Source organism: Gilliamella sp. B2838, from assembly GCF_026536185.1.
Classification (GTDB): domain Bacteria; phylum Pseudomonadota; class Gammaproteobacteria; order Enterobacterales; family Orbaceae; genus Gilliamella.
In genome coordinates, this window is the sequence record NZ_JAFNOO010000002.1 from 115,343 (window position 1) to 173,013 (window position 57,671).

A 57,671-nucleotide genomic window follows, 5' to 3' on the forward strand; every position below is an offset into this window, starting at 1 on the left:
AAGAGTATGGATTAACTGCATTGAAGTTTTTCCCAGCTGAGATCAATGGCGGTGTGGCTGCATTAAAAGCTTTTGCTGGCCCTTGTGGATATATGAAGTTTTGTCCAACCGGTGGCGTTAATCCAAAAAATTACCGCGATTATTTGGCCCTTGATAATGTACTTTGTGTTGGTGGAACATGGTTTATTCCAACCGATGCAATAGCAAAAGGTGAATTTGCTAAAATTACTGAAATGGCACAGCAAGCTGTTGCTGGTGCACAATAAGATACTAATACGCCGACATTTGTCGGCGGTTAATTGATAAAAACGATCAAACTAACTCCGTAATCCTTTCCCTTTTTCAATCAAATTCCATACCATGATATAAAGTGCTATTACAAATAAAATTAGCATTGAAAAAGTGATCCACAATGATACATCTGTCACCCCTAAAAACCCATAGCGAAAACCATTAATCATATAAACAATAGGATTTAGTTTTGATACCCATTGCCAAAAAGTAGGTAGCATGCTAATTGAATAAAATACGCCGCCAAGATAAGTTAATGGTGTTAACACAAAAGTAGGGATAATACTAATATCATCGAAGGTTTTTGCGTACACTGCATTTAATAGTCCTGCAAGTGAAAATAAAATTGACGTTAACAGCAGCGTACATACAACAAAAAGCCAAGAATGAACTTGATAGCGAACAAAAAATAACGATACGATTGTCACTAATATACCAGTTAAAATCCCACGCATAACGCCCCCACCAACATATCCCCAAATTAAAATATGGGTAGGCACAGGGGCAACTAATAACTCTTCAATATTTCGTTGAAATTTGGCACTAAAAAATGATGAGCAGACATTAGTATATGAGTTAGTAATGACAGACATCATAATAAGTCCCGGCACAATAAATGCCATATAATTAAATCCGCCCATATCACCAACACGCGAACCAATTAAGTTACCAAAAATAATAAAATAAAGCGACATTGTAATAACTGGCGGAATCAAAGTTTGCACCCATATTCTTAAAAACCGAGTGACTTCTTTACGCCAAATACTTTTTAATGCAATCCAATATAAATGATTCATTTAACGTTCCCCTATCCCTGCTCACTATGATGCAAAAGATCGACAAATAACTCTTCTAATCGATTTGCTTTATTTCGCACACTTATCACCTTGATTTGTTGTTGATTAAGCTGTTCAAATAATTGATTTAAACCAAGCTGTTTATTAACTTTTACCTCTAACATGCCTGATTCAATATTTGAAAATTGATAACCCTCTAAGGTAATTGGTTCCTTGGTTGGAATATAATCAATAATAATGGTTTCAGATTGACTATTAGCGAGCAAATCACGCATAGAAGAGTTGGCAATTAATTGGCCATGTTGAATAATACCGATATGCCGACATAGCATTTCCGCTTCTTCCAGGTAGTGAGTAGTCAAAATAATTGTAATGCCTTGGCGATTAATCTCGCGTAAAAAATCCCACATTGAACGTCTTAATTCAATATCAACGCCCGCGGTGGGTTCATCTAGAATTAAAAGTTTAGGTTCATGCACTAATGCTCTAGCTATCATTAACCGCCTTTTCATTCCGCCTGATAACATACAAGCGCGGCTATGGCGTTTATCCCACAAATCTAAAATCCGTAAATATTTTTCAGCACGCTCTAAAGCCAATTTACGCGGCAATCCATAATAACCACCTTGGTTAGTTATTATTTGTAGCACTTCTTCAAATTGATTAAAATTAAACTCTTGCGGGACTAGCCCTAATTGTCTTTTTGCATTAACGATATCATTATCTAAGTCATAACCAAATATTTTAACCTGGCCCGATGTCTTAGTGACCAGTGAGCTAATGATGCCTATCGTGGTTGACTTACCCGCACCATTAGGACCGAGTAATGCATAAAAATCACCGGCTTGTACTGTCAAATTAATGCCTTTTAACGCTTGCACACCATTTTTATAAATCTTTTTAAGTTCAATTAACTCTAGTGCAGGTATTGATGACATGAAAATATCCTAAATAAATAGATTATTATTTACATTATGCTATTGCATTTATTAGAAGGGAAATATTGACAATATAATCTTTAGTTGTAAAGGTCTTTTTAGTATTATTTAGGATATCACAAAGAACAAATGACACTAAATCTAACGCAAGTTGCTAAAATACTAAGATTTGATAGGTAAGTTTTAAATTTGAAGGAATAAAAAATATGATTAAAATTGGACTGGTTTCAGTATCAGATCGGGCATCGCAAGGTATTTATGCAGATGAAGGAATACCGGCTTTGTTATTATGGCTCAAAACCGCACTGATAACCCCGTTTGAAACCGAAAATCGCGTTATTCCTGATGAACAACCTCTGATTGAAAGCACATTATGTGACTTAGTTGATAATTTTCACTGTCACTTAATTTTAACCACTGGCGGTACCGGTCCGGCTTTGAGGGATGTCACGCCGGATGCCACGTTAGCTATTGCCGATCGCATCATGCCGGGCTTTGGCGAACAAATGCGTCAAATTAGCTTGCATTTTGTGCCAACAGCGATTTTATCAAGGCAAGTCGGCGTTATTCGCAAAAAATGTTTAATATTAAATCTGCCCGGTAGGCCAAAATCTATCCAAGAAACACTACAAGGTGTTAAAGATAGTGAGGGCAATAGCCTAGTTGATGGAATTTTTGCCAGTGTTCCTTATTGTATAGATCTTCTTGAAGGGCCGTATATTGAAACGCATGAACACATCGTCAAATCGTTTAGACCCAAAAGCAGCATAAAATCAGATAATTGATTTTATGCAAATATTATGCATAATTATGAACCATATGCATTACACTCATTGAATATGAGGTGCTGAAACAACCTTTGATATAACGGTTTTCAACATATTTACCAATAAGTTTATGTGAATATTGTTAAGATAAAAGCAGCACAAAAACATTACCGTTATTTTCAATGAAACAACCATCATAAATGAATTCCTAAGGAAAATTATGAAACAAGACGATCTGACTAAAACGTTTAAAGAAATGCTGCTGCAAGAAAAATTTAGTTCTCAAATTAGTATTGTGCAAGCGTTACAAGAACAAGGATTTGATAATATTAACCAATCCAAAGTTTCCAGAATGTTAACCAAATTTGGTGCAGTTAGAACTCGTAATGCCAAATCAGAAATGGTTTATTGTCTACCTGCTGAAATGAGCGTTCCAACAACGAGTAGCCCTTTAAAAAATTTAGTTGTAGATATTGATTATAACAGTTCGATGGTTGTGATTCGTACCAGCCCTGGCGCCGCTCAGCTTATTGCCAGATTGCTTGATTCCATAGGCAAGTCAGAAGGCATTTTAGGATCAATAGCCGGTGATGACACTATCTTTAGTACACCAACTAAATCTTGTTCTGTTAAACATTTATACCAAACTATCATTCAACTATTTGAACAAGAATTATAATCAATGATTGAACATTACGGCATTAATATTTCGTACTTAACCTATTGACAGATTTGACAGAATCGTTAATTCTATATAGCGACACTATTGTAACTTAAGTTACATATAAAGAAGAGGCGCATTACTCAGGTAAATTATTTTAGGTTCTGGTACCTGTTATAAATAATTGAGGGGAGGTAATGCCGAGGTTTGGTTAAACTTCCAGAAATTAACCAGATCGACTACAAGGGCTGAATCCCTTGGGTTGTCACCTAAGCAGGTGGAGCGCTTCCCGGTCTGTACTTTTTCAACGAGAATGTAAATAGCACATACCCTCGCTCTATCTCTGTTAAAAATTAAATTTTTAATATGAGGAATCCATGGAAACATCATTTGTCATTGCCAAGTTTGGTGGTACTAGTGTTGCTGATTATTCAGCAATGGTAAATAGCGCTAACATTGTTATTGCTAACCCTAACGTCAAAGTTGTTGTGTTATCGGCATCAGCCGGAATTACAAATTTACTGGTCGCTTTAGCCGAAGGCCGTGATGCAGAAGTTAGAGCACAGCACATTGCGAAAATCCAATCTATCCAATATAACATCCTAGAAAATCTACCCGAAAACCAAACCTTAAGAGCTGAAATAGATCAAATCATCGCAAATATTGCCTCTTTATCAGAAGCAGCCAGCCTTGCAACATCAGCGGCTTTAACCGACGAACTAGTCAGTCATGGCGAAATTATGTCGTCAAAATTATTTGTCGAAATATTACGAGAAAAACAAAAAAATGCCATGTGGTTTGATGTCCGCAAAGTTATGCGCACTGATGATAATTTTGGTAAAGCTCAACCTAAAATTGACGAAATTAAACAACTTTGTTGCGCTCATCTTAAATCCTTAAATGGTAATGCGTTGGTTGTCACTCAAGGTTTTATTGGTAGTGAAACTAGCGGTAAAACAACAACATTAGGACGAGGGGGAAGTGATTATACAGCAGCGTTACTTGGTGAAGCATTAAATGCGAGTCAAATTGATATTTGGACAGATGTTGCCGGCATTTATACAACTGATCCACGGATTACGCCAACAGCTAAACGTATTGATGAAATATCATTCGCTGAAGCCGCTGAAATGGCAACCTTTGGTGCCAAAGTTTTGCACCCAGCAACGTTGGTACCAGCAGTTCGAAGTAATATTCCAGTATTTGTTGGTTCAAGTAAAGCGCCACAAGATGGGGGAACCATTGTTTATAATACTCACAGTATTCAATCAACCGTACCGACCTTTAGAGCATTAGCACTGCGTCGAAAACAAACCCTTGTTACATTAACAAGTTTAAATATGTTACATGCTCAAGGCTTTTTGGCTAATGTCTTTACTATATTGGCTAAACACAATATTTCGGTTGATTTAGTCACAACATCTGAAGTGAGTATTGCCTTAACAATTGATACTACCGGCACCAACACCAACGGTGGCAGTTTATTAACTAAAGAATTATTTGATGAGCTCTCTGGTTTATGTCATGTAGAAGTTGAAGAAGATTTAGCGCTTATTGCCATTATCGGTAATCAATTAACATCAACCAAAGGGATAGCTAAAGAAGTCTTTGGTGCTTTAGATGACTATATTATTCGACTGTGTTGTTATGGTGCAAGTACACATAATTTATGTCTTTTAGCCAGAAGTCACGATGCTGAATCCATCATAAAAATTTTACATAAAACAATTTTTGAATAGATACCGCTAGCAAGAGAAGGTTAATAGCCTTCTCTGTTTCTATTAACCTGTTTCTCACTTACCCCATCAATAAATTAGCTCATAAAATTAACGGTATAAAAAGCCTAGTATCTAACTAAAAATAATTGTAAACTATATCATAAATGATTAGATGAATATCTTACTTCGATATCACGACTTATTTAATCATTTGTTACTAATATATCTACTTGCTATTTCTTTTATCTACATATTTTTATTCTTAATAAGAAGTTAAGTTCAATCAATTAAATTATAAACATTATTTATTAATTTTTTTATACGCTGATAGTCATCATACATTTAAACTTAATCAAACAAAGGAAATCATTATGGGTCTATTAAGTTGGATTATTTTAGGATTACTTGCTGGTTGGATTGCCAAGTTTTTTATGCCACTGGGTAAAGTGGGTGTCATTAAAACAATTATTCTGGGTATTGCAGGCGCGCTAGTTGGCGGGTACATCAGTACTTTCTTCGGCTTAGGAAGTGTCAATGGTTTTAACTTCTATAGTCTGTTAATTTCAGTATTAGGGGCAATATTACTTATTTATATTTATCGTTTACTTAAATAATATCCCTGTTTAGATCTAAATTGGCGGGTTAACCCCGCCGATAATTTGCTATTTTAAGTGCCATTCAACGCATTACTCAACAAATAAAGTGCTCATAAGTAATCAAAGCTACCTATAGTAATTCGGTTAGTCAGAACTATTTTGATTAGAAACATTGTAATAAATAATTTCGTGATAGTTAGATTTTTGTTATATTACCTGACAACATTCACTAAATTAAACGTAAAAATTATAATGTTAAAAATATTCAATACATTAACCCGTGAAAAAGAAATTTTTAAATCCATTCATGCCAATAAAGTTGGATTATATGTCTGCGGCGTAACCATTTATGATCTTTGCCATATTGGTCATGGTCGTACTTTTGTCGCGTTTGATGTGGTAACCCGTTATTTACGTTTTTTAGGTTATGATTTAACTTATGTTCGTAACATTACCGACGTTGATGATAAAATTATAAAACGAGCACTCGAAAATGGTGAAACCTGTGATCAGCTAACTGAACGAATGTTGAAAGAAATGTACGCCGATTTTGATGCACTTAATATTAAACGTCCTGATGTTGAACCTCGCGCTACTCATCATATGCCACAAATCATCGATTTAGTGCAAGAGCTGATTAAAAAAGATCATGCTTATATTGCTGATAATGGTGATGTTATGTTCTCGGTCGAAAGTGATGCTAATTATGGTATTTTATCACGTCAAAATCTTGAACAATTACAAGCTGGCGCTCGAGTAGATGTTGTTGATGTCAAACGAAACCCAATGGATTTTGTACTTTGGAAAATGTCCAAACCCAACGAGCCTAGTTGGGATTCACCTTGGGGTAAAGGTCGCCCAGGTTGGCACATTGAATGTTCAGCGATGAATAGTTATCAATTAGGTCATCATTTTGATATCCATGGTGGCGGTTCTGATTTGATGTTCCCACACCATGAAAATGAGATTGCGCAATCAACTTGCGCGCATAATGGTCAGTATGTTAATTACTGGATGCATTCAGGCATGGTGATGATCGACCAAGAAAAAATGTCAAAATCACTTAATAATTTTTTTACCATTCGCGATGTATTAAAGCATTATGATCCTGAAACTGTACGTTATTTTCTACTTTCTGGCCACTATCGTAGCCAGCTTAACTATAGCGAAGAAAATTTAAAACAAGCAAGAATGGCTTTAGAGCGATTATATACAGCTTTACGCGATACTGATAGCAATTATCCTTATACATTATCAACAGATAGCCAATATTATCGTCAATTTTGCGATGCCATGAATGATGATTTTAATACACCAGAAGCTTATTCAACTTTATTTGATTTAGCTCGCGAAATTAATAAAGCTAAGGCTGAAAATGATATGACATTAGCTAATCAATTAGCAGCTCAATTGCGTTATTTAGCCAAAGTTCTTGGTTTGTTAGAACAAGATCCAATAAAATTTTTACAAGGCGATAATCAAGACGCAGTAGATGTTGAATTAATTGAATCGTTAATTAAGCAACGTAATGAAGCTCGTGCCACTAAAAATTGGGCTTTAGCCGACGAAGCCCGAGATAAGCTAAATGCTATGAATATTGTACTTGAAGATGGCGCCACAGGAACCACTTGGCGTAAAAAGAGTTAAATAATGTAGTTCATCTAAAGATACCCCATATCCTTGTATGAGGTATCTTTAGGCCTTATAACTTTTTATCAATGGAAGTTAAAATTCCCCTCAAAATATTTAACTCTGATTGCTCAATTCGCGCACGCGTAAATAATCGACGCAAACGCCCCATAATTTGCCCAGGATGATTTGCATTAATAAAACCTGTTTGTAATAAAGTTTGTTCTAAGTGCTGATAAAACCGTTCAATATCTTCATCCTTTGGAAATTGAATAGCTGAATCACATTGACTGGTTAAAACTGTTTGACGATTTAATAGTGACATTCGAATCTCATAACATAACACTTGCACTGACATTGCTAGATTTAATGAACTGTAATCGGGATTGGCAGGAATACCAACATGATAATGACATTTTTGCAGTTCGTCATTGGTCAATCCAACACGCTCACGGCCGAAAACTAACGCCACATCTGCATTCTCGGTTGCTTCTTGAATTATTTTATCGCCACACTCTTTAGGCGTTAAATTGGGCCACTGCAAGCTACGTGGGCGTGCACTCGTACCAATGACTAAACGACAATCAGCTATCGCTTGCTCAAGTGATGTAAAAATTTGCGCGTTTTTTATAATATCGCTAGCACCAGCCGCTAACGAAATAGATTGCGAATCGGGTTTTATCACCGGATTGACTAAACAAAGATTCGATAGCCCCATGGTTTTCATTGCTCTAGCCGCTGATCCCATATTACCGGTATGAGAAGTTTCGACTAATACAATTTTTACTTTATCTAAAATGTTCACATCATCCTCGTAAAAAATAAAACTATTGTTAGATCATATTAACAATTAGTATATAGTAAAAATGTTACAAAATGCAGTTTGACTATTGTTTGATTTGATACAACTATAGGATTTTTCTGGACAATAATCACAAAGATTTGTTTGAGTACAAATAACCTATTGACGAAATACAAATAATTTGCCAATGTAGATAAATAAACACGCAGTAGTGTTTGCTCAATTTGTAAGTAAACAAAGTGGAGGTCAATTATGACTTTAAGTATTACCAGTAAGCAAATGGACATTACTCCAGCAATTCGTAGCTATCTCGAAGATAAGTTTTCGAAACTAGATAAATGGAGAGCACTGTTAATCAACCCTCATTTTATTTTATCTAAAGAACCCGATGGATTTATAATTGATGCAACTATTGCAACTAAAGGTTCCCCCTTAGTTGCTTCGGCAAAACATAGCGATATGTATGCAGCAATCAATGCTCTGATTGAAAAACTTGAAAAACAACTTAATAAAATTCAACACAAAAGTGAATCTAGACGTGCATTTGATAGTATAAAAAGCGCTGTTATTGAAGAAGAATAGTAATTGATTATTTATTGAAATAGAAGAAAAAGGCACTTTGATAGTGCCTTTATTTTTTTGCTTGTTATAATATCACTAACTTTTTTTATATAATGAATAGATATGACTGTAAATCCTTTGTTGCCTTTACGTGACCAAATTAACGAAATTGATCGAAACCTTCTTGAACTCATAGCTAAACGACGCGAACTTTCAACCAAAGTTATTCAGACTAAAATTGCAGCAAATATTCCTGTACGTGATTTAGAGCGTGAACGATCACTAGTAAAAGCGTTGATCAATCAAGGAAAAAACCATAGCCTTGATGACTTGCTGATCAGACGTTTATATCAAATCATTATTGAAGATTCAGTTTTACTGCAACAAAAAATCTTACAAGAGAATCTAAACCAAAATTGTGTTACTAGCGCAAAAGTGGCTTTTTTGGGGCCCAAAGGTTCCTATTCGCATTCCGCTGCTCGCCGTTATGCTAGTGCTAATTTAGAGCAGATGGTTGAATCAAGTTGCTCAACGTTTAAAGATGTCTTTGAACAAATTGAACATAATTTGGTGGATTATGGCATACTACCGATTGAAAACTCGAGTTCAGGATCAATAAATGAAGTTTATGATCTACTGCAAAAAACACATTTACATATTATTGCAGAACTGTCATTACCTATAGATCACTGCATCCTTGCTATACCAAATACTGAGCTTGATAAAATTGATACCATTTACAGCCATCCACAACCTTTTCAACAATGTAGTAATTTTCTAGAAAATTATCCGCATTGGAAAATTGTTTACTGTGATAGTACCTCATCAGCAATGGAAACCGTTGCTAAATTAAATAAGCCTAATGTTGCAGCAATAGGCAATAAAGATGGGGGAGAGTTATATGGACTTAAAATGCTTGAACATAATTTTGCCAACCAAAAGCAAAATATCACTCGCTTTATTGTACTTGCGCGAGAACCGATAGCCGTATCAGATCAAATTCCAGCTAAAACAACAATTTTAATGAAAACCGGTCAACAGGCAGGGGCGTTAGTTGATGCACTGTTAGTGCTACGTAATCATAATATTGTGATGACTAAACTTGAGTCTCGACCCATTCATGGTACCCCATGGGAAGAGATGTTTTACATCGATTTACAAGGCAACATCCATTCAGATGAAATGCAAACAGCATTGAAAGAGTTGGCATCCATAACGCTCTATACTAAAGTATTAGGTTGCTACCCAAGTGACTCGGTTGCGGCGATAGTCTAACTAATGAAAATGATGCAACATTTTTCTCAAGCGGTCATTTGCTGGTATGAGCAGTTTGGTAGAAAGACGCTACCATGGCAAATAGAAAAAAGCCCTTATCATGTCTGGTTGTCGGAAGTTATGTTGCAACAAACCCAAGTTGCCACAGTTATTCCCTACTTTAAGCGATTTATTGCGCATTTTCCTAAGATCTCTGATCTTGCCAACGCGCCTATTGACGATGTTCTACACCTTTGGACTGGACTGGGTTATTATGCTCGTGCGCGTAATTTGCATAAAGCCGCACAAATTGTCAATGACAAATTTAAAGGTATATTTCCGACTCGTTTTGATGATGTTGTTGCATTACCAGGAGTCGGACGCTCTACTGCCGGTGCTATTTTATCACTATCACAAAATCAACATTTTGCTATTTTAGATGGTAATGTTAAACGAGTACTGACTCGTTATTTTGCCGTAGAAGGCTGGCCAGGCAACAAAACTATCGAAAATAAGCTATGGCAGTTGAGTGAACAAGTTACGCCAAAACACGATGTCGCAAAATTTAATCAAGCGATGATGGATATAGGCGCGACAGTTTGTACGCGTTCTAAACCTAAGTGTAACTTATGCCCACTCAATGTTGAGTGTATAGCTTACAAAACCGAAAGTTGGCAACAATTTCCAACTAAAAAACCTAAATCAACGCTTCCTGAAAAAACCGCTTATTTTTTGATACTAGAATATCAACACGCAATATGGTTAGAAAAAAGACCGCCATCAGGAATTTGGGGAGGCTTATATTGCTTACCCGAATTTGCAAATCAACAAGCATTAGAAGATTGGTTAATCCAAAGGGGAATTAAAACCACGCCGCCAGAACAATTAATTTCGTTTCGACACACTTTTAGCCATTTTCACTTAGATATTATACCGATCAAGTGTATTATCACTAATTATAAAAAGTGTTTAGATGAGACCAATGGTTATTGGTATAATTTGAAAACTGAGAATGCAAAAATTGGCTTGGCAACACCAATTTATAACTTACTAAAACAATTCGTTTAATATCAAGCCAAGTTTTTCTACCCATATTTTTTGTATATAATTGCCGATTATTTTTATTTAAAATAGCTAATGAACAATACACAAAATCAAGCTTTGTCGAAATGGTTAATCTTTTTAATGGCATTTGCAATAGGTATTACTATTGCCAGTAATTACTATGCACAACCTCTGTTACACTCTATTACCAATGATTTAAACATTGCAGTTGAACACTCTGGCGCGATCATTATGACTGCACAGTTTAGTTATGCTGTCGGCTTATTATTTATTACGCCGCTAGGTGATAAACTCGAACGTAAAAAATTGATACTGATTTTAATGATCTTATCAACATGTGGTCTTATTATTAGCGCTTTATCGATTAATTTATGGATGCTAATACTAGGAACGGCCTTGACAGGACTCTTTTCAACTGTTGCTCAGGTATTAATTCCATTCGCTGCGACCTTATCAAAACCTGAGCATCGAGGAAAGGTGGTTGGTACATTAATGAGCGGTATGTTATTAGGTATATTATTAGGTCGAACCTTTGCAGGGGCTATTTCGTCAAATGCCGACTGGCATTATGTCTATTGGATTGCGGCAACTATTATGATCACTGTCACTGCGTTACTTGGTTTTTGTTTACCTACCTATCGTAATACCATTAATATTAATTATTTTAAACTGTTATTATCAATCGCCACACTCTATAAGCAAGAACCAATATTGAGAATTCGTTCGCTACTGGCAATTATTTCTTTTGCCTTATTTTCACTATTATGGACGCCACTTGCGTTTTTATTGACTGACGCGCCCTACCATTATTCTGATTTTATTATTGGCCTGTTTGGTTTAGCGGGAGCGGCTGGTGCTCTTGGCTCACCGATTGTCGGAAAATTATCTGATATAGGTAAAGGCACACTAGCGACAACCATTGGTTTATGTTTATTACTACTATCTTGGCTACCACTTTCACTAGCACAGTATTCAATCATAGCGCTAATTTTAGGCGTAATTTTGCTCGATTTTTCGGTACAAGTTACCCATGTTTCTAATATGAGTGCTATTTATCAAATTAGACCTGATGCCCGCAGTCGAATGAACACAGGTTATATGGTTTGCTATTTTATTGGAGGCATGCTGGGCTCGGTTACTTCAACCTACTTATTTAGCCACTATGGTTGGCTATCGATAGCCATTTCCGGAACACTATTGGGGTTACTTGGTATCGTCAGTTGGTATATTTACAATACTAAAAAATAGTACAATCATTGAATTTAAATTGATATCACAAACAACTCAACCCTATTTTTTAATAAAAATATTTGAGCTTTAGTTAATATAGTTTAACACATTGTTTATAATCTTATTTTTTCTTCTGCTTAAACAAACCGAATTGTTGATTGTTTAAGATGATCGATTAAATAATCACAATTAACTTCTGATTTTATTATAGATTAGCTTAATTAAAATTCCTGGCACAAGAATTAATCCGAATTGAAAATAATAAAAATGGATAGCATCAAATAGACTAAAAACTAACACAATACCCCTTGTACATAACAAGAAGAAACGGAATAATCCTCTTCTTGCTTAGAATAAGATTATTTATAATACAATATGCTAAATAGCAGTTAATATTGATAAGTACATCGTTGTTCTATAAATTAAAGCAACCATTATGGTGGTAATCATCACTAAAATGTTTTCAGTAATAGTTAATAATCATAAAGCTACCATCAATATTTTTAAATTAAAAACGGTTTAATGGTCCAATTACTCAATACTTAAGGAGTCATTTATGGCAAAAATTTCATATCTTAATACGCCATTTACTGTAAAAAAATTAACACTCAAAAATCGTATTGTGATGCCGCCAATGTGTCAATATCAAGCAACGGATGGCGTGCCTAATGATTGGCACTTTGTTCACTATGTGTCGCGTGCGGTTGGCGGTGTTGGATTAATTATTGTAGAAATGACTAATATCGCGCCAAATGGTCGAATCTCGCCAAATTGTCTGGGTTTATGGAATGATGAGCAAAAAGATCAATTCAAACGAATTGTTGATGCTGTACATGCACAAAATGGCAAAATCGCCATCCAAATTGCCCATGCCGGACGCAAAGCATTAGGTACATCTGATGTCGTGTCGTGCTCACCAATTAAATATGATGGCGCTAACGAAGCCATGGAAAAATGGCAATACCAAACGCCTCGGGAATTATCCAAAGATGAAATCATCGAGATCATTGAAAAATTCAAACAATCAACCCAAAGAGCAATTGCTGCTGGGTTTGATGCGATTGAAATACATGCGGCACATGGCTATTTGATCCATCAATTTTGCTCACCAAAAAGTAATCACCGAACTGATGAATACGGGCAAGATAAATTATTATTTGCTGAGCAAGTTATCGAAGCCGTCAAATCAGTCATGCCATCGGATATGCCTTTAATAGTGCGTTTTTCAGCCCAAGAATATGGAAAGGACGGCTATGATGTTGAGTACGGGCGTAAACTGGCCAAATGCTTTGCTGATGCTGGCGCTGACGTATTAGATGTCAGTGGAGGGGGGGACGGACAGTTAGATCCAGCACATACCCCTGAATTTCATGCTGGCTATCAAGTATATTTAGCGCAAAGCATTCGCAAAATAACAAATTTGCCGATTATCACCGTCGGTATGCTCGAAGATCCATATGTAGCTGATTATGTATTAAGCACTAAAGATGCTGATCTTATTGGCATTGGACGAGGGTTATTACGCGATCCATATTGGGCTTTACATATCCCATCCTCACCATTTATACCAAGCTCTTATGCTACAGCGTTTAAATAACTCAGTTTTATACTTCATTATCCATCAAGCCATGCTTAAGGGTAATGAAGTCATAAATTTAACTTAAATATGCATAGCATATTTAATTAACTGTTTTTTGATAGGAGAGCAATGATCGATAGTATTCATACCAACTGTTCTTATTAATTTTTTAACAAGACTATCACCGTTAAACATATCTTGTATGGTTCGCATAGCGGTTAACATCACTAAGGTATCTTTTCGACGCATAAATTGAAACAATTTTAAATTATCAACTAATCCAAAATCTTTTTGTTGATCAATTAATTTTTTAATTGTTGTAACCAATAATGCTGAATCTTGAAATCCAAGATTGACACCTTGCCCAGCTAAAGGGTGAATGGTATGAGCAGCATCACCAATTAACACTAAACGATGTTTAATAAATTGTCTTGCTAAACGCGCTTTCAACGGGAAAACCATTCTTGGATTGATTAACTGACATTGACCGACTTTATCACCCGTTAAATGAAATAATTCATTGCAGAAATCTGATTCTGACATTGAAGATAGCATTGCCGCATTATCAGGCTTGGTTGACCAAACCAAACAACTTTTATTTTGTTGCCAAAGCGGCAAAAAAGCGACAATACCGTTCGGATAAAAAATCTGTCTTGCACAAGATTGATGTGGGTAACTGGTTTCAACTGTCGTTATTACAGCATGATGAATATAATTACGCTCAAAAACAGAAATGTTTTCTTGCTTTCGAATCCAAGAGTGAGCACCATCGGCACCAATAACTAATTTAGCATATAATACAGTTTCATTAGATAATGTTAGACAAGCGTAATCTTGGCTAAACTCACTATTAATTGCTTGATCAGGATAAATGGTGATGTTAGTACGTGATAATGCGTATTGATAAAGATAGTGAGATATTACATCATTTTCAATGATATAACCAAGATTAGCATAACCATAATCTTTGGCATGAGCAGCTAAATGTGCTTGACCATTTTTTTCCCAAACACCTATTTCAGAAAAATCTTGTACTCGTTTACTTGCTAATAAATCATCCCATATCCCAATTTGCGCAAAATAACGCTGACTAGCATTATTTATTGCAGACGCTCGAATACCTATCTCATTATGAAATAATTGTTGATGCTGATGAATGTTAGCATCGACAAGCGCAATGTTTAAACCATGTTGACTAAGTGCGCAAGCAGTTGCTAAACCAACTAATCCACCACCAACAATAGCAATATCAAAATTTTTATTCATACCAACAAATATCGCTACTTATTATCAAGTTTGTTATCGTTTTTGACTTCAGTGTCATCATCATTCATCGCTTTTTTAAACCCTTTTAAAGCTGAACCTAAATCAGACCCTAAATTACGTAGTTTTTTTGTGCCAAATAATAAAATGACTACAGCAAGAAACACTAAAAGGTGTGGAATGCTAAATGACATATAAAAATCCTCTTTTAAAAAGTATTACTGCTATGCTTGATCCAAAACAACAACACAGCACTTAAAGTATTAGCTTAATTATACGCTTTTTATTAAGGGATTTCACAACAAGTTATTTTAGGATAAAAAAAAGACCTGTATATAAATATACAGGCCAACATGAAATATAAGGAATATAAGGAAAGAAAACAATGAAAAATCCTTACCCTGCTTATTATCCATTTTTTTTCGTTTTAGTCAACGTTTTTATTTGCTTTCGTATTTATTTAAAGAAAGGTAGCAAAATTAAAAATAAAACAAATAAAATCATTAATATACAATATAATAACCACTTAATTATTTCATTTTCAATATTTTAACTTAAATCAAAAATTATTAAAAAAAACATATTAAATTATAAAAATACTTTATTTTTCGTATAAAATAACTTTTTTAAAACAGAAAAAAACACATCATCATTTTTTTAAAAACTCTAATTTTAAAACGTAAAATTAAACAAAAATCAGAATATAAAACGAATAATTTAACCAAAATTAAGAAAAAACATTTTTAAATACAAACTATTCTGATAATCATATGTATAAAACTAAAAAAATATGCTCTATAATTAGTAAACGGATGAAAATAAAAAGTAGACAGAAATAAATATGATTAAAAATAAAAATGTTAAAACATTTAAAGATAGATTATACAGCTCTATGCAAGGTTTATCTGTTTCTGCCTTCGCTAAAAAATGTGATATGTCAGAAACTGTTATCAGAGACTACTTATCAGGTAAAACATATCCATCTCTTACACGCTTAGAAGTCATTGCAGAAAAATGTAATGTATCTTTCAACTGGCTTGCTACCGGTTATAAATTAGAAGTTTTCGATCCTAAAGACGAAGATGATGGTATTTATAACGAAAATATTTATCGAATTCCTGTTTATAAAAAACAATTACCCACTAAAGAAGAAGCGCAAACTCAGCGTTATGTTCGTGAAACCCCACCTGTGATGAATTATCCTATCGTTGAAGGTTGGGCTGCTCATCGAGGCCTCGATATCCGAAAACTAATAATTTATTGGGCTAAAGGCGATCTAATGGCACCAGACATTGAAAATAATAATGGCGTGATTATCAACACACAAGAAAGTGAACTTATTGATGGTGCCATTTATTTAATCGAATATGAAAATTTTACCTTGCTTAGGAAAATAAGATTAACACTGGGCAGTTGGATCTTAATTTGTAACAATAACCAATATCCAACTATTGAGGTTCCTAAAGCTCATTTCGAAAAATACAATATTGTAGGTCGTGCAGTACAAATCATTAAAGATGTTTTTTAATACCATAAGTAGCAATCCAAATTAGTTCAGGCTATAATTTAAACACGAGGAAATCTACAACCTGTAATTTCCTCGTTATTTTACTAATAGGTATAATTTTCCTACATCAGGTAGAAAGCTAAATAATGTTCATCTAAAAATATCACACAACAATTTAGTGTTTAGATAATTTATATCTATAACTATTACCCGCATATTTCTTTTGATCATTGATAAAAAATCAATGGCTAACCTTACTAATTATTGGGTCAATTATGTATCGATTTTTTGAAAAATTGGTGTCAGCTTATCCTAAAGATGACGCACAACCTACCGCTAAAAACTTTTTTAAATTTATTTGGCAATCCACAAAAGGCATTCGCATCTTTATATTATCACTCATTATACTTAGTGGTTTAAGTGGCGCTTTTGAAGCTTTCTTATTTGCGGCTTTAGGTAAAGTAGTTGATTGGCTGGCTGTCATTGAGCCAAGTAAATTTTGGCAACAAGAAAAAAGTACATTAATTTTATTTACCTTAATCATTTTAGCAAGTACGTTGATTATTGGCTTACAAACCATTATTAAGCATCAGTCACTTGCTGGTAATTTTCCGATGAGAATACGTTGGAATTTACATCGTTTAGTCCTAAATCAAAGTATGCGATTTTTTCAAGACGAATTTGCAGGCAGAATATCAGCAAAAGTCATGCAAACAGCCCTTGCCGTTCGAGATACCTGTTTTTTGGTAGCAGATATTTTAGTTTATGTGCTTATCTCGTTTATCACCATGGCAGCAATTATTGGACAACTCGATCCTTGGTTCTTATTACCCTTTTTTGGCTGGTGTGTCCTTTTTGGCATTGCTATGTACTATTTCATTCCACGCTTAAGTAAAGTGGCGAGTATGCAGGCAGACGCCAGATCAACCATGACAGGACGCGTGACAGATGCCTATACCAATATTATGACAGTAAAACTTTTTTCACATGCTGGCAATGAAGCTAAATATGCCCAAGAGTCCATGGATGAATTTTTAATTACAGTCAATAAACAAATGCGCCTAGTGAGCAGTTTTGAAATTGTAAACCATTTGCTTTCTATTTCACTGATTTTAAGTACGACAGCGATTTCACTCTGGCTATGGAGCCAACAATTAGTCGGAGTGGGTGCGATTGCCACAACAACCGCAGTTGCACTACGATTAAATGGTTTTTCACATTGGATCATGTGGGAAATAGCGTCCTTATTTGAAAACATTGGTGTTGTTAAAGATGGAATAAAAACATTTTCAGCCACTCAAGCTGTCACAGATAAACCCGATGCAACTGAGCTTAAAGTCAATCAAGGTAAAATTGAATTTAAGCATATAGATTTTAATTATGATAAAAAACGGTTAAATGCGGTAATCGAGAATTTAGATCTTACCATCAATCCTGGTGAAAAAATTGGATTAGTCGGTCGTTCTGGTGCTGGTAAATCGACACTAATTAACTTGCTGTTACGTTTTTACGATTTACAGAGTGGTAAAATCATTATTGATGGTCAAGATATTACCAATGTTACCCAAGAAAGTTTACGTGCCAAAATTGGTATGGTCACCCAAGATACCTCGCTACTGCATCGTTCAGTAAAAGAAAATTTACTTTATGGTAATAATCAAGCCAGTGAGCAAGAGATGATCATAGCGGCTAAAAAAGCCCATGCTGATGACTTTATTCAAACATTAGTCGATGCTAAAGGTAGAACAGGTTATAACGCCTATGTAGGCGAACGAGGTATAAAATTATCGGGAGGGCAAAGACAACGAATCGCAATTGCTAGAGTCATTTTAAAAAATGCCCCTATTTTACTTTTGGATGAGGCAACAAGTGCACTTGATTCTGAAATAGAGCAAGCCATTCAAGAAAGTTTATATACCTTAATGGAAGGAAAAACCGTTATTGCGATAGCCCATCGTTTATCGACCATTGCAGCAATGGATAGATTAGTCGTGCTCGATCAAGGTAAAATCATTGAGCAAGGTACACACCAACAGCTATTAAATAAAAATGGCTTATATGCACAACTTTGGAAACATCAAAGTGGCGGCTTTTTGGGCGATAACCTTTAGCGAATTATCGATTAAAAAAGGAAGAATATACACGCAAGTATAATCTTCCTGTAATTCACATTAGTTAACAAAATTCTTATAAAATTCAGATTCAAATTTCATAATTGCACTTTTAGGCTCATTTTGGCTTTCAGCTTGATAGCCTGACAGTAACTGAACAAAAGCAATATAATGACCATCAGATTTTTGAATAAATCCAGCTAAATTATAACTACCTTGTATATAACCTGTTTTCGCAATAATAGCCTCTTTAAACGGTGGTTGGCTAAAACTTTTACGATATTGCAAAGTGCCATCTATTCCAGCTATGGGCAGTTTTTCAATAATTCCTAAGCGTGCATTATTAGCTGCAATGTATTGTAATACTTCCATTAATTTATCGGCACTAACTAAATTTAATCTCGACAATCCTGAACCATCCGCAATGACAAGATTCTCTAAATTAATTCCTGCTTTTTTGCGTAAAATTTGTTTTACCGCATCACTTCCATTACGCCAGGTACCTGAGATATTAAAATAGTGAGCACCCAGAGTTCTAAATATAGCATCAGCATACAAGTTATTAGACTTTTTCAACATCACAGTTAATAAATCAGACAAAGGAGCAGACTGACTTGCGGTTAACAAGGTAAGTTGTGAGTTAGTTTTTTTGTTTTTTTCTATTATGCCACCGGTATAACTTATTTTTTGTGCTTTTAGTTCATTCTTTAAAATCGTTGAAAAATATTCAATACTATCAACAACAGCAAACTTTAATGGCATTTTATCGGCACTAGCTGAGATACACCCAGACAAATAATATCGATTTTTATCTGAATAACTCACATCAAGTTCGCAATATTTATCATTTAAATCTTTACTATTTGCAGCAACAGTCCGAACATCACTGGTAATTATCACAGGATTGCTAGCGGCAACAGAAGCAGATGCAATAGCACCAACTTTATTCGGTGTAATTGTTGCGTAAAAACAGTTATCATCAATTGTTGCGGCTGATGAAGGTGCGCTATAGCAAGCCGTTAAGTTATTCCATGACCAGCCTGGTGCTTTATCATGACTGGTAAAAATCGAGGTATCTAAAATTATATTACCTGCAATCTTTTCAATCCCTTTTTGGCGTAAAGCAATAAGCATACTGCGTAATTTTTCACGCGAAAACGTTGGATCACCACTTAATTGGATAATTAAATCACCATTTAATTGTTTATTACTTATTGTGCCATTAGTTTGCATTCGTGTAATAAACCGAAAATCGCTGCCTAACTCAAGTTCGGCTGCTAAAGCAGTAATCACTTTTTGTGTACTGGCCGGTTGCTTGAATTGATCACTTTTATATTTAGCTAAAAGTTTAGGATTATTTTCAACCGTCTGTACTAAAATTGATATATCACTGCCTTTGGGTAGAGTAGAAATATAAGGTTCAACAGATTGTGCTTGGAGTAGACTGGAAAAAATTGCGATAATAAATAAGATAAATAGCCGAAAATTTAGCATGGAAGTTTGCTCGAAAGTTTAATAAACAAAGACAGTTTAAACAATTTGATAAATATATCTTTTTTTGGTTTTGCTATCAATATATACTCAATCATTTTTATGAAGATGTTTGATATAACTTAGAACAATACTTACATTACGTCATAAATCAATCTGAAAATTAGGTAATGTCACTATGATTCACAACTCATTAGGTTTCCCTATAGAAACCATTTTAGTTTTTATTATACTAGCAATTGTAGCAATAAGTATTGATTTATATGCTCATCATAATGATAAGCCTATTACTTTAACTAATGCTATAACCTGGTCTATTTTTTGGATTGTTATTGCATTATGTTTTGCGCTATTTTTATATATTCATCACGGCGCTGAAATAGCAAGCTTATTTTTAACAGGTTATGTGCTTGAAAAGGCGCTTTCAATCGATAATTTATTTGTCATTATGGCACTGTTTTCGTGGTTCAGCATTCCTGAAAATTATCGTCATCGATTACTTTACTTAGGCGTGATAGGCGCGATTATTTTCCGGGCTATTTTTGTCATCATTGGTACCGAATTATTAGCCCTAGGTCCTTGGATGGAATTGGTTTTCTCAGTCGCCGTTGCCTACAGTGGCGTAATGATGTTAAAAAACCAAAATCATGACCAAGCTATCAAAGATTACTCACACCATATTGCTTACCGAATTGCTAACCGTCTGTTTCCAACCTATCCCAAACTGGTTGGTCATCACTTTTTTTTGTCACGAAAACAAGTGCAAAATGAATTGACTAAACCAGAAAATAAAAATTTAAGCAATATCAATACTCACAAAGCGTTATATGCAACACCGCTTTTTTTATGTATTGTCGTTATTGAGCTGAGTGATGTCATGTTTGCTTTTGATTCCGTGCCAGCAGTTATCGCGGTGAGCCAAGAACCTTTAATTGTCTATAGTGCAATGATATTTGCTATTTTAGGTTTAAGAACACTGTACTTTGTATTAGAAGCGATGCAACAATATCTCGTGCATTTAGGTAAAGCTGTTATTTGCTTATTATTTTTTATCGCTATCAAATTGGCTCTGAATGCTAGCAACCATTTGTTCGGATACGGAATCGACATAACCCCAACAATGAGTTTATATATTGTGTTAGGTCTATTAGCTTTAGGGATTATTGCCAGTTTTATCTGGCCTAAAAAGAATAAACCCGCAAACAATTCATAATATTAGGCAGGTAAAAAACCTGCCTAACTATTAGATTTTACTGTCTTTTTAAACCACGAACACAATAACTTACCGCTAAAATAACAAACCAAATTGGTGTTGCTATAAGCGCTTGGCGGGTATCTGTCTCAAACGTCAATAATACAATTACGAAAGCAAAAAATGCCAAGCATACATAACACATTAAAACGCCACCAGGCATTTTAAATTTAGATTGCTGATGTAAATCCGCTTTTTTTCGATAATAGGCGATATAAGAAACCAGAATCATCGACCAAATAAACATAAATAAAATAGCGGAAATGGTTGTAACAATGGTAAAAGCTGCCATTACGTCCGGTACTAAATAAATTAAAACTACACCACCAAATAAACAGGTACATGAAAACAGTAAACCATTAGCAGGGACAGATCTGCGCGATAATTTCCCAAAAGGTTCTGGAGCATCTTGTTTTTTGGCTAACCCAAATAACATTCGGCTGGTAGAGTAAATTCCACTATTGGCAGAAGATGCAGCTGAAGTTAAAACTACAAAATTAATAACACTGGCGGCGGCGGGTAAACCAATTAAGGTAAATAACTCAACAAACGGGCTTTTATTTGGCGAAATTAAAATCCAAGGTGTGACACTCATAATAATAATTAACGCAAAAACGTAAAAGAAAATAATACGAGCCGGTACCGAATTAATTGCTCGAGGTAGATTTTTATTTGGATCAACAGTTTCAGCGGCTGTAGTACCCACCAATTCAATACCCACAAAAGCAAAGATTGCAATTTGAAAACCAGCAAAAAAGCCCATTGAACCATGAGGGAAAAACCCACCATAACTCCATAAATTGGCAAAAGAAGCGGTAGTATTGGTCTGCTCTGAGTGAAAAGCAGTCAAAATCAAAACAAGTCCAACAACAATCAATGCTAAAATTGCAACAATTTTAATCATTGAAAACCAGAATTCGGTTTCACCAAACATTTTCACTGTTAATAAATTCAACGTCAATAACACAATTACCGTCAAGAGCATTGGGATCCATGCATGTAATTGAGGGAACCAATGCTGCGCATAACCAGCAATAGCAACAACATCAGCTATTCCAGTGATTACCCAGCAAAACCAATAAGTCCATCCTGTAAAAAACCCAGCCCAAGGGCCTAACAGATCATTGGCAAAATCACTAAAGGATTTATATTTTAAGTTAGACAAAAGGATTTCACCCATGGCTCGCATAACAAAAAATAAGATAAAGCCAATTATCATATACACAAAAATAATCGATGGTCCTGCAAGACTGATCGTTTTACCTGACCCCATAAATAAGCCGGTACCAATAGCACCACTGATTGCGATTAGTTGAATATGTCGATTGGAAAGATTTCGTTTAAGATCACTGTTTGGAGATGTATCGCTCATCGCATTGATTACCTTTAAGTTTCAAAATTTCACACTACTATCCGTAGTGTAGGACTATAAAGTTTATGCCGTCAAACCGCAAGCTTAATTGTTATGAAAACTTTTTATGGCAACATCACATTTAGTGGTAGTTTCTTATAATAGAATTGTGTAGCATAACCACCTATAATTTTATAACGTATTATAATGATTAACTAAGATGAAAGAAAATAACCGCCATTATCGAATATATATTGTGTGCATTTTATTTGTACTAACCGTTTTAACTGGATGTCAAAGTAATGCAAAACGTCAATTTAAACAAGGACAACTGTACAAAGATGGTAAACTTAGTTCGCCACTCAATGTTAGTCATCCTGATCTGGGGATTCCAGTCAATATTACCGATTATGTGCTTCAAGTTAACAAAATTAAATCTACATCCCCATCTTTATATCGAAAAAATGAACATATTTATAAAGCAATAGATAACTGGATTAACCGGTCGTTAGGGGCAGATGAATTTAACAAAGTGGGGCTAAATAGTTATGAAATGGCAGGCCAAGATGGTTATGGTAATGTCCATTTAACGGGGTACTACACCCCTGTCATCAAAGCAAGACACCAACCAAATGCAGAGTTTAAATACCCTATTTATAAAATGCCTGCAAAAACTAGTGGACGATTACCGAATCGCGAACAAATTTATAATGGAGCCCTAGCCGGAAAGGGTCTTGAAATTGCTTACAGTAATTCCTTGATGGATAATTTTATTATGGAAGTACAAGGAAGTGCTTATATTGATTTTGAAGATGGTACCCCTTTAGTTTTCTTCTGTTATGGTGGTAAAAATGGTCATGGTTACTCAAGCATAGGTCGCTTATTAGTCGAACAAGGCGAAATCGATAAAGACAAAATGTCAATTCAAGCCATTAAAGATTGGGCTAAAAACAAAAGTGAAAAACAAGTCAAAGCATTATTAATTCAAAACCGTTCATTTGTTTTTTTTAAACCTCAACCTAATGCTGAGGTAAAAGGTGCAGCAGCGGTACCACTGGTTGCCAATGCATCGGTGGCATCAGATAAATCACTTATTCCAATTGGTTCAGTTGTGTTAGTGGATGTACCCTTACTTGATGACGATGGTCAATATCGAGGTCGTCGGGAAACGCGGTTGATGGTAGCGTTAGATGTTGGTGGCGCAATTAAAGGGCAACATTTTGATCTTTATTTAGGAATCGGTGATAAACCAGGAAAATTAGCCGGATACTATAATCATTATGGTCGTGCATGGGTTATCAAACCCTAAATTATCAACATCGACGGCATCGTTAGAACCTGTTAGAATAAGCAAATAACAGTATATTTAAGGATAACTCATGAGATTATGCGATCGAGATATCGAAGCGTATTTACAAAGTGGTAAACTAAAAATTACACCGCAACCAACAACTCATTGTATCAATGGCGCAACCGTCGATGTTAGATTGGGTAATAAATTTCGTACCTTTCGGGAACATACTACACCTTATATAGACTTGAGTGGTCCTAAAGAACAAGTATCAGCGGTTCTTGAACGTGTGATGAGTGAAGAAATGGTCCTTGCAGAAGGCGATGCTTTTTATCTTCATCCCGGTGAGTTAGCTTTAGCCGTCACGTTAGAGTCCGTTACTATTCCTGACGACTTAGTTGGCTGGCTAGATGGTCGCTCATCACTGGCCAGATTAGGATTGATGGTACATGTGACCGCTCACCGTATCGATCCTGGTTGGCAAGGACAAATTGTATTAGAATTTTACAATTCGGGAAAAATCCCATTAGCGCTCAGACCAGGAATGACCATTGGCGCATTAAGTTTTGAAACATTAACTGGGAAAGCAGCAAGACCTTACAACAGCAGAAAAGATGCAAAATATAAAGATCAACAAGGTGCAGTTGCCAGTCGTATTGATAAAGACTAGCACGCTTAGTAGCTTATATTCTAAAGGAACATTAATATGATCAAAAAAATATTGGTTACGCTTTTAATTTTAATCCTCATTATTTCAATCGGTATTGTCTCATTAATCGTTTTTGTTGACCCCAATAATTTTCGAGGATTTATAACTGATACCGTCAAAGATAAAACAGGCTATGAATTAACTATCGAAGGAAATTTACGTTGGCACATTTGGCCACAAGTCAGTATATTAACTGATTCGGTTAAACTTTCTGATCAAGATGCTAAAAAACCTATTCTAACTGCAGATAATATGCGTTTAGATGTGGAGTTGTTCCCACTGTTTTCTAAAAAATTGACTGTCAAAAATGTATTTATAAAATCGGCTATTATTAATATTACCGATGAAAGTAAAGGATTGGTTTTTGACAACAAAGAAGCTAACAAGCCAAACACATCTAACGGTGAAATATCACAAACTAAACAAGCTGCAAAACCATCAAATTGGGCGTTTACATTAAACAAACTTGAAGTCACTGATAGTACTGTTGTCATTCAACACAAAGATGATTTGATTAACTTTCGCAATATTAACTTAGCGATCGAGCAAAAATCAGATAAAAAAATGACAATTGATGTAAAAGGCAATGTTGATCGTAATCAACAAGATCTTTATTATGCTGCTAATGCTGATGTAGATTTAACCCAATATCCTAATAGCGCAATTATTGATTTGAAGAAATTTGAATATTCTTATAAAGGCATTACCTCATCGTTTAAAGCTCTAAAAGGCAATATCAATGGATTATTTAATTATCAACAAACGAATCCAATGCAATTAAGTAGTAAAAATTTATCTTTTTCAATCAATGAAAACAATTTTAATGGTGCATTTACTGCTAATTTAGACAACAAACCTGATATTGATCTGCAGCTTAGCTCGGATAAATTGAACCTATCGACATTTTTAACCAATGATAAAAAAGTAAACGACAATATCACTATACAACAAACACCTCCTGTGGTATCAAACGTTGAAAAAATTGAGAACGAACTCAATTTTCTTAATAGCTTCAATGCTAAACTTAAACTCAATTTAAAACAATTAGATGCTAATAACATTATATTGAATAATATCAATGTAAATATGGTCAATAATGATGGTGTAGCCACCTTTCATGATATCAATTTTGACTTTGCTAAAGGCCATGTAATAGCAACAGGTATCGCAAATGGTAAGCAAAAAAATACACTAATTAAATTGAGTCCTAAAATTAGTAATGTTGATCTTAATACGTTCTTTACCCAAATAGAAACACCTAATGATTTGCAAGGATCATTTAATGCAAATGGTGATTTAGAAGCGAATACATTAATAGGTAATCGACTCTTAGAAAGTATAAAGGGTAACGTAGCAATCAATGTGACCAATGCCAGATTAAATAATATTAATATCAATAATATTATTCAAACTGCAGCAGCAAAATATACCAAAGATATATCTAATCCAGAAAATCAAAAAAACTATACTGAATTTTCTAATATCACAGCTAATGGCTATTTAAGCAATGGTAATTTAGAGCTAACAACGTTAGGAGCCAATTCTCAAACACTCGATGTCACCTCTGGCTCAGGCAGAGTTGGTATGACTCAAAAAGATTTAGATGTGAATTTAAACATTAAACTTTTAGGTGGCTGGAATGGTAAAAACGATACCATTGCAAAACTACAAAAGCTAACTATACCGTTACATATTTATGGGCAATTTGCTAATCTTCATTACCAAATTGATTTAGAACAAGTCATTAAGGATTTATTTAGTGATAAGTTGCAAGACAAGTTAGATAAATTACGCAATAAACTTGAAGGACGTAATTCAAAAGATGACTCTAAATCAAATTCTAAACAAAAAGCAGTAGATCTTTTAGAAGGTTTACTAACTAAATAAAAATAAGACAAATGAATAATAAAAAAGGTGAGTAATATACTCACCTTTTTTGTTTACCAGTTAAAAATAAAACTACAAAATAAACTTGCTTAGATCTTCATCTGCAACGAGTTTATCTAAATGCTCACCAACATACTTAGCATCAATTGTAACTGTTTGCCCATTAAGTTCACTCGCTTCAAACGAAACTTCTTCCATTAAACGTTCAAGCACGGTATGTAATCGACGAGCACCAATATTTTCATTTTGCTCATTTACTTGCCAAGCAGACTCCGCTATTTTACGTATCCCATCTGTGGTAAAATCAATATTCACACCTTCTGTTGCCATAAGTGCTTTATATTGTACAGTGAGTGATGCATTTGGCTCAGTTAAAATACGCTCAAAATCTTCACTGGTTAATGCTTGTAATTCAACTCGAATTGGTAAACGCCCTTGAAGTTCCGGTATTAAATCTGATGGGCTTGCTGTTTGGAATGCACCAGAAGCGATAAATAAAATATGATCAGTTTTTACTGAACCATGCTTAGTTGATACCGTGCATCCTTCAACTAAAGGTAATAAATCACGTTGCACCCCTTCACGAGACACATCAGGACCAGAAGAATTACCACGCTTACAAACTTTATCAATTTCGTCAATAAACACAATACCATTTTGTTCAACAGCTTCAATGGCTTGATGTTTAAGTTCTTCAGGATTTACAAGTTTAGCAGCTTCTTCTTCAATTAACTGTTTAAATGCATCTTTAATTTTCATTTTACGTGGTTTTGTTTTTTGACCACCTAAATTTTGAAACATCGATTGTAATTGATTCGTCATTTCTTCCATACCCGGAGGTGCCATGATTTCGACACCAATATTAACGCCGGCTACTTCAATTTCAATCTCTTTATCATCAAGTGCACCTTCACGGAGTTTTTTTCGAAAAGCTTGTCTAGCTGTTGAATCGTTATTATTTTCAACCTGTCCCCATCCATCTTTCGCTGGTGGGACCAGTACATCTAAAATACGTTCTTCAGCTAACTCTTGTGCACGATTGCGATTTTTTTCTATTGCTTCTTGACGAATCATTTTGACAGCGGAATCGGTTAAATCTCGAATAATAGAGTCAACCTCTTTACCAACATAACCGACTTCTGTAAATTTTGTTGCTTCGACTTTGATAAATGGAGCACGTGCTAATTTCGCTAATCTTCTGGCGATTTCGGTTTTACCTACCCCTGTTGGTCCAATCATTAATATATTTTTGGGTGTTACTTCATGGCGTAACGCTTCATCAAGCTGCATACGACGCCAACGATTACGCAATGCAATAGCAACAGAACGTTTTGCTTTATCTTGACCAATGATATGTTGGTTTAATTCGCTTACTATTTCGCGAGGAGTCATTTCAGACATAATAATTTTCTCTTAAATCGGTTTAATTAATAATTGAGCTCTTCAATTGTTTGGAAGTTATTGGTATATACACAAATATCTCCCGCTATTGATAATGACTTTTGCACAATATCATGTGCAGATAATGAAGTATTATCCAGTAGCGCACGTGCTGCCGCTTGAGCATATGGTCCTCCCGAACCAATAGCAATCAAATCGTCTTCTGGTTGAATAACATCACCTGTACCAGTAATAATTAATGAGGCACTTTCATCGGCAACAGCAAGCAATGCTTCTAATTTACGTAACATCCTATCGGTACGCCAATCTTTCGCTAACTCAACTGCAGACTTGGTTAAATGACCTTGATGCATTTCAAGTTTTCGTTCGAATAATTCAAAAAGCGTAAAGGCATCAGCTGTGCCGCCTGCAAATCCTGCAATTACTTTGTTATTATATAATCGACGAACTTTACGGGCGTTGCCTTTCATAATTATACGTTCACCAAGTGTCACTTGCCCATCACCACCAATAACCACTTGCCCTTCACGGCGAACACTGACTATTGTTGTCATATTCTGCTCCTTCTCTTACTTACAATAACTAAATTTGGAATGAATAGAAAATATATTGGGACGTTTAAATCATTTTCAACATCTTTGAGTGAAAGATGTTGAAAATTTATTTTATGAAGATCAAAATTAGAACATTAAGCTATTTTGGTTGGAATTCAAGAGTCATATTTTTTACTTCATTATACAGATTATTAGCAGGTCTTGGTATCACCGCAAGTTTGGTAGCGGCAAGCGCTTCTCGGCATAAAGCATCATCCCCACCTTTTGAAATGACATTAAGTAATAATCCATCGGGCGCAATTTGAATCTGCAAAACACAGTGTTGCCCACTATAAACATTAGGAGGATTAATAAATTTATTACTTATTGCATTTTGTACTAATGACTTATATTTGTCTAATTCACCATCCGACACACCTTTACGGCTAGCCGTTGCTCCTTGAGCATTTGAAGTACTTGGCGCACCTGATGAGGTTAATCCACCTAACAGATCATTTAATGCTTTATCATTTTTAGCTTGTTTAGCTTTCTCTGCCGCAGCTTTTTGGGCGGCGGCTTTCTCGGCTGCGGCTTTTTCTGCGGCAGCTTTCTCGGCTGCGGCCTTTTCAGCGGCGGCTTTCTCTGCCGCAGCCTTTTCAGCGGCGGCCTTTTCAGCGGCAGCTTTTTCTGCGGCGGCCTTTTGAGCGGCAGCTTTCTCGGCTGCAGCCTTTTCAGCGGCAGCTTTCTCGGCTGCAGCCTTTTCAGCGGCGGCTTTCTCGGCTGCGGCCTTCTCAGCAGCAGCTTTTTCTGCTGCAGCCTTTTCAGCGGCGGCTTTTTCTGCGGCGGCCTTTTGAGCGGCAGCTTTCTCGGCTGCGGCCTTCTCAGCGGCAGCTTTTTCTGCGGCGGCCTTCTCTGCAGCGGCTTTTTCTGCTGCAGCCTTTTCAGCGGCAGCTTTTTCTGCGGCTGCCTTCTCTGCAGCGGCTTTTTCTGCTGCAGCCTTTTCAGCGGCAGCTTTCTCGGCTGCGGCCTTTTCAGCAGCGGCTTTTTCTGCCTCTTGCTGTTTTTGTTGTTCAGCAATTTTTAAACGCTCTTTTTCAAGATCTTTTAACCGTTGCTGTTCAGCTAATTGCTTCTCTTGTAACTCTTTAGCCTGGTTTTCTAATTGTTGTTGTTTTTGTTTATCCGCCTTTTGTTGACTGGTTTGAGCTTGTAATTGCCTTTGATATTGTTCAGTCATAACCGAGGGATCAACCATAATCGCATCGATAGATTGACCATTAATACTACCATAGTTAGCATTATCATCTTGTATAGCTCTATAGCCAAGAATGATAATTAATATTAAATGCAATAAAATAGATATTACAATTGGTACGCTTAATTTAGAATTTGGCTTATAAGACATTGCTGACATTTTTAACGTATTATTATGTTTAATTAAATTGGTTGAGTCATCAATCCAACAGATTTAACGCCTGCAGATTGTAATAAATTCAACGCCTTTATAATTTCTTCGTAAGGAACATTTTTAGCACCACCAACTAAAAAAACAGCTTTTTCGTTAAGTGAAATTTGATGCTTAACCTCGGCAACAATTTGCTCTTGCGGTAAATTTGATTGACGATCTTGATCAATGATCAATGCGTAAACGCCAACATCAGATACTTCAATAATGATTGGTTTATTATCTGAAGGTGAAACTGTTTTTGATTCCGACGCTTCAGGTAAATCAACTTCAACACTTTGACTGATAATGGGTGCAGTTGCCATAAAAATCAATACCAATACCAATAGTACATCCAATAATGGAACTATATTGATTTCAGATTTTGTGGAATAACGTGAACGTCTGCTCATAATTAATTACTTCCTAACCGCAACAGCTTGACGTTGTAAAATAGCTGAAAATTCATCAATAAAGTTTAAATAGCTTTGCTCTATTCTACTGACGCTTAATGATAAACGATTATATGCCAACACCGCAGGAATAGCAGCAAATAGCCCTATAGCGGTTGCAATCAATGCTTCTGCAATACCAGGTGCAACCATTTGAAGTGTTGCTTGTTTAACTGCACCTAATGAAATAAATGCGTGCATTATACCCCAAACAGTACCAAATAAACCAATATATGGACTGATAGAACCAACTGTTCCTAAAAAAGGAATATGTAATTCTAAATTATCAAGTTCACGATTCATGGCTAATCGCATCGAGCGAGATGCGCCATCTAATGCCGCTTCTGACATATTTGGATTAATTTGATATAGCCGAGAAAACTCTTTAAAACCCGAATAAAAAATATGTTCTGTACCACTGATATCTTCTTTATTGAATTTTGCTTTATCAAATAAAACATTTAATTCATCAGATGCCCAAAAACTATTTTCAAATTGATCAACTTGTTTTTTAGCTTTTCCTAAAATTTTACTACGTTGAAAAATAATAGCCCAAGACATAACAGAAAAGCTCAGTAACAATATCATCACACATTGTACTAATAAACCTGCTTGTAAAAACAAATCAATAATATTAAGATTTTCCACTTATATAAACTCCGAAACTAATAACTTAGGAAGCCCACATGGCTTCATTTTAGTCATATCTACACACGCAATAATCACATCAGCAGAACTGATAGCTTGCTTGTTTTGATTAAAAATAGTCTGTTTAAAGATAATAGACGCCTTGCGAACTTGCTCAATGCTACTGCTAATTGTCAGCATATCATCTAAACGAGCTGGAAAGAGGTAGCTAATATCCATCTTTTTTACAACAAAAGCAATACCTTCTTGTAATAACTTTTGTTGACTAATATCGAGTTGTCTTAGCATTTCGGTTCTAGCTCGTTCGAAAAAAGCAAGATACCGAGCATGATAGACAACTCCACCTGCATCGGTATCTTCATAATAAACCCTTGCATTCCAATTAAATTGTTTCATATTCAAATATCACGTAAAAAAAATTTGTTGTTATTATATCTAAATATAAAATTCGCCGCACTATGATATAAAATTACTTAAATGAAAACAATTATCATTTGTGACTAATTCGATTATAGTGACAATTTTTAAATTAAAAAAAGGTGACGATAAGCCACCTTTTTAATTAACTTTATACTAATAACTTACTGATTATTTGACTCTTTATCACTACTAATATGTTCTACCCATAATCCAGTAACGGCAGATAACATACAAGCTGCAATAATGCCTACAAACCATAATACATAATACATATCTGTTCCTTAATAAAGAGAATGTTTATTATTTTCAATATGATTTTTATCAAGTCGTCCAAACATTTTAATATATGACCAGATAGTATATAAAAGCACTATTGGTAAGAAGATTAATACCACTACAAACATAATATTAAGTGTTAATTGACTTGATGTTGCATCCCATATAGTTAGACTTGCATTTGGCATAATGCTTGATGGCATAATAAATGGGAATGTTGCGATAGCATAAGTAAATAATACACAAGCAATTGTTAATGACGATAAAATAAAAACTAATGCGTTTTTATTTAAACCAGAACAAAGAATAGTTAACAATGGCAAAACGACACCTAAAACAGGCACTAACCATAAAATTGGATAATTCATATAATTTGTTAACCATGATGTATCGGTCGATACAGTCTTCGCTAATGGATTAGAGGCAGCATTGTGATCAATAACACTTGTCACTTCATATCCATGAATACCAAAAGCTACCCAAACTCCAGCTAAAACAAAAGCAATGACTAAAATCAAACTTGCCACTTGAGTTGCTTTCCTTGCGCGCAAATAAAGCTCACCAGAGGTTTTCATTTGCAACCATGCTCCACCATGAGCAACTATTAACATTAAACTAACGACACCTGTTAATAGAGCAAATGGGTTAAGCAAACCGAAAAAGTTACCATCATAAAATACACGATAAGTATTGTCGTATCTAAACGGAACACCTTCTAGTAAGTTTCCAAATGCAACGCCAAATACCAATGCAGGAACAAAACTCCCAACAAAGATACCGCCATCCCATAAGTTACGCCATTTTGAATTTTCTAATTTACTACGATAATCAAAACCAATTGGTCTAAAAAATAGCGCACATAACACTAATATCATCGCAATATAAAAACCTGAAAATGAAGCAGCATAAGCCATTGGCCAAGCTGCAAATATACCTGCTCCACCAGTAATTAACCATACTTGGTTACCATCCCAATGAGGGGCAATGGCATTTATCATAATACGACGTTCTGTATCAGTTTTTCCGATAAATGGTAGTAAAATACCTACTCCCATATCGAATCCATCTGTGACAACAAAACCGATTAAAACAACGCTAATCAGCACCCACCAGATGACGCGTACAATTTCGTAATCAATCATTGTGTATACTCCCTATGCCCTATTCTGTTACCGGTTGTGTTTTTTCATAATGATAGTTGCCTGTACCTAAAGAACTCGGTCCCAAACGTGCAAATTTAAACATTAAAAACATTTCAGCAACTAAAAATAAGGTATAAAGACCACAAATCAATATCATTGTAAATAATACTTCACCTGGAGTTAATGACGAATTTGCTACACCTGTTGGTAAAATATCTTGAATAGCCCAAGGTTGACGACCGTATTCAGCAACAAACCAACCACACTCACAAGCAAGCCATGGGAATGGTAAAAACAACATTAATAAACGATGTAACCAGCGTCTTTCTGTAATTTTATTTTTATAAGTGGTCCACAAAGCAAAACCAGTACCAAGAATCATCAATAATCCTAGACCAACCATACCACGGAATGCCCAAAATAGCGGCCAAACGGTAGGAATAGAATCCTCAGCAGCAGCTTTAATATGTTGTTCTGTTGCTTCAGGAATAGTTAAATTATCACGATCAGTAAAGCGTTTAACCAAATAACCATAACCTAAATCAGCTTTATTATCTTCAAAAGCTTTTAATACGGCAGGATCTTGATCACCTTTTTGAATTTTTTCCAAGTTTGTATAAGCCAAAACACCATTACGAATCTTGGTTTCATTGGTATTTAAGATGTCTTTCAAACCAATAACTTGAGTATCTAATGAACGTGTTGTCATAATACCCATAACATATGGAATCTCAATAGCAAATAAATTTTCTTTATTTTTTTGAGAAGGAAAAGCTATAACATTAAATGATGCTGGAGCAGGTTGAGTTTCCCACTCACCTTCAATCGCAGCGAGTTTAGTTGGTTGAACAGTGGTCATTTCGTGACCAGCTTCATCGCCCATAAACGCAACTAAAATCGACATAATAAAACCAAACATTGCAGCTACAGCAAAAGAACGTTTGGCAAAAGCAACATCACGTTTTCTAAGTAGATAGTATGAACTAATACTTAAAACAAAAATAGCGCCAGTTAAATAACCTGCTGCAACAGTATGCACGAATTTATATTGCGCAACAGAATTGGTAATTAACTCAAAAAAGTTCGCCATTTCCATTCTAGCATTGATAGGATTAAATTCAGATCCAACAGGGAATTGCATCCAACCATTAGCCACTAATATCCACAATGCAGAAAGATTTGAACCGAATGCAACACACCAAGTAACCAATAAGTGCTTACCTCGACTTAATCTATCCCAACCAAAAAAGAATAGACCAACCATTGTCGATTCTAAGAAAAATGCCATTAGCCCTTCGATAGCTAGTGGTGCACCAAAAATATCTCCCACATAGTGTGAGTAATATGACCAGTTCGTGCCGAACTGAAATTCCATTGTCAAACCTGTGGCAACACCAACGGCAAAATTAATACCGAAGAGTTTTCCCCAGAATTTGGTCATATCTTTCCAAACTTGCTTACCACTTACAACGTATACTGTTTCCATAATTGCTAACAAAAACGCTAAACCAAGCGTTAATGGTACAAAGATGAAATGATACATTGCAGTGAGTGCAAATTGGAGGCGTGATAGTTCAACTATATCAAACATATTTGCTCCCTACTACATAAATGCTCACTAAATTAATATCGTTATTGACCGATATTGTACATCAATATTTTAAAATATAATTTGACGGATATCAAAAAACTACATATTAAATTGTTTTTTTACAACATCACCGATATCAGCCAAACTACTAACAACAGTTATACCTGCAGCTTGTAGTGTTCTGGTTTTTTCTTCAGCAGTGCCTTTATTACCCGAAATAATTGCGCCAGCATGCCCCATACGTTTACCTGATGGTGCAGATACCCCTGCAATATAACCAATAACAGGTTTAGAGACATGTTTTTTAATATACTCAGCGGCTTCCTCTTCCGCGCTACCTCCAATTTCACCAATCATAACAATGGCTTCTGTTTTAGGGTCCTGCTCAAGTAATTTTAAAATTGAAATAAAATCACTACCTGGAATAGGATCACCGCCAATCCCGATGCAAACTGATTGACCTAACCCTATGTCGGTAGTTTGTTTAACTGCTTCATAAGTTAAAGTACCAGAACGGGAAACAATGCCTATTTTACCGGCTAAATGAATGTGCCCCGGCATAATACCTATTTTACATTCATCAGGAACAATAATTCCCGGGCAGTTAGGTCCAATCATGACAGTATCGGTTTGTTTTAGTTTTAGTTTTTCTTTAACTATTAACATGTCTAAGGTTGGAATACCTTCTGTAATACAGACAATTAATTTAATGCCGGCATCAATTGCTTCTAAAATTGAATCTTTACCAAATGCGGCTGGTACATAAATAACACTTGCAGTCGCCCCCGTAGTTGCTACTGCTTCCTTTACGGTATTAAAAACGGGTAAACCTAAATGCTGAGTTCCACCTTTGCCTGGTGTTACACCACCAACTAATTTAGTGCCATAGGCTAATGCTTGCTGTGAATGAAAGGTTCCTTGACTGCCAGTAAATCCTTGGCAAATAACTTTGGTATCTTTATTAACTAAAATTGACATAATTTCCGTTCTCCACTCTTTCTTATTATGCAACAGCAACTATTTTTTGTGCAGCATCAATTAAACTTTTTGCAGTAATAATATTTAACTGACTTTCAGCTAATATCTCTCGAGCAATCTCAGCATTATTACCTTCAAGGCGGACAACAACAGGAACCGCAAGACCTATTTCTTTTATTGCGTTAATAATTCCATCAGCAATTAAATCACATCGAACAATACCACCGAAGATATTGACTAAAATTGCTTTAACATTTTTATCAGATAAAATTAATTTAAATGCTTCAGATACACGTTCTTTGGTCGTGCCGCCACCAACATCTAAAAAGTTAGCCGGTTCACCGCCATATAATTTGATAATATCCATCGTAGCCATGGCAAGACCTGCGCCATTAACCATACAACCAATATTACCTTCTAAAGATACATAGCTAATTCCCTGTTTGGCGGCAATTGATTCGCGTTCATCTTCTTGTGTGGTATCTCTTAGCACATTCAAATTTGGATGTCTAAAAAGCGCATTATCATCAATAACAACTTTCGCATCCAAACAAATCAACTCTTGAGCATCGGTAATCACTAAAGGGTTCACCTCTGCTAAAGACACATCGTTTTCTAAAAAAAGTGTAGCTAGATTGACAAATAATTTAGCAAATTGATTAATTAGTTTACCGGATAAACCCAATTTAAATGCGAGTTCACGTCCTTGATACGCACAAGGTCCGGTTAAAGGATCGAGTGAAATTTTATGAATTAGATGGGGTGATTTTTCAGCGACACTTTCAATATCCACCCCACCTTCTGTAGAGGCCATAATAACTACGCGTTTAGAACTTCTATCAATTACTGCACCTAAATACAGTTCTTTATCTATATTAGACGCTTTTTCAATGAGAATTTGATTAACCGGTTGACCTTTAGATGTGGTTTGATAAGTCACTAAATGCTTACCCAGCCACTTTTCTGCAAACTGTTTGATTTCATTAAAATCGTGTGTACAAATCACGCCGCCTGCTTTACCACGACCACCAGCATGAACCTGACACTTTGCCACCCAAGCGTGAATATCTGCTTGAGACGCCAATTTAGCTAAGGTATCTTGTACTTCATCAATTGAGTTACAAACATAACCTTCTGGAACAGGTAAATTATATTGTTTAAAAAGATATTTTGATTGATACTCGTGCAGGTTCATAAATAAATTCCAAAACTTATGTTATTATTAAATTTTCAACAATTCTAATCCAAGATCAATCAATTGTGTAGCAAATAATATGGTATGATGATGGTAATTGAGAATTATTGCTGATAACAGGTGACAATGATATACTCAAAAAATATTTTTTATATTGTAAAACAGTGAAGGTACAAATATGGCAAACGTCGGTATTTTTTTTGGTAGTGATACAGGTAATACAGAGAATGTAGCTAAACAAATCCAACTTATTTTAGGAAGTGAACAAGCAGATCTTTTTGATATTGCTAAAACCACCAAAGAACATATAGAAAAATATGATTATCTTTTTTTCGGCATTCCGACTTGGTATTATGGTGAATCACAAGCAGATTGGGATGATTTTTTTCCTAATCTAGAGCAAATTGATTTTAATGGTAAAACGGTTGCTATTTTCGGTTGTGGTGATCAAGAAGATTATGCCGAATATTTTTGTGATGCAATGGGAACTATACGCGATATTATTGAACCGAAAGGTGCCAAAATTGTTGGGCATTGGTCAACTGATGGATACAACTTTGAAGCATCTAAAAGTTTAGTTGACGATAACCATTTTATTGGATTAGCAATTGATGAAGATCGCCAACCAGAATTGACAGAACAACGCATCGCTACGTGGGTAAATCAAGTCAAAAGCGAAATGAATATTTAATCTATCAAAGTGATTTATTTTATTTTCCGTACATAGTCTTATAATATAACTGATTAATTAACTAAACTGGAATGCAATATGACAAATCATGATAACGATAATAACGCTGCACTAAAAAGCGCAGGTTTAAAAGTTACTTTACCAAGATTAAAAATTTTAGAGTTATTGCGCGATCCTTCATGTCAACATATCACAGTCGAAGATCTTTATAAAAAGTTACTTGATATGGGTGAAGAAATTGGACTTGCCACAGTTTACCGTGTTTTAAATCAATTTGATGATGCGGGTATTGTTACACGTCATAATTTTGAAGGTGGACGAGCGGTTTTTGAGCTATCAACTCAAAAACACCATGATCATTTAATATGTTTAGATTGTGGCGAAGTATTTGAATTTCGTGATGAAATTATTAATACCAGACAAAAAGAAATTGCCGAACAATATGGCGTTAAGTTAACGTTCCATAGTTTGTATCTTTACGGTCATTGCCAATCAGGAAATTGTAAAGCACATCCCGAACTTCATACCAAAAAATAAGGCCTATTATTAATAGGCTTTTTTTCTTATTTAACTCTTAATAAGTATCTCATCTATCAGGTTAATAATTACATGAAACAACTTTTGAATTTTATTCCACTGATTTTCTTTTTTGTCTTTTTAACAATGTATGATATTTTTGCTGGCGTTCAAGCACTCATGATCTCAGCAACCATTGCTTTTCTTATTATTCTCGTTATTTATCGAAAAATAGATAAAGTAGAGTTGTTATCCTACCTAATGATCATGATTTTTGGTGGTTTTACATTATATACTCGTGAACCCAATATCATTAAATGGAAAGTGACAATCATTAATTTTATCTTTGCTTCTGCTTTATTAATTAGTCAATTTATTTTTAAAAAAAATCTTTTACAGAAAATGCTTGGTAAAGAGTTACAATTAAACTTAGCTGTCTGGAATAGACTAAATTTGTTATGGATAGTATTTTTCATTTCGTGTGGAGTCATCAGTTTAATCACAACTTATTATGCTCCTGATGAATTTTTTTGGATTTTCAAAGTATTTATTTTACCCGGTGCCTCTTTACTATTATCATTAATATCTGGTATCTATATTTATCGAAATTTAAAAAAACACGCTAGTACCGAGTAAAATGTTATAACTAAGGCTTTCATCATGAAACAAGACACAACTAATCCTAAAGGACAATTGGTATTAAGAACACTTGCGATGCCTGCTGACACAAACCCACATGGCCATATTTTTGGTGGTTGGATTATGTCACAAATGGATCTAGCTGGCGGAATTTTATCAAAAGAAATTGCCAGAAACCGTGTAGTAACAGTCAATGCAAGTAGTATCACATTTTATAAACCGGCAATGGTTGGCGATGTTGTCTGTTGTTATGCTCATTGTATTAAAACAGGTAAAACCTCAATCACGATTGGCATTGAGGTTTGGGTAAAAAAAGTACTCGACACATCAGACACCCCTCAACGTTTTTGTATTACTGACGCAGTATTTACTTATGTATCAGTTGATAAACATAACAATCCTAAGCCATTACCTGAAATTTTTCAGCATTATGATTGTAGCAAAGATCCCATTAGTCAATTAAACTTAAGCAATAGTTAACTAATATGCAATATACTTCATTTCATGCCTTAATTAGTTCATTAATCTTCTTCGTTTATTGGTTGATAATCGTTGCAGTAACTTTACGGATAGTGTTTAAGCGTAGACCAACAACTTATGTCATTGCTTGGATGTTGGTCATTTACATCTTACCTATCGTTGGGATTATTCTTTATTTTTCACTTGGTGAAGCACATTTAGGTCAACAACGCGTTAAACGTGCGCAAAAAATGCGGCCAATCATTGCTAATTTTATCAATCGAATTAGTGTATTTTCTGATATTTTTACCACCAAAGTTAGCCAAGTCAGTAAACCCATTTTCCAACTTTGTAAACACCAGACCGGACTGGATGGTATAAACGGTAACCATATCGAACTGCTTAGTGACACCGATACCATATTTGATAAACTCATTGAAGACATTAATCAAGCCACGTCTAATATTGAAATGGTTTTTTATATTTGGAACGAAGGCGGTCGAGCAGATGATGTTGAAAGCGCACTGATTTCGGCCACCAAAAGAGGGGTAACATGTCGGTTAATGGTTGATTCAGCAGGTAGTCGCCATTTTCTTAAAACTAACGCAAGCAAAAGAATGCGAGCAGCTGGTATTATAATAGTTGAAGCGCTTAAAGTTAATTTATTGCGCTTTATGTTTAGACGGCTCGATCTGCGCCAACATCGTAAAGTGGCTATTATTGACAATTATATTTCATATACAGGTAGTATGAATATCGTCGATCCACGCTTTTTTAAACAAAATAAGCATGTTGGTGAATGGGTCGATGTTATGGTAAGAATGCGTGGACCTGTCACCACCTTAATGGGTGCAATTTATGCTAGTGATTGGGAATTAGAAACCGGTACCGATTTAGCCTTACCGCAAATTACTGACTTTGCAGAACCACCAGAAGAGAAAAAGCATATCATGCAACTTATTGCTTCTGGTCCTGGTTATATGGAAAACATGATCCATCAGGTGTTACTCACTGCTATTTATTCAGCACAAGAGCAAATTATTTTCACCACACCCTATTTAGTACCAAGCGATGATATTTTACATGCAGTTTGTACCGCTGCGCAAAGAGGGGTTGAAGTAATTATTATTGTTCCTAAAAAGAATGATTCATTAATGGTCAAATGGGCAAGCCGAGCTTTCTTTTCGGAACTGCTCGATGGTGGTGTAAAGCTATATCAGTTTAATGATAACTTATTGCACACAAAAAGTGTGTTAATTGATAACCAGTTAAGCTTAGTTGGTACTGTAAATTTAGATATGCGCAGTTTATGGTTAAATTTTGAAATTACCACCGTCATTGATGATGCTGAATTTGCCCAATCGTTATCTAACCTTTTACAAAAATATTTAGCGCAATCAGACGAAGTTAATATCGAAACTTGGAAACAACGACCCATTTGGCAGCACGTCGTTGAACGGCTCTTTTACTTTTTTGCTCCATTACTGTAATTGGTGATATTTAATTACAGTAATTAATAGCCATTTTGTGATAAATCCGGTACAAATCGATTATCACAAATTCGAAAAACAGACGTGTCAATTGAACCATTATCATTTAATTTAATTTCGCGCCAACCTGGCGCATCTTTATCTGCTAACTGAAAATCATAGCTATTTGGTTTAAATTGAACACAAGTTGATGGCGTTGAAAACGCTAAGCAGTGATGCCATAAATGATCTTGCTCTTGATGAATATGTCCCCATCCCACCCCTTTTATTTGTTGGTGACCTTGGACAATTTGCTCCAATTGACAACTATTTTTTAAAATATGTTGATCAAGCCAATGACAACTGGAGGATATAGGGTGATGATGCAGAAAAACTAATGCATTCTTATCTGGATATTTGACTAAAGTATGTTGTAAAAATTCAAGCTCTATATTGCTTAAAAAGCCGTAAGCTTGCCCTTCAACTTGGCTATTAAGAAGAATGATTATCCATTTATCGCCAAGTAATACCACCTTATTATCAGCTAAATCATAATGGGCAAAAACAGACTGCATATAGCTATAGTTATCATGATTGCCAGCTAACCACACACAAGGCGTTTTTAAACTTATAATTTGCTCTGCAAAACGTTGATAAGCATGTTTGGATCCATCTTGTACAAAATCGCCAGTTGCCACAATTAAATCATACTTTCTTTTGGCGCTTTTTATTTCATCTAACACGGCTAAAAAACTTGCATTTGAATTTACACCAAGTAATACACTGCTGTCACCGGCAAAAAGATGCATATCGGTAATTTGTAATATTTTGGCGTGTTGTTTATTTTGTGTTGGAAGCTGTAAAAGTGATTCCAAAATTCACCTCAATTATTCATTAATACATTACAGTTAATGACGGAAATAGCAAAACCTAGGGGTGTAGCAAGTGATATAATTTTTATTATAAATCCAAGCGTTATATTAAAGTGTAAAATAGATCACATTTTAATGGAAGAAATAATTAAATGTGATCGGCAATACTCATTACATCCACTCATTTTTTAATCGATGATGATTAAGTTGTAACCACTGTAGGGCAATAATTGAAGCCGCATTATTAATTAAACCGTCTTCGACCCATTGGTAAGCTTGTTCTCTGCTCACTACATGCACTTTGATATCTTCGTTTTCTTCAGCTAATCCATGAACACCTTTTGCTGTCGTTGAATCAACCTCACCAACCAAAATATGCAATTTTTCAGTTAGACCACCAGGTGAAGCCAGATAACTTGTAATTGGCATACAACGACCAACTTTAATCCCTGCTTCTTCCATAGCTTCGCGTCTTGCAACATCTTCACAAGATTCATTTTCATGATCCATCATGCCGGCAATCAGCTCTAACATCCATGGAGTATCTTGAGTTTCAATAGCGGCAATACGAATTTGTTCAATTAAAACCACTTCGTCACGTTTAGCATCATAAGCTAATAACACAACAGCGTGCCCACGTTCTAAAATTTCTCTAGTGACAAATTCACTAACTGAACCATCGAATTTACGGTATTGAAAACGATATTCAAGTAATGAAAAAAACCCTTTATACAAAACTCGTTTGGTTAGATTGAACACATCGTTTTTGTTAAAATGGACAGGATTATTGATAATTTTCATATTGTTTCTCAATTTTAAGCTAAATTTTAATAAAAAGTGCGAATGTTACATAAACTATGCTTACTATATGCTAATTATCTGTTAAAATCACTTAAATCAACGTACTATTATATTTTAATGTTTCTTAAAGAGATAATTGATGAAAAAAACGCTAACTTTTCTAATCGGCTTAACATTAAGCCAAGCAGTTTTTGCTGAAAATTTGGTTCAGGTATATGAACAAGCCAAAGAAACGAACCCAGATCTACGAAGTTCATTAGCCGATAAAGACAAAGCTTATTCAGCAATTTCAGGCTCTCGAGCAAGTTTATTACCACAAGTTGGGTTAAGTGCTTCTTATGGTGTAACACATGGGCGCCGAGATAACAGCGGTGAAAAATCTAAAAGTGGTAATTTATATCAAGTCACTTTATCGCAAAGTCTATTCAATTTTTCTAATTGGAAAAATTTAGATATCACAAAAAAACAAGCGAGTATTGCTGATATCACTTACCAATATCAAGGGCAAACATTAATTTTAAATACTTCAGTTGCTTATTTTAATGTGCTAAAAGCGCTTGATGCATTGAGCTTTATCGAAGCTCAGAAAAAAGCCATTGGTCGTCAATTAGAACAAACCCAGCAACAACATCAAGTGGGTTTAGTGGCTATTACAGATGTACAAAATGCCAAAGCTAATTATGATTTAACCGTTGCACAACAAGTTAATGCATTAAATGATTTAAATAACGCCATTGAAGATTTACGGCAAGTCAGCGGTCGTTTTTATTCCCAATTAGCAAGTATTAATACTAAGACGTTTAAAACTGAAATGCCAACCCAAATCGGCGCATTGTTGAAACAATCAGAAACATCAAATCTGAATTTATTAACAATGAAATTAAATCAAGATATCGCACGCGATCAAATCAAGTTAGCACAATCTGGTTATATGCCAACAGCAAGTGTTGATGCATCGACCAATTTAAATAAAACTGATCGATATGGTAAGCAGACTAGTCCTAATGTCCCTAATGGTACTAAATATTCCGGCAGTAACTATGTTGGCGTGAGTGTTAGTATGCCAATCTTCTCGGGCGGTGCAACCATGTCTCAAGTTGAACAAGCGCAACATAACTTTGTCAGTTTTAGTGAAAAACTTGAAAGCACCAATCGTAGCGTGATTAATCAAGTTCGTTCTTCTTACAACAATATTTCGTCATCTATCAGTGCAATCAAAGCTTACCAACAAGCGGTTGTCTCTGCGGAAAGTTCATTAGAAGCAACCACATCGGGATATCAAGTTGGAACACGTACTATTGTTGATGTATTAAATGCCACAACTCAGCTATATAGCTCTAAGCGCAACTTATCTGATGCTAAATATACTTATTTAACGAGTTTATTACAGCTGAAGTATGCAGTTGGTACATTAACTGCTGATGACTTAGTTTACCTTAACAATATGTTAGGAAAAGAGTTAAGCACAACAGTAACAATTAAATAAATAGTAGTTTAAATGGATTTAAACTATTAACTAAAAAGGCGACTGAGTCGCCTTTTTAGTTATCGATACTTTAGCTAGTTATTATATTATCTCACTTACACTCAGGCATATTGACCAATATACTTACAGTAAACAGCATCAAATAAGCTAAGCCATCTTATCTACTATAAATTCAATAAACATCTTTAATTTCAACAACTGGCGTTTATCCGCTGTATAAAGTAGATGAACTTCTCTAGGTGGTGGTAAATACTCCTGTAGAATGGGTAATAATTTTTGTTGTTTAATTGCTTCACTTAGCATCGACTCAGGTAACATCGTTACTCCCAATCCTTGAATGGCGGCTTGTGCTAAGGCGAAGGTATCATTACTTTGTAACATTCCGGATATAGGAAGATTAATCACTTGACCATTAACTTTAAAAGACCAAAGATGATCTTTTCTTGTTGGATTAACATATTGATAAATCAAACATTGGTGTTTTTTTATATCATTGGGCACTGATGGTATTCCATATTTAGCCAAATAACTTGGTGCAGCAGCAAAAATAAGTTGAAAAGATTTGAGTTTACGAGCAATTAGGCTTGAATCATCTAATACTCCAATACGAAACACCGCATCAAAATCATCCTGAACCAAATCAACATAACGATCACTTAATTGAAGATCAATATTTACCTTGGGATAACGCTTCATAAAACAGCTAATAACTGGAATTAAATTGAAATGACCAAAGCTGACTGGCGCACTGATTCTTAATCGACCATTAGGCTCTTCACTAAATTGCTGGGCAAGATTTTTTGTTGCTTTAACTTCATCAAGGATAAACAAACACCGCTCATAATATTGTTTGCCAAATTCAGTTAAATGCTGTGAACGTGTTGTTCGATTAAGTAGCTTTAAACCAATGTATTTTTCTAGATAAGAAATATATTTAGTGACCATTTGAGGTGAAGTATTTAATGAAACAGATGTAGCAACAAAAGATCCTGTTTTTACTGTCACAACAAACGCTTCCATGCACTTTAATAAATCCAAATTATCAACTCCTAGTTGTTAATAAATCAATTATTATCGTATTTATTATCTATTATTTTATAAAGATAATACAACAACTTTATTTATTTAATGGAAATACAAAATGAAAAAAATATCGATTATTGGCGCTGGCTTTATTGGTCAAGCTTGTGCAAAATTATTTATAGAATCTGGGTATCAAGTTATGCTAAGTAACTCAAGAGGAAAAAACACACTTTACAGCGTGGCGAGCGCGATAGGTTGTCAAATCGGCAATCAACAAGAAGCCATAGAATTTAGTGATATCATCGTAACTGCAATACCATTTGCTAACTATAAACAGTTACCAACAGATTTACTAAGTAACAAAATTATTATTGATACCATGAACTACTATCCTGACAGGGATGGTCATTTTGAGTTATTGGATAATCATCAAATAACAACCAGCGAACTTGTCGCTCAACACCTTAACCAATCGAAAGTAGTCAAAGCATTCAATGCTATTCTTGCAAAAGATATCGTTAAAGATGCGAAACCAAATGATAAAGTTAACAGAAGAGCGCTGCCTGTCGCTGGTAATGATATGCCGAGCAAACAGATAGTTTGTCAGTTACTTGACCAAATTGGCTATGATTATATTGATGTTGGCAATTTATCAGAAAGCTGGCGATTCGAACGAGCTAAACCAGCTTATTGCATTTCACTTAATCGTGAACAATTAAAAGAAGCTTTAGCAAAAGCGACCAAAGAAGATGAATTACCACATAATTCATGGAAATCTTAAATTAAGAAATACAATTCAATTATCTCTAATGCTTTAATATTAAAAAAATGACAATTAGCCGTTTTATTTAATTACTAGACAAATTAAATTTAATAATCGTTTTAATGGAAATAAAATATGAATATGACAGATAAAAGATACACAGCTATAACAGGTGCGAGCTCTGGTATAGGTTATGCAACAGCACTTGAATTTGCTAAACGCAACAAATCCCTTATTCTTATTGCAAGAAGGGAAGAACAATTAATTGATCTTAAAAACAAAATTGCAGAGATCAACCCAGCGGTCGATGTCATTATAAAATTATGTGATTTATCAGTAGCCAGTAATGTACATTCACTTTTTCAAGATCTTGATCAATATTTTATCGAGACTTGGATTAACAATGCAGGTTTTGGCAATTATGGAAGTGTTAAAGAGCAGGACTTAAATAAAATAGAATCAATGCTACATTTAAATATCGAAGCATTAACAATTCTATCAACGCTGTATGTGCGTAAATATCAAGATCAAGCAAATACTCAAATAATTAATCTTTCATCAAGAGGCGGATACACAATAGTACCAAATGCGGTCACATACTGTGCAACTAAATTTTATGTTAGTGCATTCACTGAAGGTTTAGCTCACGAATTAAAACAAGCTAAAGCGCCATTACAAGCTAAAGTGCTGGCTCCTGCGGCAACCAAAACAGAGTTTGGACAAAAAGCTAACAATGTCACCGATTATGACTACAATAAAAGCTTTGCTAAATATCATTCAGCCGAACAAATGGCACAATTTTTGTTAGCGTTATACGATAGTGATAAAGTCGTTGGTGAAATTAGCACTAAAGACTTTTCATTCTCACTTAAAGATGGCCTATTCCCCTATTCAGGCAATCCAGCTGAAAATCAAAAATAGTAAGATGATGCCATATTACTATTGAATGATATTTGAATAAAAACTAACTCAAAACCATAACATTGTTATCGTTTTGAGTTTTTTTAAACCTAATTTAAATAAATGGTAGCTTAACAGCTAGTGTCTAAAAAAACCTATTGTTACATCTGAATTAAACTCATCAATGAGCCAATTTTAGCAAACCTTTCTTCAACTTTCTTCGCTGCGCCATCTAATGAATATCCATCATCAATCAATTCTTGAATAAGAATTATCTTTTTAATATTGGCTAAATCAAATTGACGAGATTTAGATTGTGGGTCAACTGTTTTGATGATGCCTTTTTCTTCCCAATAACGTAATTTTCTCACTGGAATTTTAGTCATTTCAGAAACTTCCCCAATACCAACAATCACTGTTGATAAAAAGTCATCATACGTATTTTTTAGTGAATTATCACCCATGTCGAAAACCTGTTTATAGTCAAAATAAATGCTTATTATAAGGCACAATATCTTTAAACAACAAATAATGTTGTATTTAAGATAAAAATGACCCTATAATTCAATAATTGCACTTTAACTACAATTATTGAACATTTAGAGCTTAACATGAAATATAAATTAATTATAGGTACCTTTTACATTCCACTTATTGCACTGGCCGTTGTGAGTCAACTTTATATATTAATGCCTGTCTCAACCAATCTACTACTTTTTGTTACTCACGCAAGTGCCGATAATATTGGATTATTAACCACCTTTTTTGGCATTTTCTACGCTATCGGACTGATTGTCTGGGGAAGTTTATCAGACAAAATCGGCAAGGATCTCACTTTAATCATTGGTCTGCTATTACTTGCCTGCGTTAGTTTTATCTTACCACTGCTAGCAAACTACTATTTACTACTGCTTGCTCGTTCAGCTCAGGGATTTTGCGCCGCCTCGTTTCCGCCTGTTGCTTTAGCGTGGATTTCGATTAACCTACCTGACAGCTCAAAATCTAAAGCGATATCAATAATTAGTTGTGCATTTTTACTTGCAGCAACAATTGGGCAATGGTTAGGGTCGTTATTGATTTCAAACTCACTGCTTTATGCAATGTGGTTTTTAGGCGGTATTTATGCGAGTGGTGCCACTATTTTTTACGTCTATCACTTAAAAAGCGAAAAAAATAATCTGGCCGTACCAAGTACAACGCTTATTACAATATTGTCTAAGTTACCAACTATACTGATCAATAAAAAATTGTTTCCAGTATATCTCTGCTCATTATTCGTTTTACTCGGTTTTGTTGCACTTTATTCCGTATTATATCGTAGCTCGCTTATCAGCCATATTACAACTTTAAGAAGCATTGGCATTGTTGCTATGTTATTTAGTTTAACCGCAAGTTATCTATTTAAAGTGATCAAACCCGCATATGTGCTAGCAATAGCGCTTTGCGTAATGGCATTAACATTATTGATACAGGCATTTTTTATAAATGATCAAATTAACACATTAATTATCCTCTATCTCTCTCATTTCATATTCATCATTGGTCTTGCCTATGCTATTCCTTCTATGATTGTATATGTAGCAACACAATCAGAGATCAAAGATAGAGGTATTGCAACATCACTATATACTTGTATTTTGTTTATTGGTGTAAGTCTTGGAGCATTTTTACCGTCTTTAATTAACCCTTTTGTACTAATAACCGCGCTTTCTCTTTTACTTTTACTCTGCGCAATCCAACTCATCATCAATTTAACCCTCATCATAAGGAATTGATTTATGATAGAACGATTAATCAAACTGACACTAATATTAAGTTTTTGTTATTCAACATGCTATGCTCAACAATTGCACCAAACAAAGGAAAATACGATGACCTTAATAGAGTTAACAAACATCAGTACCCAAGCTGCACCCAATTTACAACAACTATTAGATAATAATGAACTTAATTTTAAGTTAGTTTTAACTATTGAAGTAATGCACAATCAACAACCAGTGACACTATATCGTTTTGAACCGCAAGAAACCATGCAACTTCATAACCAGCATATCTCATTTTTATTGGATAATAATACCGGGAAATTAGAAGGATTTGTTAGATTATTGCCGAAATATCAATCATCTAAAGCGCAAGTTGATAAAGATAAAGCCTTATCCATTACACTTAAATTTCTAGAAACTTATGCACCCGATTTATTAAACAACTTTAACAATAATTGGATAGATACGCATGATGAACAAATCATTGTTGACGGAAAAAAAGTGACGTTGACAGGTATGAAGGTAAAATGCCGTGATTTAAATACAGGTCTTTACTTTTGGACAATTATTGCACCAGACGAAACAGTAATGGTTTTTGAAAGGGATGTTGAATGGGACTTTATTCGTGCAGGTCGCCAAACACAAAAATGGTTGCACGATAGTTGGTTAAGTAAAAATTTATAATTCAACTAACCATCGTAGTGAGGTGCAATTTCATTTAAATATCTACTTAAAAACATCTTAACAAGCTTTAATGTTTAACTTGTTAAGATGTGAATAATATAAACAGTTACGAAATTCGCATACCCGGTTTTGCTCCGCTATCTGGCGATAATAAGTAAACACCTTCGCTATCGTCTTTACCACTTGCACATAGTACCATCCCTTCTGAAATACCAAAGCGCATCTTACGTGGAGCCAAGTTGGCAATCATAATGGTTAATCTACCAACTAAAACCGCTGGATCTGGATAGAACTGTTTAATGCCCGAAAATACGTTGCGAGTTTCGTCACCAATATCAAGTGTTAACTGCAATAACTTATCAGAGCCGTCAACAACAGTTGCATTTTTAATTAAGGCAACGCGCATATCCACTTTGGCAAAATCATCAAAATTGATCGTGTCAGCAATAGGTTCGGCGACGTTTTCTTTAGCTGGTGTCGCTAATGCAGCTTGTTGTTTTGTTTCGTCAATCATAGCAGTAATTTTATCCATATCGATACGGTTAAATAGGGCTTTAAATCGGTTAATAGTGTGTCCAATTAAAGGTTGATTAATCGAATCCCACGCTAATTGGCTACCTAAAAATTCTTCGGTGCGCTGTGCTAATGACGGCACGATTGGTTTTAAATAAGTCATCAAAATACGGAATAGATGAATACCCATTGAGCAAATATCTTGTAGAGTTTGCTCCTGCCCCTCTTGTTTAGCCACTACCCATGGCGCTTTTTCATCAATATAGCGATTAGCTTCATCAGCCAGTGCCATGATTTCACGTATTGCTTTCCCTGATTCACGTTGTTCAAAGTAGTCAGCAATCACGATTGATTTTTCGACAAATAACGCATAAAGCTCGGGTTCAGCAAGATTATCAGATAATTTACCGTCAAACCGTTTACTAATAAAGCCTGCCGAACGCGAGGCAATATTCACCACTTTGTTAACTAAATCACTATTTACACGTTGAACAAAATCTTCTAAGTTTAAATCGATATCATCAATATGTGGTGATAATTTCGCGGCATAATAGTAACGCAAACAGTCAGGATCTAAATGTTTTAAATAGGTACTTGCTTGGATAAAGGTACCGCGTGATTTTGACATTTTAGCGCCATCGACTGTCACATAACCATGCACAAAAATATTGGAAGGTTTACGATGTTCGCTACCATCTAACATTGCCGGCCAAAACAAGCTATGGAAGTAAACAATATCTTTACCGATAAAATGGTAAAGTTCAGTTGTTGAGCCTTTGTTCCAAAACTCATCAAAAATCGGTTTATTATGTTTATTGCAGTAATTGAGGAAAGAGCCCATATAACCGATTGGCGCATCTAACCAAACATAAAAATATTTACCTGGTGCGTCTGGAATTTCAAAGCCAAAATAAGGCGCATCACGGCTAATGTCCCATGGTTGTAATCCTGCTTCAAACCACTCCTGCATTTTATTAGCCACTTGATCTTGTAGTGTGCCTGAACGAATCCACGCTTGTAACATATCGGAAAACGCAGGCAAGTCAAAAAAGAAGTGCTCAGAATCTTTCATGATCGGCGTCGCACCAGATACCACCGATTGCGGATTGATTAAATCAATCGGATTATAGGTTGCACCACAAACTTCGCAATTATCGCCATATTGGTCTGGTGATTTACAACGAGGGCAAGTCCCTTTCACAAAACGATCAGGTAAAAACATCTGTTTTTCGGGATCGAATAATTGTGAAATAACTTTAGTTTTAATATAGCCATTAGCTTTTAGCTTTTTATAAATTTGCTCTGATATTTCACGATTTTCAGGACTATGCGTTGAGTGGTAATTATCGTAACTAATATTAAAACCAGCAAAATCTCGTTGGTGCTCGATGTTAACGTCTGCAATCATTTGCTCTGGTGTCATACCTAATTGCTGAGCTTTAAGCATGATTGGCGTACCATGCGCATCGTCAGCACAAATAAAATAGATCTCATTACCACGCATACGTTGATAACGTACCCAAACATCAGCTTGAATATGCTCAAGCATATGCCCTAAGTGAATTGAACCATTTGCGTAAGGAAGCGCACAAGTCACCAATATTTTGCGTTTTGTTGTCATGTCGATTAATTACCTTTTATTACATAATGGCGGAAATAGTACATCAATCGTGGGATTATCGCTAGATTTATGCCATAATTTAATAACATTTCTCTCAAATTCAACATGAATTCAAAGTGTAATAGGCATAATTAATCATATAAAATGGCAATACTTAATTTATCGATTAGATAACTGTTTGTCATCGTACTTGAAATACTAATAATTTAAAACAATATAAGTAGAAATCTGGTACACAAAATTTAAGGTCAAAAAACATGGAAGCAAAACAGATTCTTGAAACATTTACCCATCCTACTTTACAAAAAAATTTAGTTGCACTTGGTGCGGTTAAGCGGTGTGAATATGTTGATGAGTCACTTTCAATTCATTTAACCATGCCATTTGCTTGGGGACTTGCTTTTGAAGAGTTAAAAGCTAAGTTAACGCCTGAGTTACTTAAGTTAGATAATGTTAACCATGTGAATTGGCAGCTTGACTATAACATAGCCACTTTAAAACGTGCCAATAGCCAACATGCAGTTAAAAATATTAAAAACATTATTGCTGTTAGCTCAGGAAAAGGCGGAGTTGGTAAATCGTCAACAGCAATTAATCTTGCCCTTGCGTTACAAGCACAAGGCGCTAAAGTTGGCATTTTAGATGCTGATATCTATGGTCCTTCTATTCCAACAATGTTAGGCACAGAAAAACAACAACCATTAACCCCTGATAATAAACATATGAGCCCTATTATGGCATATGGATTAGCGAGTAACTCTATTGGTTATTTAGTTGATGCTGATGGTGCTATGGTATGGCGAGGACCAATGGCAAGTAAAGCATTGCTACAAATTTTACAAGATACACTTTGGCCCGAACTCGATTATTTAGTTATCGATATGCCGCCAGGCACTGGCGATATACAATTAACTCTTGCACAAAGTATTCCTGTGACAGCCGCGGTTATTGTTACAACGCCACAAGATATTGCTTTAATTGACGCTAAAAAAGGCATTACCATGTTCAATAAAGTCAACATTCCAACGCTGGGAATTGTTGAAAATATGAGTTATCACATCTGTGAAAATTGTGGTCATCATGAAGCTATTTTTGGAGAAGGTGGCGCTAAACATTTAGCCGAGCAATATCACACTAAATTATTGGGCCAAATACCCCTACATAAAATGTTAAGACAAGATCTCGATTCTGGCAAACCAACTGTAATTAGTCACCCTGAAAGTGACTTTACACAACTTTATTGTCAAATAGCCAGCTTAATTGCCAGTGAACTTTATTGGCAAGGTGAAACTATTTTGCCAGATATATCATTTAAAGCAGTATAAGGGTTAATTAATTGGCTTTTTATAATTAAAAGCCAATTTCATTGCGAATTATTCATCACAACTTAATAACGCTAAGTTAAATTTTAGATCAATGTTTTTTTAAATGACTAAATTCTGTTTTAGCTTTAGCTAATTGCTGATTAAATGCAGGATTAGTATGTAATTGCGCGACAACTGCTGCTGCCATCACTTTAGCGGCATCCACATCACTCTGCCAGTGATAGCCACAAATTACCCGACTTTCACCAATCTCATAACCACGTTTTAAAATTTCATTTTGACGCTCAGGATTTATCTCAGCCAACACTAGCGAAATAGCAAACCCCATTGTGGTGTGACCTGACGGATATGAACCATTAGTGGATAAAGTTTTTTCGTCTTCAGGGCGACAAGTTGGTTCATTAAAAAAAGAGAAGGGCCTGACTCGGTTATAATGGTTTTTCGCTGAACGTGTGGCGAGATCCCCCGCATCTTCTTTCATTGTGGTAATTAGTTTATAAATCTCAGGAGTTGTTGTGATTGATATTTCGTGACCAAAAGATGGCGAAAACTGCTTAGTAACATTATCTTTACTGGAATCGGCATCTAAATAGGCTTGATGACCGCGCTCAGTATTACGCATAGATTTTCCCCAATCATATTGAGCTTTATCTCTCAAAAAATCAATACTATTATAAGATGGTGGAGGCGGTAGCAATAATAGACTATCAGGTGCTTGATCTTCTTTAAGATAAAAGTCTTGCGGATCGGTAGTGACATCTTTAACGCCTACCGCAAAAGTATTTGCACAAAATAAACAACCAATGATAATACTTTTGACAAAAAGTTGTTTCATATACATCTCCTTACTAAACTTGGCATTACACTATCAATATAGTCTATGAAACAAATTGCCTTGTTAGTTTCTTCAAGTAATAAAAAATTTCGATAATACGTTGTTAAAACGCTATTTAATCAGATTGACCACTTCGCAGTCAGCCAATCTTAAATTGAATTATTTTAGGAATAAACAGTCGGATTTTTATTATGTGATAAGTGTCACATATTGATTCAGGTTGTGAAAGTCTATTAAGCCAAGATCTTATCTCGAAACATAAAAAATACAGCGCCAAGCAAACATAAACCGGCCCAAATATAATCCGTTTTGAATGGTTCTTTTAAAATGTAAATTGAAAATGGAATAAACACAGACAAACTAATCACTTCTTGAATAATTTTTAACTGACCCGCTGTCGCGACTTGAAAACCAATTCGATTAGCAGGGACTTGTAATAAATATTCAAATAATGCAATACCCCAACTTATAAAAACAGCAACTATCCAAGCTTGATTATGTAAAAAACGTAAATGTCCATACCAAGCAAAAGTCATAAAAATATTACTAAAAGTAAGTAAACACACAGTGATAAGAAGTTGGCTCATAATAATCAATAAAGTAGTAGAAAGGGAAATAACATTATATACCTACACCTAATAAAGCTGCAAAATGGATAAATAACCATTGCGTTTACATCACAATGTTTTTAGCAATTTTATTAATTGGGTAAATCATCATTATTCACCTTGTCATACTATTGATGATTTTTTAATCTAGCTTTATAGTAAAGAGAGTTTTTCTATCCTCACCTTTCCATCTTATTTCTACCACTATTAAGTTAATGTGACACTAAAAATTAGGAGACAGCTATGCAAAAACGAGTTAATGAAGTCACGATGAAAGGAACGCCTGTTACTTTGCTAGGACCAAAAATAACAATTGGTGATACAGCACCAGATTTTACTGTTGAAAATAGTAAAATGGAGCCGATAAAATTATCCGATTTTAAAGGCAAGGTTAGAATAATTAATTCAGTGCCATCAATTGATACTTCTGTGTGCAGTGCGCAAGTTCACCGTTTTAATGTTGAAGCTGCAAAATTAAAAGATGTCGTAATATTCTCTGTCAGTGTCGATCTGCCATTTGCATTAAATCGATACTGCGCGGCCGAAGGAATTGATGCAGTAAAAGTGACATCAGATCACAAAGATCTGGATTTTGGTTTAAAATATGGTGTTGTTATTGAAGAAAAACGATTACTTACAAGGGCTGTGTTTGTCGTTGATAAACATGATAAAATCGCTTATGTTGAATATGTTAAAGAAACGTCGGACGAACCTAATTACGATAAAGTGTTAGCCGCAGTCACAGCGTTAACAAACTAATTTTACCCATTATGAAAGCTATGTCATCTAAAGATTATAGATGGCATAGCTAAGCAAGATTTATGCTACCTATCCGTTTAATAACTAACAATATTCAGTTATAATTATTGAAAATCAATTTATCCCTTCAATAAAGTTATATCATGAATAATGCCAATAAACGGTCTCGAATTTGGTCGTCGATACTTTGTCTGGCTTTTGCTGGATTCATTTTCAACACCACTGAATTTGTGCCCGTTGGATTACTACCCAACATTGCTGAAAGTTTTTCGATGGATGTTGCTCATGCTGGGCTTTTATTAACCATTTATGCTTGGGCGGTATCGTTATTGTCTTTGCCATTGACAGTATTGACTTCAAAAATGGAAAGACGAAAATTATTAGCAGGACTTTTTTGTTTGTTTATTTGTAGTCACATTTTAGCGGGTTTTGCTTGGAATTTTTATAGTTTAATGGTGGCGAGAATTGGTATTGCTTGTGCGCATGCCGTTTTTTGGGCTATCACTACGCCATTAGCAGTTCGATTAGCGCCAAATGGCAAACGGGCACAAGCAATGAGTTTTATTGTTGTGGGTACATCAATGGCTACCGTATTAGGTATTCCAATTGGTACAATGATAGGACAACTCGTGGGATGGCGAGCAACCTTTTTATGCATCAGTATCATTGCATTTTCAATTATGGTGTTATTACTCTACTTATTGCCTCAAGTGCCGAGCTTAAATGTCATTTCACTAAAAGACATTCCAAAAGTGTTAAAACGCCCTGTTCTTTTGAATATCTATTTATTGACGGCGATAATTATCACCGGTCATTTTACTGCTTACACGTATATCACACCATTTATGATGAAAGTGGGCGGTTTTAGTCAACATGTTATTGTCATTATATTATTAGCTGTTGGATTTTCAGGCATGATAGGTAGCATACTATTTGCTCGCTATGCTGACAAATACCCTATTGCGATTCTCGTCTTACCGATGATAGGGCTAATAATTTGTTTATTGTCTTTATATGTTTGTGCTTTAAGCCTTTATACTGCCATTATGCAAAGTATGTTATGGGGGCTTTCGATAACTATTATTGGTATGGTAATGCAAAGCAAAGTGATTGACGCTGCACCTGATGCCGCAGATATTGCCACATCGGTCTATTCAGGTATATACAATATCGGAATTGGTGGCGGTGCTTTTGTCGGTAGCCAAGTTTTAGTTGTACTCTCAACCCATTACATTGGCTTTATTGGTTCAATTTTTGTTGTTCTTGCATTACTTTTATTCTTCTTATTATCCAAACGAATTTGGTTATTAGCAAAATAAGCGCTAAACAAGCGCTTATTGGCTTAACGATTCAAGTTGTTCCCAGCGTGTAAATACAGTTTCTAACTCAGCTTCTTTATCGGCCAAATCTTGTAATATTTTGCTGGTAACGTCATGAGGTTGGTTAAAAAAGTCACTATGACCTATTTGTGTTTGTAAATCACTAATAGCCACCTCGAGTTGCTCAATCTTAATTGGTAATTGGGTCAATTCACGTTGCTCATTATAACTCAGTTTGACTCTCTTTTTAGTGGTTTGATCTTTATTATCAACAACTATATTAGCTTCGTTGTTAGTTGATTTACTCGACTGATTAAGGGGTATTTGTGCTTTAACGGGATTGGCTTGTTGCTGTTGTTGTAAAGCATCACTGTAACCACCTGCATAAATACCAATATGACCATGATCTTCAAAAAACCAGCATTGCGTGACAACATTATCCACAAATTGCCTGTCGTGGCTAACAAGTAAAACCGTTCCTTGATAATCATTAACAAGTTCTTCTAATAATTCTAACGTCTCAATATCAAGATCATTGGTTGGTTCATCAAGTACTAATAAATTACTTGGTTTTAAAAAGAGTTTTGCTAATAACAGACGATTACGCTCACCACCGGATAATGCTCTTACTGGTGTACGTGCTCGTTTGGGTGGAAATAGAAAATCCTGTAAATAACCTAAAACATGCCTTGAGCGCCCATTTACCATCACTTCTTGCTTACCTTCAGCAAGATTATCCATTACGGTTTTTTCGGGATCGAGTTCTAATCGATACTGGTCAAAGTACGCAACTTCTAACTTGGTTCCACAATGAACATGACCGGATGTTGGGACTAAATCACCTAACATTAATTTAAGTAATGTCGTTTTACCCACTCCATTAGGTCCAATTAACGCGATCTTATCACCTCTTAAGACTTGCACGGTAAAATCGTTGATTAATTGTTTATTTTCAATTTGATAACTGACATTATCAAGTTCAAAAACAATTTTACCTGATCTTAATGCTTCTTCGATTTGCATCTTAGCACTGCCCATCACTTGACGGCGCTCCCGATGCTCTTGCCGCATTGCTTTTAAGGCGCGTACTCTACCTTCGTTACGTGTGCGACGTGCTTTAATGCCTTGACGAATCCAAACCTCTTCTTGAGCTAATTTTTTATCAAATTCGGCATTTTGTAGTTCTTCAACGCGTAATGCTTCTTCTTTGCCAATTAAATAACTATCATAATCACAACCCCATGATGCAACCTTACCGCGATCCAAATCAATAATACGCGTCGCCATTTGTCGAATAAAAGATCGGTCATGAGAAATAAAAACAATACTGCCATTAAAACTTTTTAAAAACTCTTCTAACCATTTAATCGTTTCAATATCCAAATGATTGGTAGGCTCATCAAGTAATAAAACCGTTGGTTGACAAACTAACGCTTTGGCTAAAGCGGCTTTACGTAACCATCCGCCCGACAATGATGACAATAATGCATCACCATCTAAAGAAAGTGATGAAATCACATTACGAATACGATTATCAAGTTGCCAACCATTTTGATGATCAAGTTGCTCTTGAATTTTTGCCAACTTAGTTAAATTACTTTCTGTTGGATTTTGCTCAATTTGATGAGATAAATCATAATAATCTCGTAATAATTGCGCCTGATCTTTTAATCCTTCTGCCACAAAATCAAATACATTACCTTGAATATCTCGAGGAGGATCTTGTTGAAGGCGTGAAACAATAACATTATTTTCATAAATAATTTGCCCTTCATCTAAAGGCACTTCTTTATTA

Annotated in this window: 56 protein-coding genes and 1 riboswitch (2 of these 57 running past the window's edge); of the genes, 30 read left to right on the plus strand and 26 right to left on the minus strand. The window is 35.1% G+C overall.

Annotated elements, in window-relative coordinates; translation table 11 throughout:
* A protein-coding gene (locus J3U63_RS02340; RefSeq protein ID WP_065798822.1) for a bifunctional 4-hydroxy-2-oxoglutarate aldolase/2-dehydro-3-deoxy-phosphogluconate aldolase crosses the window boundary here: on the plus strand, positions 1–266 show its 3' end. Its footprint begins 373 nt before the window's first position; 266 of the gene's 639 nt are visible here — the last part of the coding sequence; the start codon falls outside the window, past its left edge; its stop codon occupies positions 264–266.
* A 51-nt stretch (positions 267–317) separates the two neighbouring features.
* Here J3U63_RS02340 and J3U63_RS02345 read toward each other — a convergent pair whose 3' ends face one another.
* Complete coding sequence (locus J3U63_RS02345) at positions 318–1,088, minus strand: ABC transporter permease (protein ID WP_267333306.1); 771 nt, start codon at positions 1,086–1,088, stop codon at positions 318–320.
* A gap of 11 nt (positions 1,089–1,099) precedes the next feature.
* Positions 1,100–2,026, minus strand: a complete 927-nt coding sequence (locus J3U63_RS02350; RefSeq protein ID WP_267333305.1) for an ABC transporter ATP-binding protein — start codon at positions 2,024–2,026, stop codon at positions 1,100–1,102.
* A 206-nt stretch (positions 2,027–2,232) separates the two neighbouring features.
* On the opposite strand from J3U63_RS02350, the gene mog reads away from it, so the two are divergent.
* The 5 genes from mog (at position 2,233) to cysS (ending at position 7,415) form a co-directional block, all read left to right on the plus strand.
* The gene (gene mog / locus J3U63_RS02355) at positions 2,233–2,811 is read left to right on the plus strand and encodes a molybdopterin adenylyltransferase (protein WP_267333304.1); all 579 of its coding nucleotides are present in this window, start codon (positions 2,233–2,235) and stop codon (positions 2,809–2,811) included.
* Positions 2,812–3,013: 202 nt separating this feature from the next.
* Positions 3,014–3,472 carry a transcriptional regulator ArgR gene (gene argR, locus J3U63_RS02360; RefSeq protein WP_065634336.1) on the plus strand — a complete coding sequence of 153 codons (459 nt, stop codon included), beginning with the start codon at positions 3,014–3,016 and terminating at the stop codon, positions 3,470–3,472.
* A 103-nt stretch (positions 3,473–3,575) separates the two neighbouring features.
* A riboswitch (Lysine riboswitch) is annotated at positions 3,576–3,750 on the plus strand.
* A gap of 81 nt (positions 3,751–3,831) precedes the next feature.
* Positions 3,832–5,193 (plus strand): lysine-sensitive aspartokinase 3, encoded by a 1,362-nt coding sequence (gene lysC, locus J3U63_RS02365; RefSeq protein ID WP_267333303.1) that lies wholly within the window; start codon positions 3,832–3,834, stop codon positions 5,191–5,193.
* 350 nt (positions 5,194–5,543) lie between these two features.
* Positions 5,544–5,786, plus strand: a complete 243-nt coding sequence (locus J3U63_RS02370) for a GlsB/YeaQ/YmgE family stress response membrane protein (protein WP_065634334.1) — start codon at positions 5,544–5,546, stop codon at positions 5,784–5,786.
* 234 nt (positions 5,787–6,020) lie between these two features.
* Entirely contained in the window at positions 6,021–7,415 is a 1,395-nt protein-coding gene (cysS, locus tag J3U63_RS02375) for a cysteine--tRNA ligase (protein ID WP_267333302.1), read from the plus strand.
* A gap of 55 nt (positions 7,416–7,470) precedes the next feature.
* On the opposite strand, the gene trmJ is transcribed toward cysS, so the two are convergent.
* On the minus strand, positions 7,471–8,196 hold the full coding sequence (trmJ, locus tag J3U63_RS02380; RefSeq protein WP_416379572.1) for a tRNA (cytosine(32)/uridine(32)-2'-O)-methyltransferase TrmJ: 726 nt from the start codon (positions 8,194–8,196) through the stop codon (positions 7,471–7,473).
* Between the two features lie 255 nt (positions 8,197–8,451).
* On the opposite strand from trmJ, the gene raiA reads away from it, so the two are divergent.
* The 5 genes from raiA (at position 8,452) to J3U63_RS02405 (ending at position 13,906) form a co-directional block, all read left to right on the plus strand.
* Positions 8,452–8,781: a ribosome-associated translation inhibitor RaiA gene (gene raiA / locus J3U63_RS02385; protein WP_267333300.1), complete on the plus strand. Its 330-nt coding sequence runs from the start codon at positions 8,452–8,454 to the stop codon at positions 8,779–8,781.
* A 102-nt stretch (positions 8,782–8,883) separates the two neighbouring features.
* Positions 8,884–10,035 carry a bifunctional chorismate mutase/prephenate dehydratase gene (gene pheA, locus J3U63_RS02390; RefSeq protein ID WP_267348757.1) on the plus strand — a complete coding sequence of 384 codons (1,152 nt, stop codon included), beginning with the start codon at positions 8,884–8,886 and terminating at the stop codon, positions 10,033–10,035.
* A 3-nt stretch (positions 10,036–10,038) separates the two neighbouring features.
* Positions 10,039–11,082 carry an A/G-specific adenine glycosylase gene (gene mutY / locus J3U63_RS02395; protein WP_267333298.1) on the plus strand — a complete coding sequence of 348 codons (1,044 nt, stop codon included), beginning with the start codon at positions 10,039–10,041 and terminating at the stop codon, positions 11,080–11,082.
* 69 nt (positions 11,083–11,151) lie between these two features.
* Positions 11,152–12,327: an MFS transporter gene (locus tag J3U63_RS02400; RefSeq protein ID WP_267370353.1), complete on the plus strand. Its 1,176-nt coding sequence runs from the start codon at positions 11,152–11,154 to the stop codon at positions 12,325–12,327.
* 538 nt (positions 12,328–12,865) lie between these two features.
* Positions 12,866–13,906, plus strand: a complete 1,041-nt coding sequence (locus J3U63_RS02405) for an NADH:flavin oxidoreductase/NADH oxidase (RefSeq protein WP_267333296.1) — start codon at positions 12,866–12,868, stop codon at positions 13,904–13,906.
* A 63-nt stretch (positions 13,907–13,969) separates the two neighbouring features.
* Here the strand turns inward: J3U63_RS02405 and J3U63_RS02410 are convergent, their stop codons facing one another.
* The gene (locus tag J3U63_RS02410; RefSeq protein WP_267370355.1) at positions 13,970–15,154 is read right to left on the minus strand and encodes an FAD-dependent oxidoreductase; all 1,185 of its coding nucleotides are present in this window, start codon (positions 15,152–15,154) and stop codon (positions 13,970–13,972) included.
* Between the two features lie 14 nt (positions 15,155–15,168).
* Positions 15,169–15,345, minus strand: a complete 177-nt coding sequence (locus J3U63_RS02415) for a Sec-independent protein translocase subunit TatA (RefSeq protein ID WP_065634325.1) — start codon at positions 15,343–15,345, stop codon at positions 15,169–15,171.
* A 647-nt stretch (positions 15,346–15,992) separates the two neighbouring features.
* Here J3U63_RS02415 and J3U63_RS02420 point away from each other — a divergent pair.
* The gene (locus tag J3U63_RS02420) at positions 15,993–16,679 is read left to right on the plus strand and encodes a LexA family transcriptional regulator (protein WP_065634324.1); all 687 of its coding nucleotides are present in this window, start codon (positions 15,993–15,995) and stop codon (positions 16,677–16,679) included.
* A 254-nt stretch (positions 16,680–16,933) separates the two neighbouring features.
* Positions 16,934–18,769, plus strand: a complete 1,836-nt coding sequence (locus tag J3U63_RS02425; protein ID WP_267333294.1) for an ABC transporter ATP-binding protein — start codon at positions 16,934–16,936, stop codon at positions 18,767–18,769.
* 60 nt (positions 18,770–18,829) lie between these two features.
* Here J3U63_RS02425 and dacB read toward each other — a convergent pair whose 3' ends face one another.
* Complete coding sequence (dacB, locus tag J3U63_RS02430; protein WP_267333293.1) at positions 18,830–20,263, minus strand: serine-type D-Ala-D-Ala carboxypeptidase; 1,434 nt, start codon at positions 20,261–20,263, stop codon at positions 18,830–18,832.
* Positions 20,264–20,438: 175 nt separating this feature from the next.
* On the opposite strand from dacB, the gene J3U63_RS02435 reads away from it, so the two are divergent.
* Positions 20,439–21,473 carry a TerC/Alx family metal homeostasis membrane protein gene (locus J3U63_RS02435; RefSeq protein WP_267333292.1) on the plus strand — a complete coding sequence of 345 codons (1,035 nt, stop codon included), beginning with the start codon at positions 20,439–20,441 and terminating at the stop codon, positions 21,471–21,473.
* Between the two features lie 37 nt (positions 21,474–21,510).
* Here the strand turns inward: J3U63_RS02435 and cycA are convergent, their stop codons facing one another.
* Complete coding sequence (cycA, locus tag J3U63_RS02440; RefSeq protein WP_267333291.1) at positions 21,511–22,884, minus strand: D-serine/D-alanine/glycine transporter; 1,374 nt, start codon at positions 22,882–22,884, stop codon at positions 21,511–21,513.
* A 199-nt stretch (positions 22,885–23,083) separates the two neighbouring features.
* On the opposite strand from cycA, the gene mltA reads away from it, so the two are divergent.
* The 3 genes from mltA (at position 23,084) to asmA (ending at position 26,750) form a co-directional block, all read left to right on the plus strand.
* Positions 23,084–24,172 carry a murein transglycosylase A gene (gene mltA / locus J3U63_RS02445; RefSeq protein ID WP_267370357.1) on the plus strand — a complete coding sequence of 363 codons (1,089 nt, stop codon included), beginning with the start codon at positions 23,084–23,086 and terminating at the stop codon, positions 24,170–24,172.
* 70 nt (positions 24,173–24,242) lie between these two features.
* The gene (dcd, locus tag J3U63_RS02450) at positions 24,243–24,824 is read left to right on the plus strand and encodes a dCTP deaminase (RefSeq protein WP_065634318.1); all 582 of its coding nucleotides are present in this window, start codon (positions 24,243–24,245) and stop codon (positions 24,822–24,824) included.
* Between the two features lie 36 nt (positions 24,825–24,860).
* Positions 24,861–26,750, plus strand: a complete 1,890-nt coding sequence (gene asmA / locus J3U63_RS02455; protein WP_267348767.1) for an outer membrane assembly protein AsmA — start codon at positions 24,861–24,863, stop codon at positions 26,748–26,750.
* Positions 26,751–26,822: 72 nt separating this feature from the next.
* On the opposite strand, the gene hslU is transcribed toward asmA, so the two are convergent.
* The 11 genes from hslU to sucC all read right to left on the minus strand — a co-directional run bounded on the left by hslU (position 26,823) and on the right by sucC (position 36,830).
* The gene (gene hslU, locus J3U63_RS02460) at positions 26,823–28,151 is read right to left on the minus strand and encodes an HslU--HslV peptidase ATPase subunit (RefSeq protein ID WP_267333288.1); all 1,329 of its coding nucleotides are present in this window, start codon (positions 28,149–28,151) and stop codon (positions 26,823–26,825) included.
* Between the two features lie 26 nt (positions 28,152–28,177).
* Positions 28,178–28,705 carry an ATP-dependent protease subunit HslV gene (gene hslV / locus J3U63_RS02465; protein ID WP_065556332.1) on the minus strand — a complete coding sequence of 176 codons (528 nt, stop codon included), beginning with the start codon at positions 28,703–28,705 and terminating at the stop codon, positions 28,178–28,180.
* A gap of 139 nt (positions 28,706–28,844) precedes the next feature.
* Positions 28,845–30,098 carry a cell envelope integrity protein TolA gene (gene tolA / locus J3U63_RS02470; RefSeq protein ID WP_416381278.1) on the minus strand — a complete coding sequence of 418 codons (1,254 nt, stop codon included), beginning with the start codon at positions 30,096–30,098 and terminating at the stop codon, positions 28,845–28,847.
* A gap of 23 nt (positions 30,099–30,121) precedes the next feature.
* The gene (tolR, locus tag J3U63_RS02475; RefSeq protein WP_065634314.1) at positions 30,122–30,541 is read right to left on the minus strand and encodes a colicin uptake protein TolR; all 420 of its coding nucleotides are present in this window, start codon (positions 30,539–30,541) and stop codon (positions 30,122–30,124) included.
* Positions 30,542–30,547: 6 nt separating this feature from the next.
* A complete protein-coding gene (gene tolQ, locus J3U63_RS02480; RefSeq protein WP_267333286.1) occupies positions 30,548–31,228 on the minus strand; it encodes a protein TolQ in 681 nt (226 codons plus the stop codon).
* Positions 31,229–31,624, minus strand: a complete 396-nt coding sequence (gene ybgC / locus J3U63_RS02485) for a tol-pal system-associated acyl-CoA thioesterase (RefSeq protein ID WP_267333285.1) — start codon at positions 31,622–31,624, stop codon at positions 31,229–31,231. It abuts the gene before it with no gap.
* Between the two features lie 185 nt (positions 31,625–31,809).
* Positions 31,810–31,920, minus strand: a complete 111-nt coding sequence (locus J3U63_RS02490) for a cytochrome bd oxidase small subunit, CydX/CbdX family (RefSeq protein ID WP_141671549.1) — start codon at positions 31,918–31,920, stop codon at positions 31,810–31,812.
* Between the two features lie 9 nt (positions 31,921–31,929).
* The gene (cydB, locus tag J3U63_RS02495; protein ID WP_267333283.1) at positions 31,930–33,066 is read right to left on the minus strand and encodes a cytochrome d ubiquinol oxidase subunit II; all 1,137 of its coding nucleotides are present in this window, start codon (positions 33,064–33,066) and stop codon (positions 31,930–31,932) included.
* Between the two features lie 19 nt (positions 33,067–33,085).
* Positions 33,086–34,657, minus strand: coding sequence for a cytochrome ubiquinol oxidase subunit I (locus J3U63_RS02500; RefSeq protein WP_065634310.1), 1,572 nt, complete (start codon positions 34,655–34,657; stop codon positions 33,086–33,088).
* A gap of 99 nt (positions 34,658–34,756) precedes the next feature.
* The gene (gene sucD / locus J3U63_RS02505; protein WP_267370359.1) at positions 34,757–35,635 is read right to left on the minus strand and encodes a succinate--CoA ligase subunit alpha; all 879 of its coding nucleotides are present in this window, start codon (positions 35,633–35,635) and stop codon (positions 34,757–34,759) included.
* A gap of 25 nt (positions 35,636–35,660) precedes the next feature.
* Positions 35,661–36,830 (minus strand): ADP-forming succinate--CoA ligase subunit beta, encoded by a 1,170-nt coding sequence (gene sucC, locus J3U63_RS02510; protein WP_267333281.1) that lies wholly within the window; start codon positions 36,828–36,830, stop codon positions 35,661–35,663.
* A 178-nt stretch (positions 36,831–37,008) separates the two neighbouring features.
* On the opposite strand from sucC, the gene fldA reads away from it, so the two are divergent.
* From fldA to cls, 5 genes are all read left to right on the plus strand, one after another.
* Positions 37,009–37,521: a flavodoxin FldA gene (gene fldA / locus J3U63_RS02515; RefSeq protein WP_267333280.1), complete on the plus strand. Its 513-nt coding sequence runs from the start codon at positions 37,009–37,011 to the stop codon at positions 37,519–37,521.
* A gap of 78 nt (positions 37,522–37,599) precedes the next feature.
* Complete coding sequence (gene fur / locus J3U63_RS02520; RefSeq protein ID WP_267333279.1) at positions 37,600–38,058, plus strand: ferric iron uptake transcriptional regulator; 459 nt, start codon at positions 37,600–37,602, stop codon at positions 38,056–38,058.
* Positions 38,059–38,130: 72 nt separating this feature from the next.
* Positions 38,131–38,673 (plus strand): inner membrane-spanning protein YciB, encoded by a 543-nt coding sequence (locus J3U63_RS02525; protein ID WP_267370360.1) that lies wholly within the window; start codon positions 38,131–38,133, stop codon positions 38,671–38,673.
* Between the two features lie 24 nt (positions 38,674–38,697).
* Positions 38,698–39,156: an acyl-CoA thioester hydrolase YciA gene (yciA, locus tag J3U63_RS02530; RefSeq protein WP_065634304.1), complete on the plus strand. Its 459-nt coding sequence runs from the start codon at positions 38,698–38,700 to the stop codon at positions 39,154–39,156.
* A 5-nt stretch (positions 39,157–39,161) separates the two neighbouring features.
* Positions 39,162–40,625: a cardiolipin synthase gene (gene cls / locus J3U63_RS02535; RefSeq protein ID WP_267343580.1), complete on the plus strand. Its 1,464-nt coding sequence runs from the start codon at positions 39,162–39,164 to the stop codon at positions 40,623–40,625.
* A gap of 23 nt (positions 40,626–40,648) precedes the next feature.
* On the opposite strand, the gene cpdA is transcribed toward cls, so the two are convergent.
* Complete coding sequence (gene cpdA, locus J3U63_RS02540) at positions 40,649–41,479, minus strand: 3',5'-cyclic-AMP phosphodiesterase (RefSeq protein WP_267343581.1); 831 nt, start codon at positions 41,477–41,479, stop codon at positions 40,649–40,651.
* 168 nt (positions 41,480–41,647) lie between these two features.
* On the minus strand, positions 41,648–42,277 hold the full coding sequence (gene nudF, locus J3U63_RS02545) for an ADP-ribose diphosphatase (protein WP_267333275.1): 630 nt from the start codon (positions 42,275–42,277) through the stop codon (positions 41,648–41,650).
* 139 nt (positions 42,278–42,416) lie between these two features.
* Between nudF and tolC the strand changes: the two genes are divergently transcribed.
* Positions 42,417–43,763, plus strand: coding sequence for an outer membrane channel protein TolC (tolC, locus tag J3U63_RS02550; RefSeq protein WP_267343582.1), 1,347 nt, complete (start codon positions 42,417–42,419; stop codon positions 43,761–43,763).
* 147 nt (positions 43,764–43,910) lie between these two features.
* On the opposite strand, the gene J3U63_RS02555 is transcribed toward tolC, so the two are convergent.
* Positions 43,911–44,801, minus strand: a complete 891-nt coding sequence (locus tag J3U63_RS02555) for a LysR family transcriptional regulator (RefSeq protein WP_267333273.1) — start codon at positions 44,799–44,801, stop codon at positions 43,911–43,913.
* A gap of 103 nt (positions 44,802–44,904) precedes the next feature.
* Here J3U63_RS02555 and J3U63_RS02560 point away from each other — a divergent pair, with 103 nt between their 5' ends.
* Both J3U63_RS02560 and J3U63_RS02565 read left to right on the plus strand, forming a co-directional pair.
* Positions 44,905–45,567, plus strand: coding sequence for an NADPH-dependent F420 reductase (locus J3U63_RS02560; protein WP_267370362.1), 663 nt, complete (start codon positions 44,905–44,907; stop codon positions 45,565–45,567).
* Between the two features lie 123 nt (positions 45,568–45,690).
* On the plus strand, positions 45,691–46,470 hold the full coding sequence (locus J3U63_RS02565; RefSeq protein ID WP_416379571.1) for an SDR family NAD(P)-dependent oxidoreductase: 780 nt from the start codon (positions 45,691–45,693) through the stop codon (positions 46,468–46,470).
* A gap of 140 nt (positions 46,471–46,610) precedes the next feature.
* Here J3U63_RS02565 and J3U63_RS02570 read toward each other — a convergent pair whose 3' ends face one another.
* Positions 46,611–46,913, minus strand: a complete 303-nt coding sequence (locus J3U63_RS02570; protein WP_267333270.1) for a MerR family transcriptional regulator — start codon at positions 46,911–46,913, stop codon at positions 46,611–46,613.
* Between the two features lie 147 nt (positions 46,914–47,060).
* Here J3U63_RS02570 and J3U63_RS02575 point away from each other — a divergent pair, with 147 nt between their 5' ends.
* Complete coding sequence (locus J3U63_RS02575) at positions 47,061–48,224, plus strand: MFS transporter (RefSeq protein ID WP_267370363.1); 1,164 nt, start codon at positions 47,061–47,063, stop codon at positions 48,222–48,224.
* 3 nt (positions 48,225–48,227) lie between these two features.
* Positions 48,228–48,896: a YcdB/YcdC domain-containing protein gene (locus tag J3U63_RS02580; protein WP_267370364.1), complete on the plus strand. Its 669-nt coding sequence runs from the start codon at positions 48,228–48,230 to the stop codon at positions 48,894–48,896.
* Between the two features lie 106 nt (positions 48,897–49,002).
* Here J3U63_RS02580 and metG read toward each other — a convergent pair whose 3' ends face one another.
* Positions 49,003–51,030: a methionine--tRNA ligase gene (gene metG, locus J3U63_RS02585; RefSeq protein ID WP_267370365.1), complete on the minus strand. Its 2,028-nt coding sequence runs from the start codon at positions 51,028–51,030 to the stop codon at positions 49,003–49,005.
* A gap of 257 nt (positions 51,031–51,287) precedes the next feature.
* On the opposite strand from metG, the gene apbC reads away from it, so the two are divergent.
* Positions 51,288–52,355: an iron-sulfur cluster carrier protein ApbC gene (apbC, locus tag J3U63_RS02590; protein ID WP_267333266.1), complete on the plus strand. Its 1,068-nt coding sequence runs from the start codon at positions 51,288–51,290 to the stop codon at positions 52,353–52,355.
* Between the two features lie 88 nt (positions 52,356–52,443).
* Here apbC and J3U63_RS02595 read toward each other — a convergent pair whose 3' ends face one another.
* Together J3U63_RS02595 and J3U63_RS02600 are read right to left on the minus strand one after the other, a co-directional pair.
* Positions 52,444–53,190, minus strand: a complete 747-nt coding sequence (locus J3U63_RS02595; RefSeq protein ID WP_267333265.1) for an acid phosphatase — start codon at positions 53,188–53,190, stop codon at positions 52,444–52,446.
* Positions 53,191–53,423: 233 nt separating this feature from the next.
* The gene (locus J3U63_RS02600; RefSeq protein WP_267333264.1) at positions 53,424–53,777 is read right to left on the minus strand and encodes a DMT family protein; all 354 of its coding nucleotides are present in this window, start codon (positions 53,775–53,777) and stop codon (positions 53,424–53,426) included.
* Between the two features lie 264 nt (positions 53,778–54,041).
* Here J3U63_RS02600 and tpx point away from each other — a divergent pair, with 264 nt between their 5' ends.
* Together tpx and J3U63_RS02610 are read left to right on the plus strand one after the other, a co-directional pair.
* Entirely contained in the window at positions 54,042–54,557 is a 516-nt protein-coding gene (tpx, locus tag J3U63_RS02605; protein WP_267333263.1) for a thiol peroxidase, read from the plus strand.
* A 143-nt stretch (positions 54,558–54,700) separates the two neighbouring features.
* The gene (locus J3U63_RS02610; protein WP_267333262.1) at positions 54,701–55,876 is read left to right on the plus strand and encodes a sugar transporter; all 1,176 of its coding nucleotides are present in this window, start codon (positions 54,701–54,703) and stop codon (positions 55,874–55,876) included.
* Between the two features lie 15 nt (positions 55,877–55,891).
* Here the strand turns inward: J3U63_RS02610 and J3U63_RS02615 are convergent, their stop codons facing one another.
* A protein-coding gene (locus tag J3U63_RS02615) for an ABC transporter ATP-binding protein (RefSeq protein WP_267370366.1) crosses the window boundary here: on the minus strand, positions 55,892–57,671 show its 3' portion. The gene runs 146 nt beyond the window's last position; the window shows 1,780 of its 1,926 coding nt (coding positions 147–1,926); its start codon lies off the right edge, out of view; its stop codon occupies positions 55,892–55,894.

Bases quoted from the DNA above. Each gene is read 5' to 3' on its own strand.
- J3U63_RS02345 (WP_267333306.1), bottom strand. From the start codon at position 1,088: ATGAATCATTTATATTGGATTGCATTAAAAAGTATTTGGCGTAAAGAA.
- J3U63_RS02350 (WP_267333305.1), bottom strand. From the start codon at position 2,026: ATGTCATCAATACCTGCACTAGAGTTAATTGAACTTAAAAAGATTTAT.
- mog (WP_267333304.1), top strand. From the start codon at position 2,233: ATGATTAAAATTGGACTGGTTTCAGTATCAGATCGGGCATCGCAAGGT.
- argR (WP_065634336.1), top strand. From the start codon at position 3,014: ATGAAACAAGACGATCTGACTAAAACGTTTAAAGAAATGCTGCTGCAA.
- lysC (WP_267333303.1), top strand. From the start codon at position 3,832: ATGGAAACATCATTTGTCATTGCCAAGTTTGGTGGTACTAGTGTTGCT.
- J3U63_RS02370 (WP_065634334.1), top strand. From the start codon at position 5,544: ATGGGTCTATTAAGTTGGATTATTTTAGGATTACTTGCTGGTTGGATT.
- cysS (WP_267333302.1), top strand. From the start codon at position 6,021: ATGTTAAAAATATTCAATACATTAACCCGTGAAAAAGAAATTTTTAAA.
- raiA (WP_267333300.1), top strand. From the start codon at position 8,452: ATGACTTTAAGTATTACCAGTAAGCAAATGGACATTACTCCAGCAATT.
- pheA (WP_267348757.1), top strand. From the start codon at position 8,884: ATGACTGTAAATCCTTTGTTGCCTTTACGTGACCAAATTAACGAAATT.
- mutY (WP_267333298.1), top strand. From the start codon at position 10,039: ATGAAAATGATGCAACATTTTTCTCAAGCGGTCATTTGCTGGTATGAG.
- J3U63_RS02400 (WP_267370353.1), top strand. From the start codon at position 11,152: ATGAACAATACACAAAATCAAGCTTTGTCGAAATGGTTAATCTTTTTA.
- J3U63_RS02405 (WP_267333296.1), top strand. From the start codon at position 12,866: ATGGCAAAAATTTCATATCTTAATACGCCATTTACTGTAAAAAAATTA.
- J3U63_RS02410 (WP_267370355.1), bottom strand. From the start codon at position 15,154: ATGAATAAAAATTTTGATATTGCTATTGTTGGTGGTGGATTAGTTGGT.
- J3U63_RS02415 (WP_065634325.1), bottom strand. From the start codon at position 15,345: ATGTCATTTAGCATTCCACACCTTTTAGTGTTTCTTGCTGTAGTCATT.
- J3U63_RS02420 (WP_065634324.1), top strand. From the start codon at position 15,993: ATGATTAAAAATAAAAATGTTAAAACATTTAAAGATAGATTATACAGC.
- J3U63_RS02425 (WP_267333294.1), top strand. From the start codon at position 16,934: ATGTATCGATTTTTTGAAAAATTGGTGTCAGCTTATCCTAAAGATGAC.
- dacB (WP_267333293.1), bottom strand. From the start codon at position 20,263: ATGCTAAATTTTCGGCTATTTATCTTATTTATTATCGCAATTTTTTCC.
- J3U63_RS02435 (WP_267333292.1), top strand. From the start codon at position 20,439: ATGATTCACAACTCATTAGGTTTCCCTATAGAAACCATTTTAGTTTTT.
- cycA (WP_267333291.1), bottom strand. From the start codon at position 22,884: ATGAGCGATACATCTCCAAACAGTGATCTTAAACGAAATCTTTCCAAT.
- mltA (WP_267370357.1), top strand. From the start codon at position 23,084: ATGAAAGAAAATAACCGCCATTATCGAATATATATTGTGTGCATTTTA.
- dcd (WP_065634318.1), top strand. From the start codon at position 24,243: ATGAGATTATGCGATCGAGATATCGAAGCGTATTTACAAAGTGGTAAA.
- asmA (WP_267348767.1), top strand. From the start codon at position 24,861: ATGATCAAAAAAATATTGGTTACGCTTTTAATTTTAATCCTCATTATT.
- hslU (WP_267333288.1), bottom strand. From the start codon at position 28,151: ATGTCTGAAATGACTCCTCGCGAAATAGTAAGCGAATTAAACCAACAT.
- hslV (WP_065556332.1), bottom strand. From the start codon at position 28,705: ATGACAACAATAGTCAGTGTTCGCCGTGAAGGGCAAGTGGTTATTGGT.
- tolA (WP_416381278.1), bottom strand. From the start codon at position 30,098: ATGTCAGCAATGTCTTATAAGCCAAATTCTAAATTAAGCGTACCAATT.
- tolR (WP_065634314.1), bottom strand. From the start codon at position 30,541: ATGAGCAGACGTTCACGTTATTCCACAAAATCTGAAATCAATATAGTT.
- ybgC (WP_267333285.1), bottom strand. From the start codon at position 31,624: ATGAAACAATTTAATTGGAATGCAAGGGTTTATTATGAAGATACCGAT.
- J3U63_RS02490 (WP_141671549.1), bottom strand. From the start codon at position 31,920: ATGTATTATGTATTATGGTTTGTAGGCATTATTGCAGCTTGTATGTTA.
- cydB (WP_267333283.1), bottom strand. From the start codon at position 33,066: ATGATTGATTACGAAATTGTACGCGTCATCTGGTGGGTGCTGATTAGC.
- J3U63_RS02500 (WP_065634310.1), bottom strand. From the start codon at position 34,657: ATGTTTGATATAGTTGAACTATCACGCCTCCAATTTGCACTCACTGCA.
- sucD (WP_267370359.1), bottom strand. From the start codon at position 35,635: ATGTCAATTTTAGTTAATAAAGATACCAAAGTTATTTGCCAAGGATTT.
- sucC (WP_267333281.1), bottom strand. From the start codon at position 36,830: ATGAACCTGCACGAGTATCAATCAAAATATCTTTTTAAACAATATAAT.
- fldA (WP_267333280.1), top strand. From the start codon at position 37,009: ATGGCAAACGTCGGTATTTTTTTTGGTAGTGATACAGGTAATACAGAG.
- fur (WP_267333279.1), top strand. From the start codon at position 37,600: ATGACAAATCATGATAACGATAATAACGCTGCACTAAAAAGCGCAGGT.
- J3U63_RS02525 (WP_267370360.1), top strand. From the start codon at position 38,131: ATGAAACAACTTTTGAATTTTATTCCACTGATTTTCTTTTTTGTCTTT.
- yciA (WP_065634304.1), top strand. From the start codon at position 38,698: ATGAAACAAGACACAACTAATCCTAAAGGACAATTGGTATTAAGAACA.
- cls (WP_267343580.1), top strand. From the start codon at position 39,162: ATGCAATATACTTCATTTCATGCCTTAATTAGTTCATTAATCTTCTTC.
- nudF (WP_267333275.1), bottom strand. From the start codon at position 42,277: ATGAAAATTATCAATAATCCTGTCCATTTTAACAAAAACGATGTGTTC.
- tolC (WP_267343582.1), top strand. From the start codon at position 42,417: ATGAAAAAAACGCTAACTTTTCTAATCGGCTTAACATTAAGCCAAGCA.
- J3U63_RS02560 (WP_267370362.1), top strand. From the start codon at position 44,905: ATGAAAAAAATATCGATTATTGGCGCTGGCTTTATTGGTCAAGCTTGT.
- J3U63_RS02565 (WP_416379571.1), top strand. From the start codon at position 45,691: ATGACAGATAAAAGATACACAGCTATAACAGGTGCGAGCTCTGGTATA.
- J3U63_RS02570 (WP_267333270.1), bottom strand. From the start codon at position 46,913: ATGGGTGATAATTCACTAAAAAATACGTATGATGACTTTTTATCAACA.
- J3U63_RS02575 (WP_267370363.1), top strand. From the start codon at position 47,061: ATGAAATATAAATTAATTATAGGTACCTTTTACATTCCACTTATTGCA.
- J3U63_RS02580 (WP_267370364.1), top strand. From the start codon at position 48,228: ATGATAGAACGATTAATCAAACTGACACTAATATTAAGTTTTTGTTAT.
- metG (WP_267370365.1), bottom strand. From the start codon at position 51,030: ATGACAACAAAACGCAAAATATTGGTGACTTGTGCGCTTCCTTACGCA.
- apbC (WP_267333266.1), top strand. From the start codon at position 51,288: ATGGAAGCAAAACAGATTCTTGAAACATTTACCCATCCTACTTTACAA.
- J3U63_RS02595 (WP_267333265.1), bottom strand. From the start codon at position 53,190: ATGAAACAACTTTTTGTCAAAAGTATTATCATTGGTTGTTTATTTTGT.
- J3U63_RS02600 (WP_267333264.1), bottom strand. From the start codon at position 53,777: ATGAGCCAACTTCTTATCACTGTGTGTTTACTTACTTTTAGTAATATT.
- tpx (WP_267333263.1), top strand. From the start codon at position 54,042: ATGCAAAAACGAGTTAATGAAGTCACGATGAAAGGAACGCCTGTTACT.
- J3U63_RS02610 (WP_267333262.1), top strand. From the start codon at position 54,701: ATGAATAATGCCAATAAACGGTCTCGAATTTGGTCGTCGATACTTTGT.